General features: G+C 62.4%; 44 protein-coding genes and 1 tRNA gene (1 of these 45 running past the window's edge). 22 read left to right on the top strand and 23 right to left on the bottom strand.

The window, feature by feature from the left end; all coding sequences use genetic code 11:
* Together OSA81_01115 and OSA81_01110 are read right to left on the bottom strand one after the other, a co-directional pair.
* Positions 1–1,103, bottom strand: the beginning of a protein-coding gene (locus OSA81_01115) for a DUF5916 domain-containing protein (protein ID MDE0897592.1). 1,126 nt of this gene lie to the left of the window's left edge; only the first 1,103 of its 2,229 coding nucleotides appear in the window; its start codon is at positions 1,101–1,103; the stop codon falls past the left edge of the window.
* A 171-nt stretch (positions 1,104–1,274) separates the two neighbouring features.
* Positions 1,275–3,449, bottom strand: a complete 2,175-nt coding sequence (locus OSA81_01110; GenBank protein ID MDE0897591.1) for a M28 family peptidase — start codon at positions 3,447–3,449, stop codon at positions 1,275–1,277.
* A 548-nt stretch (positions 3,450–3,997) separates the two neighbouring features.
* Between OSA81_01110 and OSA81_01105 the strand changes: the two genes are divergently transcribed.
* Together OSA81_01105 and OSA81_01100 are read left to right on the top strand one after the other, a co-directional pair.
* Positions 3,998–5,680, top strand: coding sequence for a M28 family peptidase (locus OSA81_01105; protein MDE0897590.1), 1,683 nt, complete (start codon positions 3,998–4,000; stop codon positions 5,678–5,680).
* A gap of 437 nt (positions 5,681–6,117) precedes the next feature.
* Positions 6,118–7,026, top strand: coding sequence for a creatininase family protein (locus tag OSA81_01100; protein ID MDE0897589.1), 909 nt, complete (start codon positions 6,118–6,120; stop codon positions 7,024–7,026).
* Between the two features lie 174 nt (positions 7,027–7,200).
* Here OSA81_01100 and OSA81_01095 read toward each other — a convergent pair whose 3' ends face one another.
* Complete coding sequence (locus OSA81_01095; protein ID MDE0897588.1) at positions 7,201–9,450, bottom strand: DUF5916 domain-containing protein; 2,250 nt, start codon at positions 9,448–9,450, stop codon at positions 7,201–7,203.
* Between the two features lie 427 nt (positions 9,451–9,877).
* Between OSA81_01095 and OSA81_01090 the strand changes: the two genes are divergently transcribed.
* Positions 9,878–11,911: an Ig-like domain-containing protein gene (locus tag OSA81_01090; protein ID MDE0897587.1), complete on the top strand. Its 2,034-nt coding sequence runs from the start codon at positions 9,878–9,880 to the stop codon at positions 11,909–11,911.
* Positions 11,911–13,005 (top strand): hypothetical protein, encoded by a 1,095-nt coding sequence (locus OSA81_01085; GenBank protein MDE0897586.1) that lies wholly within the window; start codon positions 11,911–11,913, stop codon positions 13,003–13,005. Before OSA81_01090 ends, OSA81_01085 begins: the two co-directional genes overlap by 1 nt.
* A 182-nt stretch (positions 13,006–13,187) precedes the next feature.
* Here the strand turns inward: OSA81_01085 and OSA81_01080 are convergent, their stop codons facing one another.
* Genes OSA81_01080 through OSA81_01070 form a run of 3 tightly spaced genes read right to left on the bottom strand, consistent with a single transcriptional unit; the run spans position 13,188 to position 18,295 of the window.
* The gene (locus OSA81_01080; GenBank protein MDE0897585.1) at positions 13,188–13,676 is read right to left on the bottom strand and encodes a GNAT family N-acetyltransferase; all 489 of its coding nucleotides are present in this window, start codon (positions 13,674–13,676) and stop codon (positions 13,188–13,190) included.
* A gap of 9 nt (positions 13,677–13,685) precedes the next feature.
* Entirely contained in the window at positions 13,686–16,997 is a 3,312-nt protein-coding gene (locus OSA81_01075) for a PDZ domain-containing protein (protein ID MDE0897584.1), read from the bottom strand.
* The gene (locus OSA81_01070) at positions 16,994–18,295 is read right to left on the bottom strand and encodes an amidohydrolase (protein ID MDE0897583.1); all 1,302 of its coding nucleotides are present in this window, start codon (positions 18,293–18,295) and stop codon (positions 16,994–16,996) included. The genes OSA81_01075 and OSA81_01070 overlap by 4 nt, the downstream gene beginning before the upstream one ends.
* A 200-nt stretch (positions 18,296–18,495) precedes the next feature.
* Here OSA81_01070 and OSA81_01065 point away from each other — a divergent pair, with 200 nt between their 5' ends.
* The 4 genes from OSA81_01065 to OSA81_01050 all read left to right on the top strand — a co-directional run bounded on the left by OSA81_01065 (position 18,496) and on the right by OSA81_01050 (position 22,366).
* Positions 18,496–18,963, top strand: a complete 468-nt coding sequence (locus OSA81_01065; GenBank protein MDE0897582.1) for an OsmC family protein — start codon at positions 18,496–18,498, stop codon at positions 18,961–18,963.
* Between the two features lie 42 nt (positions 18,964–19,005).
* Complete coding sequence (locus OSA81_01060; protein MDE0897581.1) at positions 19,006–20,166, top strand: fumarylacetoacetate hydrolase family protein; 1,161 nt, start codon at positions 19,006–19,008, stop codon at positions 20,164–20,166.
* Positions 20,167–20,209: 43 nt separating this feature from the next.
* Positions 20,210–21,286, top strand: a complete 1,077-nt coding sequence (locus OSA81_01055) for an Ldh family oxidoreductase (GenBank protein ID MDE0897580.1) — start codon at positions 20,210–20,212, stop codon at positions 21,284–21,286.
* A 78-nt stretch (positions 21,287–21,364) separates the two neighbouring features.
* Positions 21,365–22,366 carry a M14 family metallopeptidase gene (locus OSA81_01050; protein MDE0897579.1) on the top strand — a complete coding sequence of 334 codons (1,002 nt, stop codon included), beginning with the start codon at positions 21,365–21,367 and terminating at the stop codon, positions 22,364–22,366.
* Here OSA81_01050 and hydA read toward each other — a convergent pair.
* Together hydA and OSA81_01040 are read right to left on the bottom strand one after the other, a co-directional pair.
* Complete coding sequence (hydA, locus tag OSA81_01045; protein ID MDE0897578.1) at positions 22,341–23,849, bottom strand: dihydropyrimidinase; 1,509 nt, start codon at positions 23,847–23,849, stop codon at positions 22,341–22,343. The genes OSA81_01050 and hydA overlap by 26 nt on opposite strands.
* Positions 23,850–24,997: 1,148 nt before the next feature.
* Positions 24,998–26,503 (bottom strand): amidohydrolase, encoded by a 1,506-nt coding sequence (locus OSA81_01040; GenBank protein MDE0897577.1) that lies wholly within the window; start codon positions 26,501–26,503, stop codon positions 24,998–25,000.
* 200 nt (positions 26,504–26,703) lie between these two features.
* On the opposite strand from OSA81_01040, the gene OSA81_01035 reads away from it, so the two are divergent.
* Both OSA81_01035 and OSA81_01030 read left to right on the top strand, forming a co-directional pair.
* Entirely contained in the window at positions 26,704–28,014 is a 1,311-nt protein-coding gene (locus OSA81_01035) for a M20/M25/M40 family metallo-hydrolase (protein ID MDE0897576.1), read from the top strand.
* 159 nt (positions 28,015–28,173) lie between these two features.
* Positions 28,174–28,767 carry an Atu1372/SO_1960 family protein gene (locus OSA81_01030; GenBank protein ID MDE0897575.1) on the top strand — a complete coding sequence of 198 codons (594 nt, stop codon included), beginning with the start codon at positions 28,174–28,176 and terminating at the stop codon, positions 28,765–28,767.
* Between the two features lie 409 nt (positions 28,768–29,176).
* Here the strand turns inward: OSA81_01030 and OSA81_01025 are convergent, their stop codons facing one another.
* Together OSA81_01025 and OSA81_01020 are read right to left on the bottom strand one after the other, a co-directional pair.
* Positions 29,177–30,133, bottom strand: coding sequence for a creatininase family protein (locus OSA81_01025; protein ID MDE0897574.1), 957 nt, complete (start codon positions 30,131–30,133; stop codon positions 29,177–29,179).
* Complete coding sequence (locus OSA81_01020; GenBank protein MDE0897573.1) at positions 30,130–30,303, bottom strand: hypothetical protein; 174 nt, start codon at positions 30,301–30,303, stop codon at positions 30,130–30,132. The genes OSA81_01025 and OSA81_01020 overlap by 4 nt, the downstream gene beginning before the upstream one ends.
* A 73-nt stretch (positions 30,304–30,376) precedes the next feature.
* On the opposite strand from OSA81_01020, the gene OSA81_01015 reads away from it, so the two are divergent.
* The 3 genes from OSA81_01015 to OSA81_01005 are packed head-to-tail and all read left to right on the top strand — an operon-like array spanning position 30,377 to position 34,131.
* Positions 30,377–31,216 carry a DUF1080 domain-containing protein gene (locus OSA81_01015; protein MDE0897572.1) on the top strand — a complete coding sequence of 280 codons (840 nt, stop codon included), beginning with the start codon at positions 30,377–30,379 and terminating at the stop codon, positions 31,214–31,216.
* A 51-nt stretch (positions 31,217–31,267) separates the two neighbouring features.
* Positions 31,268–32,965 carry a M28 family metallopeptidase gene (locus OSA81_01010; GenBank protein ID MDE0897571.1) on the top strand — a complete coding sequence of 566 codons (1,698 nt, stop codon included), beginning with the start codon at positions 31,268–31,270 and terminating at the stop codon, positions 32,963–32,965.
* The gene (locus tag OSA81_01005; GenBank protein MDE0897570.1) at positions 32,962–34,131 is read left to right on the top strand and encodes a pyridoxal phosphate-dependent aminotransferase; all 1,170 of its coding nucleotides are present in this window, start codon (positions 32,962–32,964) and stop codon (positions 34,129–34,131) included. The genes OSA81_01010 and OSA81_01005 overlap by 4 nt, the downstream gene beginning before the upstream one ends.
* Before the next feature lie 4 nt (positions 34,132–34,135).
* On the opposite strand, the gene OSA81_01000 is transcribed toward OSA81_01005, so the two are convergent.
* The 5 genes from OSA81_01000 to OSA81_00980 all read right to left on the bottom strand — a co-directional run bounded on the left by OSA81_01000 (position 34,136) and on the right by OSA81_00980 (position 39,330).
* Positions 34,136–34,768 (bottom strand): DUF1080 domain-containing protein, encoded by a 633-nt coding sequence (locus OSA81_01000; GenBank protein MDE0897569.1) that lies wholly within the window; start codon positions 34,766–34,768, stop codon positions 34,136–34,138.
* Between the two features lie 4 nt (positions 34,769–34,772).
* Positions 34,773–35,606: a DUF1080 domain-containing protein gene (locus OSA81_00995; GenBank protein MDE0897568.1), complete on the bottom strand. Its 834-nt coding sequence runs from the start codon at positions 35,604–35,606 to the stop codon at positions 34,773–34,775.
* Positions 35,576–36,940, bottom strand: a complete 1,365-nt coding sequence (locus OSA81_00990; protein ID MDE0897567.1) for a Gfo/Idh/MocA family oxidoreductase — start codon at positions 36,938–36,940, stop codon at positions 35,576–35,578. Before OSA81_00990 ends, OSA81_00995 begins: the two co-directional genes overlap by 31 nt.
* 88 nt (positions 36,941–37,028) lie before the next feature.
* Positions 37,029–38,753 (bottom strand): GMC family oxidoreductase, encoded by a 1,725-nt coding sequence (locus OSA81_00985; GenBank protein ID MDE0897566.1) that lies wholly within the window; start codon positions 38,751–38,753, stop codon positions 37,029–37,031.
* Positions 38,710–39,330 (bottom strand): gluconate 2-dehydrogenase subunit 3 family protein, encoded by a 621-nt coding sequence (locus OSA81_00980; protein ID MDE0897565.1) that lies wholly within the window; start codon positions 39,328–39,330, stop codon positions 38,710–38,712. The genes OSA81_00985 and OSA81_00980 overlap by 44 nt, the downstream gene beginning before the upstream one ends.
* A gap of 27 nt (positions 39,331–39,357) precedes the next feature.
* On the opposite strand from OSA81_00980, the gene OSA81_00975 reads away from it, so the two are divergent.
* From OSA81_00975 to OSA81_00965, 3 genes are read left to right on the top strand one after another with little or no spacing between them, the layout of a single operon-like run.
* Positions 39,358–39,753 (top strand): hypothetical protein, encoded by a 396-nt coding sequence (locus OSA81_00975; protein ID MDE0897564.1) that lies wholly within the window; start codon positions 39,358–39,360, stop codon positions 39,751–39,753.
* Positions 39,753–41,285, top strand: coding sequence for an ATP-dependent DNA helicase (locus OSA81_00970; protein MDE0897563.1), 1,533 nt, complete (start codon positions 39,753–39,755; stop codon positions 41,283–41,285). Before OSA81_00975 ends, OSA81_00970 begins: the two co-directional genes overlap by 1 nt.
* Positions 41,282–42,781 carry an arylsulfatase gene (locus tag OSA81_00965; GenBank protein MDE0897562.1) on the top strand — a complete coding sequence of 500 codons (1,500 nt, stop codon included), beginning with the start codon at positions 41,282–41,284 and terminating at the stop codon, positions 42,779–42,781. The genes OSA81_00970 and OSA81_00965 overlap by 4 nt, the downstream gene beginning before the upstream one ends.
* A gap of 178 nt (positions 42,782–42,959) precedes the next feature.
* Here the strand turns inward: OSA81_00965 and OSA81_00960 are convergent, their stop codons facing one another.
* Positions 42,960–44,237: an amidohydrolase family protein gene (locus OSA81_00960; GenBank protein MDE0897561.1), complete on the bottom strand. Its 1,278-nt coding sequence runs from the start codon at positions 44,235–44,237 to the stop codon at positions 42,960–42,962.
* A 152-nt stretch (positions 44,238–44,389) separates the two neighbouring features.
* On the opposite strand from OSA81_00960, the gene OSA81_00955 reads away from it, so the two are divergent.
* The gene (locus OSA81_00955; protein ID MDE0897560.1) at positions 44,390–45,631 is read left to right on the top strand and encodes a PQQ-dependent sugar dehydrogenase; all 1,242 of its coding nucleotides are present in this window, start codon (positions 44,390–44,392) and stop codon (positions 45,629–45,631) included.
* A 306-nt stretch (positions 45,632–45,937) separates the two neighbouring features.
* On the opposite strand, the gene OSA81_00950 is transcribed toward OSA81_00955, so the two are convergent.
* Positions 45,938–47,452, bottom strand: coding sequence for an amidohydrolase family protein (locus OSA81_00950; protein ID MDE0897559.1), 1,515 nt, complete (start codon positions 47,450–47,452; stop codon positions 45,938–45,940).
* On the bottom strand, positions 47,453–48,079 hold the full coding sequence (locus tag OSA81_00945) for a hypothetical protein (protein MDE0897558.1): 627 nt from the start codon (positions 48,077–48,079) through the stop codon (positions 47,453–47,455). It abuts the gene before it with no gap.
* A 385-nt stretch (positions 48,080–48,464) separates the two neighbouring features.
* Here OSA81_00945 and OSA81_00940 point away from each other — a divergent pair, with 385 nt between their 5' ends.
* A complete protein-coding gene (locus OSA81_00940; protein ID MDE0897557.1) occupies positions 48,465–48,926 on the top strand; it encodes a hypothetical protein in 462 nt (153 codons plus the stop codon).
* Between the two features lie 173 nt (positions 48,927–49,099).
* On the opposite strand, the gene OSA81_00935 is transcribed toward OSA81_00940, so the two are convergent.
* Entirely contained in the window at positions 49,100–49,429 is a 330-nt protein-coding gene (locus OSA81_00935; GenBank protein ID MDE0897556.1) for a cupin domain-containing protein, read from the bottom strand.
* Between the two features lie 219 nt (positions 49,430–49,648).
* On the opposite strand from OSA81_00935, the gene OSA81_00930 reads away from it, so the two are divergent.
* Together OSA81_00930 and OSA81_00925 are read left to right on the top strand one after the other, a co-directional pair.
* Complete coding sequence (locus tag OSA81_00930) at positions 49,649–50,149, top strand: (2Fe-2S)-binding protein (GenBank protein MDE0897555.1); 501 nt, start codon at positions 49,649–49,651, stop codon at positions 50,147–50,149.
* Positions 50,146–52,293, top strand: coding sequence for a xanthine dehydrogenase family protein molybdopterin-binding subunit (locus tag OSA81_00925; GenBank protein ID MDE0897554.1), 2,148 nt, complete (start codon positions 50,146–50,148; stop codon positions 52,291–52,293). Before OSA81_00930 ends, OSA81_00925 begins: the two co-directional genes overlap by 4 nt.
* Positions 52,294–52,308: 15 nt before the next feature.
* Here OSA81_00925 and OSA81_00920 read toward each other — a convergent pair whose 3' ends face one another.
* The gene (locus OSA81_00920) at positions 52,309–53,748 is read right to left on the bottom strand and encodes a serine hydrolase (protein ID MDE0897553.1); all 1,440 of its coding nucleotides are present in this window, start codon (positions 53,746–53,748) and stop codon (positions 52,309–52,311) included.
* Positions 53,749–53,915: 167 nt separating this feature from the next.
* Between OSA81_00920 and OSA81_00915 the strand changes: the two genes are divergently transcribed.
* Positions 53,916–54,956 carry a D-2-hydroxyacid dehydrogenase gene (locus OSA81_00915; GenBank protein ID MDE0897552.1) on the top strand — a complete coding sequence of 347 codons (1,041 nt, stop codon included), beginning with the start codon at positions 53,916–53,918 and terminating at the stop codon, positions 54,954–54,956.
* Between the two features lie 196 nt (positions 54,957–55,152).
* On the opposite strand, the gene OSA81_00910 is transcribed toward OSA81_00915, so the two are convergent.
* The 3 genes from OSA81_00910 to OSA81_00900 all read right to left on the bottom strand — a co-directional run bounded on the left by OSA81_00910 (position 55,153) and on the right by OSA81_00900 (position 55,943).
* Positions 55,153–55,226, bottom strand: a tRNA-Pro gene (locus OSA81_00910).
* 159 nt (positions 55,227–55,385) lie between these two features.
* Positions 55,386–55,688 (bottom strand): hypothetical protein, encoded by a 303-nt coding sequence (locus tag OSA81_00905; GenBank protein ID MDE0897551.1) that lies wholly within the window; start codon positions 55,686–55,688, stop codon positions 55,386–55,388.
* Between the two features lie 42 nt (positions 55,689–55,730).
* Positions 55,731–55,943, bottom strand: coding sequence for a hypothetical protein (locus OSA81_00900; protein MDE0897550.1), 213 nt, complete (start codon positions 55,941–55,943; stop codon positions 55,731–55,733).
* A gap of 430 nt (positions 55,944–56,373) precedes the next feature.
* Here OSA81_00900 and OSA81_00895 point away from each other — a divergent pair.
* On the top strand, positions 56,374–57,671 hold a 1,298-nt coding region (locus OSA81_00895; protein MDE0897549.1), incomplete at its 3' end, for a hypothetical protein.

Raw genomic sequence — 57,671 nt, 5'->3', positions numbered from 1 at the left:
CGGGAGTCGGAAAGCCCGATTCTGCGGGAGTGAAAGAGCTTGAAATTCCGAGGACTAGCTCCGGACCTGAAAGCCCGAGCCGCATCGTCCGCGAAGGTGAAAATGCCGTCGTTTTCTAAGAAAAAGTCCCGCTTCTCTGGAAAGAAGAGTGAAAATCGGGTCAGGTTGACCTGCTCCTCATCCGCCTCGACCTGAGAGAAGTCCGTAAGCGCCGTGAGATCCATGACGAGTCGCGGTGTTACGGCCCACTTCGCGTCGAATCCCACGTCGTACTCGCGGACGGCGCCATCGGGGTATTGTTGACCCTCACGGCTCGATCCAGTGAAGAACGGTTTGACCTGTAGATTCCGACCGGGCTCGAACGCTGGCAAGCCCTCAAGTGTACCCGCCTCAGACATCCGAAAAATTCTAAACTGCCGGGGAATCGCCGCCCAGGTGGCGTACTCGTTCCGGCGCCGAACCTGACGGCTGAAGTTGAGCCCCCAGGTTTGCTCGCCCTCTCCTCCTGGAAAGCGGAGAGTGGTCAGAGGGATCCGCATCTCCATGATCCAACCTTCGGCGAAGGTACTCGTCTCGACCTCGTAGATACCTTCCCACGCCGAGTTGATCGCGGCCCCGTCGTTGAACGACTGGGCGTCCCACTTCGCACCCGCGGGGTTCGCACCGAAGACGTACGCGCTCTGCTTGTCGCGGCTCGCATCGATCGCCACGCCAAACATGTCGGAAGCCTGAGGGCTGAAATCCTGCTCAAGTCCGGCAGAGACCAATCGGTGGGGTTCCGGATCGTAAAGAACGGCGCCCATGTACAGCGCTTCGTCGTCGTACATCATGCGGATCACCGTACGGTCTGGGGCCGGGAACCCCGCCTCCGGCTGAGTCAGCCAGAAGGTGCCCGTCGTGCTATCTGCGACGCTCCAGGATCCCTCGTCTAATAGCCCATCGAGCGTAATGGGGCCTTGGGCTCGAAACGCGCGGAGGCTCGGTCGGGCCAGGCTCTCCGGCGCAACGGGCCCCGGTGAGATCCCCGCTTCTTGGGCGTACACCATCGTCGAACCCGTCAGCGCAGCGACCAATAAAACCAGTCCGATCGTACGCCAGATCACCGCCACTGACGCTCGGCCGAAGGAAAATTGGTGGTCGATGATGTGGATGCAGTTAAGTAAGCAGGGTCGTTAGTGAAGACCCATGGGGCACAACCGTTGCTGACGGTGTGCCTCTGACGCTAGTTCGCTCACGTGACTCGTGACCGGGAACTCCCGCGACGGACCACATCATCAGCTAACCAGTCTGGGCGCAATGGCCCGAGCTTTTTCGCCGGCCTCCGTCACAATCGCCGTCGCGCGGTCGAGGGCATCGATCAACATCCCCGCCTGTTCACGGGCTATGGCCCACTCGCCTTCCTCGATCGCTTCACGTACACCGGGCAGCGTCTTGGCCGCGTAGCCCTCGTAGTAGCCCGGGGCGTACACAAGGTTTCGGTACCACGGGCGTCGCCAGAGTCCGCGCTCGTCGAGCAAAGCACGCTCGGTGTCCATGATGAGCTGATTGACCTCCGCCAAAGCGTCAGCGTGCTCTTCTACCCAGTCGGACCCGCCCTCAAGGACCCGTCCAAAAGACGCATTAGCTTCTCTCCCGGCGAACCGTAGCCGTGCGTTGGCCAAGCCGATCGCACGCAGTTCATCTCGGATCTGGACATCGGAATCTAGCTCCAGCAGCTCATCGACATAGCCGGCGATAGTCGTCGCGGCATCCGCGAAATCGAATGGGAGCACTTCAGCGTTGGCGATCCGCATGACCATGCGCCCCACAACATCCGCCTGGGCCACACCGTAACGATACCCCGGATCTCCAAAACGCTGGTAATACTCGAAGGTGTCGTAAAGCGAGTGGTAGATCCCATTCGGGGAACCGTACCCCAAGCTCAGAGACGGAACTCCGAGGTGGTCGAGGAAGACGGTGTAATCCGAGCCCGAACCAAGGGCACCCAAACCGGGAGCCTGGCCAGGACTTTGTCCCGCCCACGCCGTGTACAAGCTCGTCGCCTCGGGGTGCGACGCATCTCTGGTCGCTTCGACGACGAATCGCTCAAGAGAATGATTGCCCGAAGCACTCCAGTCACCAGCGGTATAGGACTCCCGATTGATGTAAAGGACCATGTTTTCCTGCAGGTCCTCGCGGAATTGCTCACCCCACTCGGTCGAGCCAAGCAGGAAAAAATCTTCACCACCCCAGCTCGCAAACACGATGCTGCGACGAGGCTGGAAGCCTTGGCGCACCGCCTCGGACACACCACGCGCTGTCTCGAGCAGGGAGACCGCTCCGCTCGTCGGATCGCGCGCACCAAGCACCCACCCATCCCGGTGGCCGCCCGCAAGGACGAACTTCTCGGGCTCCACTGCACCTTGAACGCGACCAAAAACATTCCACACCGGGCGCTGCTGATAGTCGTACTGCACGTCCATCTCGATCTCGGCCGGCCCCGGTCCGATGTGATAGGTCAGCGGCAGCCCTCCCTGCCAATCCGGCGGCACGAAGTCCCCTCCCACGTGGCGCAGGATCTTCAACGCCTCACCATAAGAGATCGGCTGCACCGGAATGCGCTGAATGTTGCCAGCCTCCTCGAACGAGATCCGCTCCACTCCCGGAATCGATGGCTCGAAAGGGGTGAGCGGGTCACCCGGATAGATCGGTACGTCGAGGAAGCTTCCTCGTTGGATGCCCTCCCACGGACGCCAACGACCATCCGGATAGATATCTCCCTTCACGTACCCGTCATCTTCCGGGTCGGAGTAGATGACCACGCCGACAGCGCCTCGCTCGGCGGCCTCCCTCACCTTCATCCCGCGCATCTGGGCGGGGCTTCCGCCGTAGCGCACGAGTACGATCTTGCCCTTCAGCGATACCCCCATGGCGTCGAGGTGTCGGTAGTCGCCGATACGGCCGTAATTGGCGTAAACGACCTCTCCGATTGCATGCCCTGAGGTGACATAAGCGGCCATCCCCGGCAGCCCACCCTCAATGTAGGTGTCCGGATCCTCTTCCATGGGAGGCTCGGTGACCGCCAGCTCGATACGCTCCGGAGTTGTGAGGCGAAGCTCGAGGCTCTCGGGCCAAGGAATCAGGATGTCGTACTTCACCATCTCGGTCTCGAAGCCGAAGTCGTCCCACAAGTCACGCAGATAAAGCGCGAGTTGGTAGTTTTCTTCCGTTCCCGCGTGGTGGGGGCGTCGCGTGAGATCGTAGTGGTAGCCTCGCATGATTTCAGCGTCGGGCACGGTCGCCATGATCCGCTCCCAATCGAGCTGACGCGCGGCTTCCTCCGGCGAAAACCCTAGCAATTTAGGCAACTGTTGCCCCGCAGCAGTCGCTGGCACTACAAAAGAAAAGGCCAACAAGACAAAGTAGCCCGTTACGCCCAGGCGCAGCCAATCGGACATTCTGTGAGGCACGGTTTTATCCTTTTCGAAGACACGCATTCTGGACCGTGAGCCGAAGACTATGCGTGGTCGGCTAGCAGCGCCACGTAACGTCCGGAGCCAGAAGCACCCGAGTCCGCAGGGCCAGTCTGCCCGAGTCCTAACGGGCGGACCGAAGTCACCCAAAGAGCTCCCTTCCCGCCATCGCCTGAGTAGACGAGGGACCGGAGCACTCAATGTTTCGGCCAAGGATCGCCAGTTCATGGTCGGCGGCATTCGGCACGTGGCCACATGCCTTGCCGCGAGCGGTGCCGGTTGGCTCGACACAGCTCCCGAGACAGCGAGTGTCGGTGCGGATATCCTCATCGTGAACGAGGACGGGGTTCGTTCAGAGAAGGTAACTTGGTCTGCCGGTCACCGGGTCGAGTACCTCGTGCTCACACGAGCGCCACGGGAAGGTCTGCAGCCCCGCTCCAGCACTTCGCTCCGAGCGTAAGGACCGAGGATGCTGAGGCGTTGCGGCCACACGATGCACTCCGCATGCTGTCGGCCTGTCCACGCACGAATCTCAGGATGTCCTCATGGTAGTTCGCAACAGCGGCCCCCTGCTCTCCGTCCTCGCTCTCTCGTCCTTCGCGCTTGCCGGATGTGGTGGCTCGGGCGACGGCGGCGCTCCGGTGTCCCTCGACACTCCAGAGGTCGCGGTTGCTCTGGCAGCAATCGAGGCCGACGCCATCGAACACCATATCGGAGTCCTCGCCCATGACTCGCTCGCGGGCCGAGCACCCGGCACGCCGGGCTACGAGGGCGGAGCCCGCTACGCGGAGGAAGCTCTGAAGAGCCTCGAGCTCAAGCCGGCGGGAGAAGACGGGACCTATCGTCAGGCAGTGCCCCTCCGACACAGTACCGTGGTCGAGAGTGCGAGCGGCATGACGATCACGAACGGAGGCGGCGTGACGACCATGCAGTATGACCGCGACTTCTACCTCGGTGCCGATCCGCTGCGCGAGACGGTCGAGATCGAAGACGCGGGCGTGGTATTCGTCGGCTTTGGCGTGAGCGCGCCTGACCTGGGCTACGACGACTACGCAGACGTCGATGTCGAAGGAAAGGTCGTCCTCTATCTGAGCGGAGCACCGGCCTCGTTCCCGAGCAACGAGCGGGCGTACTACTCGTCCGGCGGCACGAAGGGTGCCGAGGCGATCGCCCGCGGAGCCCTAGGCACACTCGCATTCTGGGCGCCGAACGATCCACGGCTCCGCTGGGACGTGAATGCGGCGCGGGCGAAGCGCGGGAGCTTCGCGTGGCTGGACGCATCAGGGGCGCCGAATCGTGGGAATGTGGCCATGCGGGGCTCGGCCTCCCTCAACCACTCCGCGGCCGGCGCACTCTTCCAGGGTGCGCCGACCTCAATCGACGCGGCGATCGAGGCCGCTGCGACGAATCAGCCCCAGGCGTTCGATCTCGCCGCTACGATCTCCATGCGGACCACGACAACGCACCGGGATGTGAACAGCCACAACGTCATCGCGAAGCTGGAGGGAAGCGACCCGGACCTGCGGGACGAGTACGTCACCTACGTCGGGCACGTCGACCACTTCGGCGTGGGCGTCGAGGTCGACGGCGATGACATCTACAATGGGGCGCACGACAACGCCTCGGGGGTCTCGATCGTTCTGGAGATCGCGCGAGCGTACGCGAGCCTTCCGACCGCACCGCGGAGATCCGTCCTCTTCATGATCGTCACCGCGGAGGAGTGGGGCCTGCTCGGCTCGGACTACTTCGTCCAGAACCCGACGGTCCCACAGTCGAGCCTCGTCGCGAACTTCTCGCTCGACATGCCGTTCCTCTTCCATCCGCTACTCGACATCGTACCGTACGGTGCCGAACACTCGAGCATGGGTGGAAGCGTGGCCCAGGCAGCCGAGCATCTTGGTATGGGAATCGGGCCGGATCCGATTCCGGAACAGGTGCTCTTCATTCGAAGCGATCACTTCAGCTTCATTCGCCAGGGCATCCCGGCACTGTTCATCAAGGGTGGCTTCGAGACAGGCGACGAGCGCGACGGCGGAGCGATCAACACCGCGTTCCGTCAGGAGCGTTATCACACTCCTTTCGACGAAGCCGACCAGGGGTTCGACTTCGAAGCAGGTGCGGATCACGCGAAAGTGAACTTCCTGACCGGGTACATCGTGGCGCAGGAAGACGCACGACCGTCATGGAATGTCGGAGATTTCTTCGGAGGGCTGTTCGGGGGGATGTAGTCAGGTAGTCGTTGCCCGGCAGTCTCGAGGCCAGTTCAGGCGCTGTTGGTCTGGCCGGATGCGGTCGAGTCCTAGCAACTCGGGACTAGAGCCGCTCGCAGCAACGGCCATATGAACTTCAACTTCTTCGACGTGGAAGGCCTGGCTGGCTTTGAAGACGCAGCCCTGATCCAGCGCACGGTCCGACGCCAGTCGGCAGTCTCTCCGATCCATGATCGAATGCCTCACCGCCGCGATCGCGTTGAGCGAAGATCGACCAGTCCTCGCCGCGGATCGGGACCTCGACGCGACCGCTCGTCACGTCGTACTAAGAACCTCCGACCTACCCAGCGACGCCCCTACCGCTGGCTGACTTCCGGCCTGACGGTTATTTACCGAACAGATCAAAGATCAACAGGCCCGAGCCCGGGCCGCCCCGTGCCTGAAGAGAGAGTCCGATGAAGAGATTGTCGTCCACCGTAATCGCCCTCACGCTCGCAATATCAATCGCGCCAACCTCCATCATGGCCCAAGCCGGGAGGGGCCGTGGGCAAAGGCCTCCGCCACCCGAGGTCATCCGTCCGGCGGACCAGCGCGTGCCCGCACCCTACAGCTACGACATGGCGTTACCGATCGCGATAGCGGACAACGTCTGGATGTCCGAACTGACCATCCTCGAGATGCGCGATCTGGTCGGCACGTATGGTTACAAGACGGCGCTCATCCTGAACGGAACGATGGAGGCGAACGGCCCCTATCTCACGACCGGAAAGCACAACCACGTGCTCAAGGTCATGGGCGACGCGATCGCGCGGACACTCGGCCACACCCTCGTCGCGCCCATCGTGATGATTGACCAGGGCGACCCCAACGGGACAGAAACTCCCGGTCGCCTTGTTCTCTCACCGGCGACGCTCTCGGCGGTCCTGAAGGACATGGCAACCAGCCTGCGGGCGCAGGGCTTCACCGAGATCTTCTTCCTCGGCGATAGCGGCAGTAACCAAAGTATGCTGGCCGGCGTGGCAGAAAATCTCACCGCTGCCTGGGGTGATGATGACGTACTCGTCGCGCATATCCGCGAATACTACAACTACGGTGATGTACTTCAATACCAGAACGAGGTGCTCGGGAAGGTCGAGCTCAACAAAGACCTCGATGGCTACCACGACGACTACTACATCTCGTCACTGATCATGAACGACAGCCCGGATCACATCCGGCTGCCACAACGCCAGCGCGTGAATCTCGATCACATCAACAGCCTCCAGATGGATGAGGCTGAGGGGCTGGAGATCGGGCGTAAGATCGCTCAGTTCCGCGCGGATGTAACGGTTGTCGCAATCGAGGCGCGTCGGGCGAACCGCTAGGGGATTCAGGAGGGTGGGAGCTCGCACCGAGACCCCGAGCGAAGAGCATCTGCAACCCTTTATCGCGGTGGAACCCGCACGCTGGAAGAGTCGTGCGGGCTCGGACATGACCCCCAGCGGAAGCAGCACTACAGGCTGCGACTCTTTCCTTCCTCGTGGCCTGGTGGGCCTCCCCTAGAACGCCAGCAACTTCGTGAACTTGAGCGTAATGAAGCGTTCGAGAACTCGGTCACCGACGGTGTCACGACGCTCCGTGAGGACGAGGTAAAGGTCCGACAGAGGGGCGTGAATCCAACGGAAGCGAAGATTGGTCACGAACTCCTCTGAGGCTGCATTGTACTGGACGAAAGCGCTGGTCATCAGGCGCACCGAAAAGAACACGTCCAGATTCGCGCGGTAGACGTCCGCGGTGGTCACCGCCCGTTCGGGCAGCTCGATCACATTGTGATTCGCCGAAAGTCGGAGGAGAACTTGATGTCCGAGACGGCCGAGGACATTTCCTCCTACCGAAAAACGATCGCCGCCGAAGTAGCCACCACCGCCGACGTTCACCCGTCCTGAAATTCGGCGCGCGCCACTCGTTTGGTAAGAGGCCGACCCCTCACGGAAGTCGTACCGCCCCGGCATGACCTCCGCGCCGCGAACCGCGAATGGTTCGAAGACGTGCTCGAAACGATCGGTCACGCCTAGAGACGCCGAGCTTCCGTCACGGAAATCCAGATCCAGGCCCCCAGTGTGCAGGCGCGTCTCCATGAGACCCCCGGGGTTCGCGAAGACCTGCGACTCAACGTAGGGGTTCAGCTCAAGAATCCAGGGCCAGTTGGGTCGAGGTCGAATGCCGATCGTCGCGTAGGAGTGGTCGATCCCTGTGCGGCGCACGAAACCCATGCCGGGATCGAAGCCATCGTCGAAGTGGCGGTATAGCGCGAAGATCTCCCAGAACGGATCGCGCCACCCCGCGGAGAAACGCCCGGCCCACTGTCGCGCGATCGGCGTTCCCATCGCATCCTGGCCCTCAGTGGCTGCGAGGTACGACTGCACGAGCAGGTAGCCGTTGATCGCCTGGAGGTCAGCGTCCACGCCATAGCTTTGGTTCGTCGCGGAACTCCCGTCCGTCGTCGCCCGGTTACCAAAGAGCCCACCCACGGTGAGGCCAGTCACGGGCTCGCTCCGCACACGAGCCACGGTAAGATTCTCCGGGTCGAAGTCTCCGTCCCGCAGTGTCTGCATGTTCAGGACGCCCAGCGAAACCGGCCCTGCCGTACCGGTCACTCGCCCTCCTCCGAGAATCGGAAGTGGCGAGCCATTGGGCGCGAGTCCGATGCGTCGCGAGTGGAAGAGGGTGAAATCCCGACTCGTCGCTCCGGTGCGCGTCGAGTAGGTGCCTTGGTCGCCGAACTGGAAGACGCCCGCGTTCTCCAGGAAGAACTCACGCTTCTCCGGCAGGAACAGGGAGAAGCGCGTGAGATTGACCTGCTCTTGGTCGACCTCGACCTGACTGAAGTCCGTGTTCAAGGTGAGGTCGAGCGTCATTCCCGGCGTGATGCCGTACTTCAGATCTCCGCCGACCTCGAAGCTCGTCTCGGTGTCGACCTGGAGATCACCAGAGGGCTCCGAAACGAGGGCGAAAGGCTTGATCGAGAGGTTCCGAACCGTCTCCAACCCGTCGAGGCCGTGCAACGTGCCCCCTCGCGAGCTGACATAGATCTGCCACTGCAGATCCATCGGCGCCCATGTAGAATCCTCGTTCTTTCTCCGGATGCGCCGGAGCAGGTTCATGCCCCACACCTGCTCCTCACGAGTCGGGTCGAATCGGAGCTGCGACCAGGGGATCGCCAACTCGAGCGTCCAGCCGCTGTCATGCACTCGGGTGCGCAGATCGAAGGCCGCATCCCACGCGGCGTTGTTGATACGCCCGTCGTCGGCGGACTGCATGTCGCGAACAGCACCCCCCGGATTGAAGAAGAAAGAAAAGACCGTCTTCCCGTCGAGGAACGGGTCGAACATGACGCCGAACGCATCACCGTCCCGGGTGTTCGGATCCCGTTTCAGCGTCGGGATGATCGGGCGATATCCTGGCTGGTCGTGCAACTCGGCCCCGATGTACAGGTTCTGGTCGTCGTACAGAATGCGGACCTCGGTACGCTCCGTAGCCGGTGCGCCAGTGAACGGCTTCTGCTGCCAGAAATCGCTGATGACAGCCGCCGCGCTCCAGGTCGCGTCGTCCAGCACTCCGTCAACGCTGACGGGGCCCGTGGCCCGTGTGGCAGAGGCTGATGGCCGAGGAGCCAGGTCTGGGTCGATCAGCGCCGTGCTCGCAGAGTCGCTCGGCGTGACCTGTGAGATCGCGGGAGTTGCGAAGGTCCCCAGACCGGCAAGCATGACAAGGACCAGGCGGGCGCCTCCACGGGTGTTAGCGCTCAATGTGCGGTCTCGGGCCAGCAAGGGGTCGAATGTCGCGGGACAGGATATCGTCACCGCCCGTCAGGAGAAATAGCGACACAAGTCGGGACGGAGAAATCATTCGGAACGCGAAATGGGTTGAGGGGGCTGCCCGCCATGAACGCCCTTCGAGACCGATGGAATTGTGGGTGGACCGAAGGCGGCTATGCCCACGGCCGTGCACGCTTCCTATCTATGCCACACACAAAGGCCGAGCCGCTCAGCGCCAACCAACGCAAGTGCTGTCGGTCTAGCGGGGCACATGATGCATCGACCTGTGCACGCTCCCCTCCCCTCCTCCCACCCCCCCGCCTACCTTCCCCGCCCGCCCATACTAGGCGCACAAACCCACTTCGGCGGACCCACCGAAACGCTCGGACCGGCCCGCCCCGCATCCCAGGAACACCGCATGACCCGATCGATCCCCTCGGCTCTGACCAGCCTCGCCCTCGCGGCCGTACTCGCTGCGGCAGCCGCGGCCCCAGTCGCAGCGCAGTTCCCTCAGGCCACCGATGACCAGCGCGCAGCAGGTGCCATGGTCACCGAGGTCCGCTTCGGCTCCGATGAACTGACCGTCGCGCGCGGGGAGACCGTCACCCTGGCGACCGGCATGTATGACGTGAACGGCAATGCAGTCCAGGGCGCCGTGGCCATCATCATGGCGCAGGCCGGCGTGAGTCCACGCTTCGCTCCCATTGAAGGCGCGAGTGTCGACCTCACAGGTCAGCAGCCGGGTGCGGGAATGCTCACGGCCATCGTGATGGTCCCGCTTGATCAGGGCAGCGTGCGAGGCACCGCGGGTGCTCGCCAGGTCGGACAGATCCCGGTCACGGTGCTCGACTATCCGGCGGCATCGATCGACATCGCCGAGCCGGACTACATGCTCTACACGGGCACATCACTCCAGATGGCCGGCACGATCATGACCACGCAGGGTGATGCGCACGCCACGGCGCAGATCATCTGGACGTCATCGGATCCGTCCGTCGCCATGGTCACGGGATCAGGCATCCTCACGAGCATGTCCGCAGGAAACGCCACGCTCACGGCAGCCACCGAGGGCGGCGTATCGGTCGACTACCCGGTCATGGTCGCCACGAACCCGGTGACATCGATTTCCATGTCCCCGTCCTCCACGTCGACACGCCGGGGAGATGTGGTCGAATTCGACATCGTCGCCACGGATGCGAACGGCAACGCGGTCACCGACATCGCGCTCGATCTGGCAGTTTCGGGACTCGAGGGCACGGGCGGCTTCGTCTATAGCGACGGCACGTTCGTTGCTGAAGAAACCGGAGCCTACCGAGTGATCGCAAGCACAGGCAGCGCATCAGCTGCGGCAGTAGTCGAGGTCACGCCGCGTCCTGAGCCGCAGACCGTCGAGTTACTCGATCACGGTGCCCGCTCCGAAGTCTCGACCTCCGACCTGTGGGTCTTCGAGGGCGCGGACGGGGAAGACTACGCCTACACGGGCACGCACGCCCAGGGAGGCGGCCAGCGGATGTTCGTCTGGAACGTCACGGACCCGACCAACATCGCGCTGCTCGATTCCGTCGTCGTCGATGCCCGCGTGGTGAACGATGTGAAGGTCAGTGACGATGCCAGCTGGGCGATCATCACACGTGAGGGTGCGAGCACGCGCCGCAACGGCATCGTCGTGCTCGACCTGGCCGACCCGGCGCATCCGACCATCATGGCCGAGCTCACCGACAGCCTCACCGGTGGTATCCACAACGTCTGGATCATGGGTGAGACCGTGTACGCCGTGAACAACGGCACGAGCGCCATGCACATCATCGACATGAGCGATCCGGCCAACCCCAAGCACGCCGGCCGCTTCGAAATCAAAGAGGGTGACACGAACAAGTCGCTCCACGATGTCTGGGCCGAGGACGGCTACGCGTACCTCAGTTACTGGAATGATGGGTTGGTCATCGTCGACGTCGGTGCCGGAACGCACGGCGGCTCAGCGCACAACCCGGTCTTCGTTTCGGCGATCAAGTATCCCGAGGGCAACACGCACGTCGCGTGGCGCACGCGCGACTACGTCTTCCTGGGTGATGAGATCGGGACGTCGGACGGCATGCGTGGATTCATTCACGTTGTCGACGTCAGCGACATCGACAACCCACGACAGGTCGCCAAGTACGACCTGCCCGAGGCCGGTGCGCACAACGTCTGGATCGAAGATGACGTGCTGTACATCGCCTACTACCAGGGTGGTCTGCGCATTGTGGATGTGAGCGGCACGCTACGGGGTGATCTGTATCGCCAAGGTCGCGAGCTTGGCTTCTACCGCACCGAGGCGGCCGAGGGTGAAGGTCTGGCCGCGAACAGCGCGAACGCATGGGGCCCGCAGCCGTTCAAAGGCAACCTGTTCGTGAGTGACATGACGAGCGGGCTGTGGGTGGTGAAGCACGCGCGTCCACGTCCGATTACCTGATGACGAAGCGGCTTCTACTCGCGGCTGGGCTAGCACTGACGAGTCCGGTCGCGGCACAGTCCCATCCCAGTTACTGGGCGTATGTCGCCAACGAGTCCTCGGACATCGTGAGCCTCGTCCGTTTCGACGGGACCGAGGTCGTCGAAGAGAAGGCGATCACCGTAGGGCCGCATCCTGCTGATATCGATGGGGCCCACGGCATCGCCGTGTCACCGACCGGTACGCATTGGTACGTCTCGATCGCCCACGGTCAGCCATATGGGCAGGTCTGGCAGATGGAGACCGGGACCGACCGCTTCGTCGACTCGGCGTACGTCGGACTCTTTCCCGCGACCATGTCGATGACGCCAGACGGGTCGTCATTGTTCGTGGTGAACTTCAATCTTCACGGCGATCACCTACCGAGTTCGGTCTCGGCTGTGTTCACGCCGATGATGAGCGAGATCACGCAGATCGAAACGTGCGTGATGCCCCACGGCAGCCGCGTCAGCCGCGACGGCACGCGTCACTACTCGACATGCATGATGTCCGACCAGCTCGTCGAATCGAGCGTCCAGGGCATGGACGTCCAGCGGAGGATGATGCTCACCGGCGGGAAGGAGCACGTGATGGCCGCGGACCACGACATGGGCGGAATGGCCATGGGCGGTGAGATCTGCAAGCCGACATGGGTCCTGCTCAGTCCAGATGACACCCGTATCTATGTGCCATGCAACGGCCGCGGCGACGTGCTCGAGATCGATGCCGAATCGATGGAGGTGCTCCGGCGCTTCCCCACGGGGGCGGGTCCGTACAACCTGGACATCACGCCCGACGGCCAGAAGTTGGTCGTAACGCTCAAAGGCGCCCAGTCCGTAGCCATTTTCGATCTGGAGACGGGTGAAGAAACCCGCATAGCGACGTCTCAGCCGGTGACACATGGTGTGGCGATTACCCCAGACGGACGCTTCGCGTTCGTGTCGAATGAGTCGGTCGGTGCGACGCGCGGAACGGTGGATATCATCGACATCGCGGCCGGCGCGGTCGTGGCCAGCACACCGCTGCACTTTCAGCCGGGTGGGCTGGCGATGTGGAAGATGGAGGGTGGGGAGTAGGCCGGGAGTGAGCATGTAGTTGGTCCCATGTAGCATGGGGACGGCAGACAACCTGGTTCCACTTGATCACCGCGAGCGGATGTACCAAGCCCTGCTGGGTGCTGAGATCATGTCAGACCTCGTCGAATTCCCAGAGGCGGGGCACGGATTCAGAGGCGGCGACGCCCGGCATGGCGTCCAGCTCACAGGCGGCTGGCTCGAGCGATATCTGCTAGAAGGGCAGGAGGACTGACCTGAGTCAGCTCATCCCTCAGCCGTGAAATAGACGAACGACTACAACTCCATGTCCACCCTGTGCCCCAATCATCGGGAGTCTCCTCCACGACCCGCGCACCAAACCGAGCGAAGAACGGAGCGGACTTGTGACTCGCCGCGATTGAGATCGCCCGGCCATCGCCGATCTCCAGGACCCGGGTCATCGTCGCCAAACCCACCCCGCGACCCTGCGCAGCCGGGTCGATCAGGATCCAGAGAAGATAATAGCCCTCGGCGTCGTGCATGCCGAACGCACCCACGAGCTCATCGTCAACGATGCCGACCAGGTACCCCTCAAGGCCGGGGTCGAGGAACGCCTCGTACGCCACCCGCTCATTGGGCGCGAAGAAACTCAGGGCAGTTCGCGTCGAAGAGGCAGAGGCACCGCTCCCGATGCGCTTGGGTGCATGGCCCAAAGATCATACCTACCGTCCGCCCGGCCTCCGGTATCGGACCGGGGCAGCCGGCTCCGCCATGAGCTCGACACCCTCGGTTTCCAGGAGGCGAAGCGCCTCAGCGACCGCCGCCTCCAGCTGAGGATCGCGTCCCGTGGCGACTTCCTTCGGCGTATTCATCACTTCGATGTCCGGCGCGATGCCGTCGGCCTCAATGGCCCACTCTCCGTTCACGTCGAAGAATCCACCACGCGGCGCAACAAAACTCCCCCCATCGAGAAGCGGTGGCGTATCCCACGTGCCGACCAGTCCGCCCCACGTACGCGTGCCCACCAGCGGCCCGACGCCTCGGAAGCGGAAGAGGTAGGGCATGAGATCACCACCCGATCCTGCGCGTTCGTTGATAATCATGACCTTCGGTCCGAACAAGCCTGCCATCGGCTGCGTCCACGGCTTCTTGTCTCCGGCCTTCGAGTTGAAGTAGCCGGTGAGCTCGCGTGCCATGAGATCCACAATATAATCCGCAGCTGACCCGCCACCGTTGTTCCGCTCATCTATGACCGCACCCTTCCGGTCCTGCTGTGCGAAATACATCCGGTTGAAGTAGGTGTAGCCGCCCTGTCCCGTGTTCGGGAGCCAGACGTACGCGAGTTGGCCGTCACTCATCTCATCGACCTTCCGACGATTGTCTTCGACCCACGCCCAGCTCCGTAGCTGCCCCTCGTCACCAGTCGGCTCCACGATGATTTCGCGGGCACCCTTCACCGATGGCGAAGAGTTCACCGAAATGCGAACCGTGCGCCCAGCTGTGCCTTCAAGGAGCTCGAACGGGTTTGTCGGTGCGGACAGAACTTGGCCTTCGACCGCGACGATATAGTCGCCCTCCGACACGCCGAGTCCAGCGTGCGCCAGCGGTCCGGTGAGCCCGGGGTTCCAGTTCTCTCCGGTGTAGATTCGGGAAATCTGATAACCGCCGTTGGACGCTACGATATCCGCGCCGAGAAGTCCGGTACGGGGACTCGTGAGGTCAGGGAAATCGCCTCCGCGCACATAAGAGTGTCCGACGGCGATTTCTGCGGACACCATGTCGAGCAACTGGCCGAAGTCAGAGCGGTGCTCGACATCGGGCAGCCAGTCCGAGTACCACTGCCAGACGTCGTCCCACGGGGCGCCGTGCTGATTGTCGACGTAGAGGAAGTCGCGCATGAAGCGCCAGCCGTCACGCAGCATCTGACCCCATTCGTCCTGGGGCTCTATGCGAATGCGCATACCACCCAGGGCGAGGTGGCCGTCGGAAGAGCTGGGCGCACCGCCGGCGGTGTTGGTCACGGTCCACGAAGAACCGGAACGCATGAGGAGCTTCTTGCGATCGTTCGAAACGGTGGCACTCACGATGGCGGTGGCGTACTCCATCGGCTCCCGATCTTTCAGGCTGTAGCGATGCAGCGTCGCCCCGGGCTCGTTCAGCACACTCTCGGAAACGAAGACCTGACCAGCCGGACCGGCAACGAGTCCCGTGTAGTTCCTCAGGGGCAGGACGGGCGCGGCGACGATGCGTGACTCGATACCGGCAACGTCGAGCGTGACCGACGGGGCATCCTGCGTATCACCGTCTTTCCCAGCGGTGTGGGCATCCGTGGCCTCGCCCGTCCCCTCTTCGTCACTGCGCGGGAGGAACGGCGAGGCACCATCGGCGTCGAGGATCGCGACATACAGCGCACGCGTGACGGGGTGGTCGAACGACGTCATGTCGAGCCAGCCAGTGTTCAGGCCGTAGTTCGTCGACGCCAGAAAGTAGAGGTAGTCCCCCGAAGCATCCCACACCGGCGAGATGGCATCGGCCATTCCGTCCGTCAGTTGATGGGTCTCGCCCGTTTCCGTGTCGTGCACGACGACGACACGTAGTTGCGTGTCGAGACGACGGGCATAGGTGATGAATCGGGAGTCCGGTGACCACTCCGGGTTCATTGTTCGCTCGGGGTGAGCGTAGCGATCGGTGTCGACGTGATCGATGTCGCCGGAAGCGACGTCCATTACGAGCACACGGTAGTGTGTATCAGTAAACGCGAGCTTCGAGCCGTCCGGAGACCAAGTCGGCAAGAAATAGAATGACGGTTCGGATATCTCGATTCGTCGAGCGTTTCCGCCATCCTGGTCGGCAATCACGAGCCCATACTCGCCCGACTCGTCATTGAACCAGGCGACCTGCTCGCCGTCCGGCGACCACACCGGGTGCCTGTCGGCGACGCCCGGCGACTGCGTGAGATTGCGCCAGCTGCCCTGCTCGACCGGAACGGTGAAAATGTCTCCGCGGTGCTGGAAGAGCGCGCGTTTCCCGGTTGGCGAAAGCCGTGCATTGGTCAGCTGGTTGCCGCCAACGTCCTCCCAGCGGGAGCGCGCCCAGTTCTGATCTCCGGCCGCCTGAATGTCGAGTTGCCGGGTCGCGCCGGTCCCAGCGTCCCACTCATGCAGATACCCGGCCTGCTCGTAGACCACGACGCCGTGTCCGGAATCCAGGCTCATCACATCGAAGTCCGCGTGCTGGGTGAGCTGGCGATCCTGTCCGGTCGCCGGGTCGTACGTCCACACATTGCTCGCGTAGTCGCGCTCGGACATGTAGTAGACCGATCCGTCCATCCACGACGGATCGAGATGACGCTCCCCCTCCCAGGATGGCGTCTGCAGGTCGAGCGAAGGCAGCGACACGACCCGCACCGGCTGTGCCTGGCCACCGCGGTAGTTCCGCCAACCCGGGTCCCACAGCTGAATTTCCTGATAGGCGAGCATCGAGCCGTCCTCACTCATCTCGCCTTGGTAGGCCTGGTGAACGGGCAGCGCCTCGGGATATCCGCCCTGAGGGGACACGCTGAAGAACTTCCAGAGCCGGGTCGGGACGGCCTCGCGGCCAGAGCGGAAGAGGATGTCCCCTTCTGACGTCCAGCCCTGAACGGCATCTGCACTCGGATGCCACGTCAGCCGCTGTGGCTGCCCACCGGTCGCGGAGACCAGGTAGACATCCTGGTTCCCGTCGTACTGCCCTGTGAACGCGATCCACTGGCCGTCCGGACTGAACGCAGGTTCGGTCTCCGCGCCCTCATTCGTCGTGAGTCGACGAGCGGCCCCTCCATCACGCCCGACGACCCAGATGTCGTTCGCATGCACGAAGGCGATCTCGGTCGCGCTTACGGACGGTTGGCGAAGGAAGCGAGTCTGAGCGGCGGCGTCGGTGGCGAACACACTCGTGACCGACACTAGCAGGCCGGCTAGGAACGCGTTCCCGGTACGCACGCGGAGGGCGGCGGCACCCGCCGACCGGATACCAGCGACGTTCACGTTCTTCATGGCTGCATCCTCGGACGGCTCTTCAGATAGTCGATGAGCAGATTCGACATCGCACGCATCCCCACAGGAATCGACGCGTCGTCTGCCTTGAACGTCGGCGTGTGGTGTCCACCAGATGTTTCGCCCGGCGCGACCATGCCGAGACGGAAGAAGAACCCGGGCACCTCATTCGCGAAGTACGCGAAGTCCTCTCCACCCATGACTGGGTCCAGGACCTCGACCTTGTCCCCGACGATCTTCGAGAGCGTGGGCGCCATCTGCTGTGTCAGCGTCGCGTCGTTGATAGTCGCAGGTGTACCGCGGTCGTACTGGAGCTCGTACTGACCGCCCCCCGCCGCCACGATCCCGGCAACGATCTCCTCCATCCGGCGCTCGATGTCGTCGCGTACCTGCGGCGAGTACGTCCGTACCGTTCCCTCCATGATCACGTCTTCGGGGATGATGTTGCGACGTGTCCCGCCGCTGATCCGACCGACGGTCACGACACTCGGCTCGAGCGAAGGAAGATTCCGCGAACGGATCGTCTGAAGGCCCATCACGACCTGTGCCGCTATGACGATCGGATCGATTCCCAGCTCCGGATACGCCCCGTGCGCCTGCTGTCCGATGATCCGGATATTGAAACCATCGACCGCCGCGAGCGCCGGTCCGGTCGCGTAGCCCAGCGTGCCAACCTCCATTGCAGCGAGCGTATGGAGTCCGAAGATGGCTGACGGGCGCGGTCCGTCGAGCACGCCCTCGCGCACCATCAGATCGGCCCCACCCTCCTCTCCCGGCGGCGGGCCTTCCTCGGCCGGCTGGAAAATGAACTTCACCACGCCAGGGATCTCGTCACGGATAGAGGCGAGAACCGAGGCGACGCCAAGCTGAACCGCCACGTGGATGTCGTGTCCGCACGCGTGCATGACCCCGACCTCCTGCCCGAGGTACTCGGTCCGAACCGTCGAGGCGAAATCATAGCCCGTCCCTTCCGTGACCGGCAGCGCGTCCATGTCCGCACGGACCGCAACGGTATCCCCAGGAAGCCCACCGATGAGGATTCCGACGACGCCCGTGTGCGCTACATCGGTCGTCACCTCGTCGAACCCCAGAGAACGGAGATGAGCCGCGACGAGCGCGGCGGTCTCGAACTCCCGATTCCCGAGCTCCGGGTTCTCGTGGATCTGGTGACGCATCTCGATGATCTGATCGACGTACCGCTCGACCGCGGCATCGATGCCGGGATCCTGTGCGGCGGCCCCGATGGGCGACGCAACACCAAGTGCGATGGCGGCGAGTGTGCAGAAAGGACGGCGCATGCTTCGGCTCACTGTTTAAGGGACCGCCATTCTAGAGCGGGAGCGCACCGGGGGAAAATTCTCACTGACCTCCGTGCCGTGATATTCCCATATACATATCATCGGGGGCCACTCACCGAGCAGGCCAGCGTCCACTCCAACACCCTCCTTTCATGATCGACCTCAGTCCTATAGCGACAGCGCACCAGTGGATCTCGGAGATGTTCAAGAAAGATCCGGAGCGGGGGCTGAACACAGCTACGTCCCGCGCCCGCGTCGACAACAAGCTCACGTGCCATATCGAAGAAGGTCCGTGGAAACTGGTCGCGGACATGTCGCCGAAGGCCGGTGGTGGTGGTGAGGGGCCGACGCCCGGAGTGCTGGGTCGCGCCGCGCTCGGGTCTTGTGTCGCAATCGTGTACGTGATGGAAGCCGCACGGCTCGGCGTTCCCGTACAGAGTGTCGAGGTGGAAGTGCAAGCTGACTTCGATGACGCAGCGCTCTTCGGTGTATCGGACAGCGTCGCCGGATACATCAACGTCCGGTACACAATCTCGGTGGTGAGTGACGCGCCCGAGGAAGACCTCCAGCGCGTCAAAGACTTTACGCACGCGCGGAGCCCCTACGTCGATGTGTTCGCTCGCGGACAGACGCCGGAGAGTTCACTGGAGGTTGTGCGACCCGATTAGCAGTCGCAATCTCCTGTCCTTCCACAAACCAAGGACATGAACATGCGTCGTCGATCGCCCATCTCACTGCTGTTCGCGCTCGCGCCACTCGCCATCGCGCCGGCCGCCCCTGTAGCGGCTCAGATGGACATCGCGGAGCCATTCAAAGTCGGCACCTTCGAAATCGAGGGCGCACCCCAGGTCGCGATCGTATTGCGCGACCAGTACATCGTCGAGCTGAACCGAGCGAACACCGCGCTGGAGCGAAACGCCGCGTATCCGGCGATTCCGCTTCCCGCCGACATGCTCGAGCTGATCTCGCGCTACGAGTACGGCATGAAGGCTCGCCTTTACGAGATCGTGAACTACGTCGTGGCGAACGACATGATCACCGGCACTCGTGCCGAGTACGTCTACGATCTCGACGAAGTCCAGACGCTGCCGCCGATCATGTATCCGGGGAAAATTCTGAATGCAGCCGTGAACTTCTACAGTCACGTCAACGAGACCGGAGATGATGCGAACCGCGAGGAGGCTCGTCGTCAGCGACGCGAAAATCGCGGTGTGCCATACCTCTTCATGAAGCCGAGTCGAGGCGCGGTAGTGGGAGATGGTCAACCGATCATCCTTCCTTGGGGCCGGACCCGGATCGACTGGGAAGTCGAGCTCGGCGCGGTCATCGGGCGGGCCGGGAAGTACATCTCTGCGAACGATGCCGAGGCGCACATCTTCGGATATTTGGTCACCATGGATATTTCGGATCGCGGTGGGCGGCCTCCGGGCGGCAACCCGCTCACCTCTGACTGGTTCGTCGGAAAAGGCCACGACACGTTCGCACCCATGGGTCCCTGGATTGTGCCAAAGGAGTTTTACGGCAACCCGATGGAGATCCTGCGACAGACGCTCAACGTCGGCGACGAGGTCATGCAGGAAGCGACCGCGGGCGACATGATCCACACACTCTGGGAGCTCGTAGAGTACGGCTCCTCGATCATCACGCTGTACCCCGGAGATGTGATCAACAACGGCACGTCAGGCGGCACAGGAATGGGCACTGCGGTCCGAGGCGAGCAGCGCTTCCTGCAGGCAGGCGAGGTCATCAGCGCCACGATCGACGGTATCGGTACGCTGAACATGCCGGTTGTGAGCGAGGACGAGCCGACGGGCCTTACCGGAGCGAACCTGACCCCAGTGCGGGTTTATCGTCCGGGAGGCAACCGGTAGGCGAGGGATCCTGCTCACGCAGGTTACGACTGGGGACGGGTCCATGTATGACCTGACTGACGCACTCGACACCGTGCGCGTCAGTCAGGCGTCTGGGCGTGCATTCCTCGAAACGTTCTTCGCAGGCCTGGGCGCCAACAAAGAGGAGTCCCGGATCAACGCCGACGGCATCCTCACTGCGGCCCTGTGGTGGCACCCAGGCCAGGGCCAGGGTTTCGAGAAGCTCCCTCGTTTCGCGCGGCGATTCAGAAACGGTGGACTGGTCGGTGACGCCCACATGACCTGGGTGGCTGATCGCACTTCGACCGCCCTCCTCGATGCGGGCAACGGTCTAGGATACGTCGCTGGCCACCGCGCCATGAGCCGAGCCATCGAAAAGGCCCGTACGACGGGCATCGCAATGGTCGCAGTCCAACATTCGAATCACTTCGGCACCTCCGGCTACCACGCGAAGCATGCGGCCGATGAAGGGCTGATAGGAATCGCGATGACGAACGCCGGCGCCGAAATGGCCCCCTGGGGAGCCACGCAACCGGTCCTGGGAACGAACCCGTGGGGCATGGCTGTCCCGCGCCGCGACCATTTTCCGATCGTCCTCGACATGGCACTGACGCAGTCGGGGAAAGGGATGATGCGCTGGCTCGCCCGCGAAGGGCTGCCAATGCCCGACAACTGGGCGTTGACTCCCGACGGGGAGCGCACGACGGATCCTGTGGCGGCGGACGAGGGTCCCCTTCTGCCCGTGGGGGACTACAAAGGCTACGGCCTGAGCCTGATCACGGATGTCCTTACGGGGGTCCTCACCGGCTCAATGTTCGGCACAGATGTCTTTCAGGATGACCAGGATTTCGACGTCGCCCACACAATGATCGCGATCGATATCGAAGCCTTCATGGAACGAGAGACATTCGATCTCCGCCTAGAGCGGCTCATCGAGCAGATCATGTCCGCGGATCCGATCGACGCTGAGCACCCGATCCAGCTCCCCGGCGAGTCCGAGCAACGGCGCGCCGCGGAACGTATGAGCCGTGGTATTCCCCTGCAACGCGATCTGTTCGAGAGTATTCGTGCTCTCGCGAGCGAAAACGACATCCCATTCCTGCTGGAGACCATCGGCTGAGATCCGAACGGATTTCAGCACGGACCATCTTCATTCACACCCAGTTTTCACACACGTGACGATAGGACCCGAAAAGCCATGAGAGATGCATTCGAGATCGGAAACGGCAGCATTGACGCCGGAACGTCAGGGCGTGCTGCCCTCGTCTATGGATCGAGTGTGGACGGACGGAAACGGGAAATCCCAGTGCTCGTCTGTCACGGATCCAGCGATGGCCCGGTGTTATGGATCAACGGTGCGACACACGGAGATGAACCGGAGGGTGCGTTCTCGATCTTCAAACTCTTCGAGCGACTCGACCCGTCCGCGATCTCCGGAACGGTCGTCGGCGTGGGTGCCATGAATGTCCCGGCCTTCGAGGCTGGGAAGCGTGGAGACCCGCTCGACTCCTTCACGTACGACATGAATCGCATGTATCCCGGGCGCGCGGACGGCTACCCGACGGAGCGTGCGGCATGGGCGCACTGGATCGCAATGAAGGACGCATGTGATCTCCAGATCGCGATCCACTCAGGAGGCGAGCACTCCTACCTCGCGCACATGATCTTCGCCTCGGACAATCCTCAGAGCCTCGAGCTCGCCGCCGCTATGGGCGAGCCGTGGGACTTGGTCTTCCGCAGTGGCGTGGGCGGAGGAAACCCGGCGTCGAAGATGGCTGAGTTGGGTAAGGCCGGCGTCACGGTCGAGCTCGGTGGAAACTGCCGCACACTCACGAGCGACTTCCACGAGATCGCAGAGGATCTGGCTGTCGGCTACTACAACGTCATGCAGCACTATGGCATGGTCTCGGGAGACGCCACCTACGCCGCCGAGTGGCGGATGGGCCACCAGGAGGCGCTCCTCGCACCCGCATCGGGCATGTGGGTAGGTGACGCTGCGATGACGTTCGAGACAGCCATGGACGCAGGCACACCCCTCGGAAAGATCTACGATCTCTACGGAGAGGTGGCCGCCGAGGTCGCAGCACCCGAGGACGGCCTGGTGTTTGGACTTCGGTCACGTCCTTCGGTACTCGAAGGCGAATGGTGCTGCTTTTACGGCATCATCGACGAGGTCAGGGACGATCTGATTCCGAAGTAGCCCCAACGGGAGTGGCCTCAACCCGGCTGGCCTCGGCGGCAGTTGGACCGACGGACCAGTCCGGACCAGCATCAATCGGCTGGCGCTCGACGCGCTCGCCACGCCCCCGCTCGCCCAGAAGCTCCCCGTCGGCCACAACGACCTCGCCTCGCGAGAGCGTCCAGGTCGGGAAGCCACGCAGCTTCATCCCCTGATAAGGGCTGTAGTCGACTGCGGAGTGGAGTACAGACGGGTCGATCTCGACTTCACGGTCGGGGTCGACCACGATGATGTCGGCATCCATGCCCGGCGCGATCGAGCCCTTGTTATCCAGGCTGAAGATCCGAGCCGGGCCGGTGGCCACGAGTTCCACAAAACGCTCCGGCGAAAGGCGTCCCTTGGTCACGCCCTCCGTGAACAGGATCGGGAGCCGGGTCTCGATGCCGGGAAGCCCGTTCGGGATCTGGGTGAAATTGTCACAACCACCGGTCTTCTGTCCCTCGAAGCGGAACGGCGCGTGGTCCGATGACACCTGCTGGATCGAACCAGCAGCCAGCGCTTTCCAGAGGGCCTCGACATGTGCGACATCACGCATCGGAGGGCTACAAACGAACTTGGCCACCTCGCAGCCCGCGGCCGGATCGTAGACCGAGTCGTCCAGAACCAGATACTGTGGGCAGGTCTCCGCCGTGACGTATGCTCCCCGCGCACGAGCCGCCGCCACATGCTCCGCCGCTCCGGTTGACGTGACGTGGGCAATACAGATGGGTGCACCCGCGAGCTCGGCGAGCATGATCGCCCGGTTCGTCGCCTCGGCTTCGACAGCAGGCGGGCGGCTCGTCGCGTGGTACGCTGGCCCCGTCTTTCCTTCGTGAAGGTGCCGCTCGATCAGATGCGTCACGGCACAGTCGTTCTCGCAGTGCGCGTAAATCAGTCCACCGTGCTGAGCCGCACGTTCGAGGAGGAGAATCAGATCGTCATCAGCGATCTTCTTGTCCCCGTATGTCATGTAAATCTTGAACGACGGAAATCCCGAAGCGACCAGTGCTTCGATCTCCCCAAGAACCGCTTCGTTCACATCTGTCACGATGATGTGGAAGCCGTAGTCGATGACCGCATCGGGAGCGATCACGCCGAGGCGTCCATCACGCGCCGCTGCCAGTGTGCCACCCTGATCCTGCAGCGCGAAGTCCACAATGGTGGTCACGCCTCCAAACGCAGCCGCAACGGTCCCCGTGTAGAAGTCGTCCGCCGTCGTAACACCGAGACGGCCGATCGGATGCGCCAGGTGCGTGTGCGTGTCGATGCCGCCGGGCATGACCAAGTGCCCGGTGGCGTCGATGACCTCGACGGAGCCACCAAGTACGTGCGCGGGGCTATCCCCCCGTGTGGCGGCGAGGTCGGCGCCGACCTCGATGATCTTGCCATCACGGATCAGGACGTCCGCTTTCTGCGTGCCTGTGGAAGACACGACCGTACCACCTCGAATCAGTACGTCACCCAAGTTCCACCTCCGAGCCCGCGTCGTTCTCAGGACTATCCTTACGCATATGGTCTTTTCTCATGCAGATCAGACTGACCGGCCAAGGCGACCGACGGCGGCCAAGGTAGAGAGGCCGGAGGCACCTGCAAGGTTGGGACAACACTGTGGAACGGCCTCGACGTCCCCGATGCTGCGGACGGCCACCCGGTGAACGAGCAAACGAGGAAGGCGGCGCGCTCGGCGGCGTCAGCTCGATGAGCTGGTTGTGGGGCCACCGACTCGTGGTCGCTGGGACGGGGGACGTCGTCTGTTTCGGCTGCGCGTACACAGTGGCGACCGAGAGGCTCGCTTCTAAACTCGGAGGGCCGGGCGGTAGTCGAGAGACTTCGTGGACCAGCGAGGATTCGCGGGCGTAGCTAGAGACCGTCTGTATGCACGAAGGCAAAGTTGTTCGCATAGGGGGCCGCTTCAGTTCGTCCTGATGCAGCCTCACGTCGAACTGATCGAGCGGTAGCAGATCCCGGCCCATGAAGACCTGGCCGACATAGCCCAGCGACTCTAGATACTCGAACACAGCGCCAACCCCTCGCTCGCGATCGTGTCGTTCTTCGCACTCGAACAACAGCCGAGGTTGGTCGCGCTCGAGCGTGGCTCGCCTCCCCCAGAAACACATCGAGTTCGTGTCCTTCCACACCGCACTTGATGAGGGACACAGGCCGGCCATCATGCTCAGCGAACGCCTCGTCCAGGGTCTTAAGCGGAAGGTCGTAGCTACGTCCGTCAGTCCGTTCGACGACGAGGGACGCCTGTTGGCTCGGTCTTCCCAGGGGGGCATGGAGTGCCCTCTCTCCCGCCTCGGACGACAATCCACAACAGTCGACGAGGACGTTCTGCCAGCTGACGACCTGGATCATGCGCCCGACGAAGTCCGCGAGCTCCGGCTGGGGCTCAAATGCGAACACCTGCCCCTGCGGGCCCACCTCCTCACGCATCCAGAAGGTGTACCCGCCTTTGTACGCGCCGGCATCAACGACCGTGGCCCCTTGGGATCACTTCACGCATCCACCGAACTTCCGGCGGGTCTTTTCGGACTCGATACCGCCAGGCACGGTGACGGCACTCGAGCTGGCGCCACGCTCGCGAGAACATCGTCCCTCTTGGGGTCGCCCCTAGTTTCCCGAACCCCCAATCACGCTCGCCCGATAGTCCAACGGCGGATCGCGATCGCCGAGCAGTGGCTCGTAGATGTAGTCGGGGCCGCGACGGGTCAGAAACTCGGTACGGGCTTCTTCAAGCAGGGCCGGGTTCGTGAAGAGATCGTGCATGGTGAACGCCAGCGCCTTCGCAGCGTTGATCATGCCCTTGTTCCCGATCTCTGTCCCACCGGCGGCAACCGCCTGCCAGGAGTGCGCAGACGTCCCCGGCACCCACGTCGCAGTGCTCAGACCCGCCGTCGGAATCGTCCAACTCACGTCTCCAACGTCCGTCGAGCCCCCCTGCCCGACCTCGATCACTTCAAATGGCTGAACATCTTGAGCACTTGAAATGGGCGGCACGCCATCCGGGAACGTGGTCTGAATCATCTCAGCGAAGCGCACTTCATCTGCCGTGTATGGCACACCTCCAACGCGCGATAGGTTCGCATGCATCGCACGCCCGAGAGCCGCGTTCGGCAGCACGTTGTAGATGCCGTGGATGACCTCGTACTCCATTCGGGTCTCCGTTCCGAGCGCAGCGCCCTCCGCCGTCAAAATGACTCGGTCGAACATCCGACGAACTTCTTCCGGGTCTGGGTGCCGAACATAGATGTAAGACTCGGCGAAGTCCGGAATGACGTTCGGTGCAAAGCCACCCGCAGTGATCACGTAATGAATCCGGCTGGCCGGGGTCACATGCTCACGCATCATGTTGATCATGTCGTGCATCGCCTCGACACCGTCGAGCGACGAGCGGCCGCGCCAGGGGGCCGCCGCCGCATGGGCCGACTGGCCGTAGAAACGAATCTTCGCCGACTTGTTGGCCAGCGAGGACGAGGCGCTCGCGTCGTTCCGGGAGCCCGCATGCCAGTGCAGCATGGCGTCCACGTCATTCATCAGGCCGGCTCGAACCATGTAGACCTTCCCCGCGCCGCCTTCCTCAGCTGGCGTACCGTAGACACGGACTGTGCCGGTTGTCCCCGTCTCCTCGAGCCAGTCCTTCACCGCCATGGCGGCAGCCACGGAGCCGGTGCCGAAAAGGTGATGCCCACACGCATGCCCTGCGATCTTCCCGGGAATCGGATCGCGCTCCGCAGACCGACTCTGGTTGATGCCAGGTAGCGCGTCGTATTCACCCATGATCCCGATGACCGGGCCGCCTCCGCCCCACGATGCGACGAACGCCGTCGGGATTCCCGCCACACCGGCTGCGATCTCAAAGCCTTCGGCGCGCAGGAGTCCCTGAAGGGTCTCCGACGACTCGGTCTCCATATAGCCGACCTCAGCCAGCTCCCAGATCTCCTGAGCGGTTTCGCCGAACTGATCTGCGTTCGCATCGATGAATGCAGCCATCTGATCCTTGGCATCCTGCGCGAACACCGGCGTTGCCAAAACCAGAAAGGCGGCGGCGGCGAGGCTAGGACGGTGCAGAGAACGGCGCGAGCGATGTAGAACGTCTGAGGTGCCAGGCAACATCATGTTCGAGGTGCTCCTTGTGCAGTGCCGGTATCGGTGGACCCATTCGGGTCGCTGAGACGGTAGGAGAGGGGTGCGGCTGGAACAAGTCACGTGCGCTATGTCGTCCTCGGGGCCTTCCGCGAGATCGCAGCCCTTCGCATAGTCCGGGCCACATCATCCATCGACCGATCGCAAATCGTACCACTGGAGTTCAAGAAGCCATGATAGCTCGTTCCCTTCGCCCCTTTGTTACCGCCGCGGCCCTTACCTGCCTGCTGGTGTCCGTCGCCTCGGAGCTCCAGGCTCAGACGGCGTCGGACTACGACGCCCAAATCCGCCAACTCATGAGCAGCCCCGTCGTCCAGTCCGCGATGGATCATATCGAAGCGACAGACGAACAGACGATGGACGACCTGCGCACGCTCACCCAGATCCCGGCACCGCCGTTCATGGAGGACGAGCGCGGTGCAGCGTATCTGGAAATGATTCGCGAAATCGGCGTGGATAGTGCCTGGACGGACGAAATCGGCAACGTGATCGGGCTCCGTCGCGGCACGGGTGGTGGGGAAGTGTTGGCCATCGCTGGTCATCTGGACACGGTCTTCCCTGAAGGTACGGATGTGAGCATCACCCAGCGGGGTGACACGATCTTCGCACCCGGCATCGCCGACGACACACGAGGGCTCGCGACGCTGCTCGCTGTGCTTCGTGCGATGAACGACGCAAACATCAGGACCGAGGGCGACATCCTCTTCATCGGGAACGTCGGTGAAGAAGGAATCGGTGATCTGCGCGGCATGAAGCACCTCTTCCGGGACGGCGGACCTCGCATCGACCAGTTCATCTCGGTCGATGGCACCGGTGCGACGGGTATCACCCACATGGGTCTCGGGTCTCATCGCTACCGCGTGACGTTCAAGGGACCGGGTGGACATTCGTGGGGTGCCTTCGGCCTCGCAAACCCGGCACACGCGATGGGTAGGGCAATCCGCTACTTCCAGGATGGCGCGGATCCGTACACCCGTAACGCTCCGTTCCGGACGAGCTACAACGTGGGCCGAGTCGGTGGCGGCACGTCCGTGAACTCGGTCCCGTTCGAGTCCTGGATGGAGATCGACATGCGTTCGCAGGGCGTGGAGACTCTCATCGCTGTTGATGCGATTCTCCAGGGTGCGATCCAGCACGCAATGTCGGAAGAGAATGATCTCCGGACACGTGGCCCGGCGCTCACGGTCGACGTTGATCTCATTGGTGACCGTCCGTCAGGTGAAGTAGCCGAGGACGACCCGTATGTGCAGCAGGCTGCCGCAGTCACGCGCGCCATGGGCCTCGAGCCGACGTTCGGTCGCTCGTCCACGGATTCGAACATCCCGATCTCCATGGGCATCCCGGCGATCACCATTGGTGGTGGTGGTCAGGGCGTAGGCGCACACTCTCTCGACGAGTGGTTCCGCAATGTCGACGGCCACATCGGGGTACAGCGCGTCATGCTGGTGGTGCTCGCACAGGTAGGGCTCGCGACGATCAGCTAGCCTGCCTCTCAGCAGTCGATAGAACGCGGGGCCTGGACCACATCATGGTCGGGGCCCCGTTTGGTATCCCTGGGTCGTCTGCTCCAGACTGCTGTCCTATGATTAGATCAGAGATTCGATCGCCTCACCAATTCATTGCACTCCAACTCAGTAGAGCTCATGCCGAATCAACCGACCCGTCGCAGCTTTTTCGGAGGCGCCGCGACAGCGGGCCTCGGACTCTTCTTGCCTGGCCGGCTGTCGGCAGCGGAGAGCGCCGGGGCCGAACTGGAGCGACTCACTCAGGTCAGTCCGGAAGCACGGATCCGAGAACTCGGCATTGAGCTCCCTACCGCACCGCGTCCGATCGCGACCTACGTCCCGGCTGTGGTCGTGGGCAACGTTCTGTATGCAGCAGGCCACACGCCCCGCACGCCGGACGGCGGACCCGGATTCCAGGGGAAAGTCGGGGATGACTACTCGATCGAGCAGGGCCAGGCCGCGGCGTATCAGTGCGGGCTGAACATTCTCGCGACTGTCCGAAACGCGCTGGGAAGCCTCGACCGAGTGGAACGGCTGGTTCGGACTTTTGGAATGGTGAATGCCACACCGGACTTCATCGATCAGCCCCTTGTGATCAACGGCTTCAGCGACTTCATGGTCCAGATCTTCGGCGAGGACGCAGGGAAAGGAACTAGGGCTGCAGTTGGGATGAGTTCGCTACCGGGCGGGATGGCGACCGAGATCGAGACGTACTGGCAGATTCGGTCGTAGCCAGGACTTGATGTGAGCCATCCCAGGCGTCAGCCACTCGGGCTCAATCACGATGCCGTCGTCTTGAACCGCCTGAGCGAGGTTCGGCGGATAGGTACTTCTTGCAAGACAGTAGGAGCTGCCTCTCCGGCTGATGCAGTCCGGTAGCCTATCCCCTAAGGCCGGCTTCAAGCGTGAAGCCGCACCAATCGTTCGTCGGGGCCGTCCCGTTCCCAGGGTGAGCGACCTCGCGGTAGCTCCGGATGCCATCGTTGGACCCAATGGCTGAACCCATCGATCGTGGGATTTCCGTTCGCATCATGGACCCCGACGACTCCATAAATCGTTACAAAAACCGTGGGCGATCCCATGTCCGGGCTCGCCCACCGTCAGCCCACAATGCCAGTCCGACGCCCGCGTAGTCGCATGCCTATCGTCCGGTCCCCGGAGGTCTGAGCTCATTCCATCGTTCGATGAAAGCGACCGCGGCAGTGACCATCGACTCAGTGTCCGCCCACCCGCGCTCGGCTGTGCCTTCGGCAGGATCCCTCACGCCCCACACACCGGTCGTCGACATCTGAGCGGCCGAGGTGCCCTTCCCGGTCGCTTCGTCCTTCAGCCCCTCTGCGAGGAAAACCGTGAGCGCTGTCGGGTCACCTCCGATCACCGCCGGAAGCATCGCCTCCATGTGAGGGGGAAGTGTCAACTCAGCCGGAACAGCCACATCAAGATTCACGAGTTCCGGTATGAGATACATGGAGCTCGACGTTTCACCGGTCCCGCCGTGGCGGTCGAACACCGGGGGCGCATTGTCAGACTGAGGTGTGCCGGCCAGCGGCTGCCTGAAGGGACCCAGAACGGCTCCGAGGTCCACTGCGATCCCCTCAGTCTCCTGGTTAATCCTATCAACGATGAACCGTGTGATTGCAGCGTTTCCTCCGTGTGCGTTCAGAACCAAAAACCGCTTGAAGCCATGCGTCATCAGGCTCTTGGCCGCCTCGACGTACACCTCCTGGATGAGCGGCGAGGGGAGCGTGACCGTCCCCTCAAAGCCCATGTGATACGGCGACTGCCCCGGAAGGAGAATCGGGGCCACAAGAACGTCTGCGCGCTGCGCGATGAGCTTGGCCCTCTCCACCCCATTCAGGTAGTCGGTTCCAATGGGCAGATGCAGCCCGTGCTGTTCGAGTGAGGCGACGGGTAGAATCACCATGTCCGAGCGGCTCAGCAGGTCCTGCACCTCGGGCACAGTCATGTGGGGGAGGTAGTTGCGGACCTTCTCCACGGCAGGGAGCGGATTTTCCTGGGCGTCCAGGCGACCACTAGTCGCGGCGGAAGCCAACGTCGCACCCCCAAGGAGTAGGCCTAACCAGATTCTGATTCTCATGACTGCTCCGGCATCTGGAAGAGATGATTCAGTGTGTGCGGCTCGACGAATTGCGACGGTGTCCACTTTCCGGGAGCCCTCAGGGTCAGGCAGCCATACCCATCCATCGCAGCAAGAAACGCGTCCGCTGCTTTGCGATTGGCCCCAAATCGATCGATCAGTACAGACATCTCGCCTCCAGTGGAAAACGTCCGGCGCATCGGGTAGGATCCCCGGATCATAAGATTCCCAACCACAACCGTCATGTCTATTCGCCAAGTCACCTCGCTCGTGCTCACCGCCCTGCTCTGCACCGGCTGCGCAGCCGATTCATCGAACAAAGAACCGGCGGACGCCTCTGGCGATGGAACCAGCGGCTGGACCGCCCTCTTCAACGGTGAAGACCTGACCGGGTGGACTCCGAAGATCCGCGGCAGCGAGGCGGGCGAAGACCCATACCATACGTTTCGAGTCGAGGACGGGCTTTTGACCGTGAGCTATGCGGGGGACGCCGACGTCGACGCCTATGGTCCGTTCGACGAGCGTTTTGGGCACCTCTTCTATGACACGCCCTTCTCGCACTATCAACTACGTGTCGAGTACCGATTCGTCGGAGAGCAAGCGGAGGACGGACCGGACTGGGCCCTTCGGAACAGTGGCGCGATGCTGCACGCCCAGAGTGCCGAATCGATGCTCGCAGACCAGGACTTTCCCGTCTCGATCGAGGCGCAGTTCCTCGGGGGTGACGGCACTGACGAGCGCGCGACCGCAAACCTGTGTACGCCCGGTACCCATGTGGACATCGGCGGCGTGTTCACCGAAGCGCACTGCATCAACTCGACGTCACCCACATTTCACGGCGAGGCGTGGGTCACGGTCGACCTCTGGGTGCGCGGTCACAAGTCGATCGTCCACGCTGTGAACGGCGACACCGTGCTGGTCTACGAACACCCCGTTGTCGGTGGTGGAGTGGTCACAGGCTTCGACCCCACCGCCAAGCCCGACGGCACGGAACTTTCCCGGGGCTACATTGCCCTCCAGAGCGAAAGTCATCCCGTTCAGTTTCGTAAGGTTCTCCTGCGAGACTTGGACCCGGGGGCCTGAGTAAACAAGGCCGCCCGCCCCCACTGGAATAGCAACCCCTTCGATCCGACCATGAGCAACATGAAACAGATCCATCGTGCCATGCCCGCCGCGATAGCCTTGGCATTCCTCGCCAACTGTGGTGGCGCCGCTTCCGACTCAGTCTTTGATGAAGGCGACGACGGGGCCGGTGGTCCCGGCTCGATCACAGAGGCCCAGATCGCGGAGCATATGGCTGTCCTCGCATCTGACGAGTTCGGCGGACGCGCGCCTTCTTCCCCCGGTGAAGAGCTTACTGTCGCGTACATCTCGGAGTACTTCGCCTCTCTCGGCCTCGAGCCTGGGAACGGGGATAGCTACTTCCAGGACGTACCATTGGTCGATATCACGGTTGACCCGGAGCGCGCGCCGTTCCGCGTGACCGGTATGGGCGACCCGATGTCGTTCGCCTATGCCGACGACTTCGTGACGTGGACGACACGGGTCGTCGACGAGTCCAGCGTCCAGGACTCTGAAATGGTCTTCGTGGGCTACGGCATCGTCGCCCCAGAATTCGGTTGGGACGATTATGCAGGCGTCGATGTCGCGGGGAAGACCGTGGTTATTCTGGTAAACGACCCCGGCTTCGCCACACAGGATCCGGACGTGTTTTCCGGCAACACGATGACGTACTACGGCCGGTGGACGTACAAGTTCGAGGAAGCCGCGCGGCAAGGCGCCGCCGCCGCACTGATCGTGCATCAGACGGCTCCGGCCGCCTACGGATGGGAGACAGTCCGCAACAGCTGGACCGGACCGCAATTCAATCTTCAGAGTGACGATGGGAACGCAGGCCACGTGGCGATCGAGGGATGGATCACCGAGGAAACGACCCACCGCCTCTTTGGACGTGCCGGACTCGACTTCGACAAACTGGCCGCCCAAGCCGATGCAGGCGAGCTGGCCGCGACTTCCATGGACATGAGCCTTTCGGCGTCGATCTCGAACACGCTGCGCTTCTCCGACTCGAAGAACGTCATCGCGGTTCTTCCTGGATCTGAAGCGCCGGACGATTACTTCATCTACATGGCGCATTGGGATCATTTCGGAACCGACGCTGCGCTCGTCGCTGCCGGGCAGGACGGTATCTACAACGGCGCGCACGACAACGCGTCCGGCACCGCCGCGCTGCTCGAGCTGGCTGAAGCGTATTCTCGACGCCCCGCCGCGCCCCGCCGATCTATCGTCTTTCTCGCGGTGACCGCTGAGGAACAGGGGTTACTCGGCTCCGCGCACTACGCTGCGGATCCGGTCTTCCCGCTAGCTCAAACCGTTGCCGGACTAAACATGGACGGACTGAGCAGCTTCGGACCCACCCGTGAACTGGTGGTGCAAGGGTACGGCATGTCTGAGCTCGATGGCATCGCCGATGCGGCAGCCACGGTACAGGGACGCCGAGTCGATCCTGATCCTGAACCTGAGAAGGGCTACTACTTCAGGTCCGATCACTTCGAGCTGGCGAAATTTGGCGTGCCGATGATCTATCCCGGCCCGGGCATCGATCACGTCGAGCACGGATCCGGGTACGGCCAGATGCAGAACGACGCGTACAACTCTGACCGCTACCACATGGTGTCAGACGAGTTCGACGAGTCTTGGGACTTGTCCGGCGCGGTCAGCGACGTGCAGCTGTATTACGAGATCGGACGGGTGGTCATCCAGTCCGATGTGTGGCCCAACTGGAACGAGGGCACTGAATTTCACGCCATTCGCGAGGAGAGCCGCCGATGAGTTTCCTGCGCTATGTCCGCCCGATGGGCATCTACGAGACACTCTACGCTTTCATGGATTCGTTTGGCTCCTACATGGGGGACGCCGGTACCCACCCGTGGAGTCAGGGCTTCCCTCGGACGGACCAGTTGCCTGGCGGTCCAGCCATGCCAACCAGCGTCGATATCGGGTGGGAAGATTTGCGCTATCCCAAAGCATGGGGCATGCCGGCGCTCCGGGAGTCGATCGCGGGATACTACAACCGCTGCTACGATGCCGGCATCGAGGCCGAAAATGTCATGGTCTTCGCGGGCGGGCGACCTGCCATTGTCTCGACCCTGCTCTTCCTCGATCCTGATGCGACCGTCCGAATCGCGGAGACCGAATACACTCCGTACTACGACCTCCTCGAGCGACTGGGAAAGCGCTACGAGCTGGTACCGAGCGGCATCGAGAACGGATTCAAACCGACCGCGGCCGACTACCTGGGGGGCGAGGGGCGACGACTCGCGCTACTGAGCAACCCCTGCAATCCGACGGGTGTGACGAGGTCTGGTGCAGAGCTTCAGGAGCTCGTCGAGGCAGCAAAGGGAGATACCGGAGTGCTCATTGATGAGGCATACGAGTTCTTCCATGACCCGCCGGTAAGTGCCCTACAGTTCGTAGAGGACATCGACGAGTCGAACCTCTTCGTGATCGGAGCCGCGACCAAAGGGCTGCAGGCCCCAGGTATTCGCGTCGGCTGGATTGTGTCGTCGAAAGAGAACGTTGAGATCCTGAGCAACTTCTCGTCGTTCGGAATGGGTGGCGTATCGCACCCATCGCAGCTCTACGCCGTGGAATTGTTCGAGAAAGATCGAGTCGCGAAGGCCAGAGAGGCCGTGCCCGCCTACTACGGCGAGCAGCGGGCGCGGTACGAGGCAGCCTTCCGCGACCTCGGACTCGAACTCTACTCTGGAGATGGCGGGTTCTATCACTGGTGCCGACTTCCCGGACACCTGACAGCCGAGACGTTTAATCAGCGGCTGTTCAAAAAAGGTGCTGCGATTCTCAAGGGGACCGACTGCGACATGGCCCGTCGAGGAGACGACTCGCCCCTCGCCAATTTTTTCCGCTTCTCCTTCGGACCCCTCTCTCCCGATTCGTTTGAATCGGACATCGCGATAATGAAGGGCGCGCTGGACTGAGGGATCAGCCCCCGAAATCGACCACTCGAATATTCCGCCACCGAACTCGGATCCCACCGCCGTCGTGGATCTGCAGGGCGATGTGTCCTGTCGCCTCTCCAATCTTCTCGTCGACGAGGTCGATCATCTCTGTGCCGTTGATCCAAGTGGTCACATGATCGCCCACAACACGGACCCGCATCTCGTTCCACTCCCCCATACGGAGCGCCGAGTCCCGGTCAGGCTCCGGCTGGATCAACCAGCCGCGGCCGTACGACTCGTAGATCCCCCCTGAGAACAGGCCGGGCGGCGCGACCTCAGCCTGCCAGCCCGTGATGATCACGCCGTCGAGCGTCGATCTGAAGAAGACACCGCTGTTTCCGTCGGCCTCCTGCCGAAACTCCAGCGTAAGCTCAAAATCCCGAAACGTGGCATCTGTGCGGAGATAGCCGTACGCGGCATCCGGGCCGCTCTCGCAGATCAGCTCGCCGCCCTCGACGTACCAGCGCTCTGTGCCGTGGATTGTCCAGCCGGAGAGGTCTCGGCCGTTGAAGATCGATTCAGGCTCCTGGGCGGCCACACTGTAAGGGAGCGACACCACCACGCTCAGGGCAACCACGCCCGCGACCGTGCGAAGCGGCGCCAGTGGAAGACGCACCGCCTCAGCCTCCCGCGATCCGCCGGATCTTGATGTTCCGATACCAGACCGGCGTCCCGTGATCCTGCAGGCCAATCGCCCCCATTGGAGCCCGTGAATAGTGCTCTTCGACTCCAAACTTGCTGGCATCGACCCGCGCCTGCCAATCGTCCGTATACATGTCGAATTCGACGGTGACCTGCCCGTTCAGCCAGTGCTGAACCTGGTCACCTTCGACCACGATGCGGCCTGAATTCCACTCACCCGTCGGGTTCATGTCCTTCTCGGCCGCGGCATGCAGAGCGTAGTTCTCGCCCGTCAGATGCATGTTCATGTCCATTGTGCCCATGGCGATGTACGCCGGGTCATCGAGCACCTGGTACTCCGCCGCGACCTGCCACAGCCCTACGCCCTCCTGTTCCTGTGCTCGATAAAAGACGCCGCTGTTCCCTTCGGGCCCGACCTTGAAGTCGAAGACGAGCTCGAAGTCGGTGAAGACCGAGGTCGTGATGATGTCACCGCCGTCCATGTCGCCGCTCGTCGACTGCCCGACCAGCTGTCCGTGTTCAACGACCCACCCACCGGACGGGAAATCGTCGCGGCCATAGCCGCGCCACCCTCTCGTCGATGTCCCGTCAAACAGGAGGGCCCATCCATCGGCCTCTTCCTCGGATGTCAACACGTTGTGCGACGCAGCCGTGTACGTGACCGCTCCCGCCGGCATCGTCTCGGGCCGGTCCCCCGTGCATCCGGCAGCGAAGCCAGCGAGGAAAAACAGGGAGGGCCATTTCGCCCCCGGCGAGTCGAATCGCAGCTGATTCGCGCCGCTCACAGGACTTCCATCTTTTCGGGATCCCATGTAACCACCTTCTGATCGAAATAACTGTCGTTGCAAGCCAGCGCTGGAGCCGCTGCCCGAAGACCAAAGACTGCATCCTCGGCAACGGGCGTACCCTCGCGAACACCAGAAAAGAAATTCATGAAGTGATCGAAATGAGCGCCCATATAACCGTCCTCTACCGTGTAGAAGCTCTCGGCCGGCGGCAGCATCTGAGCACGCGCCGCCACGGCCTGCTCCATCTCGTCATTCTTCATCTGCATGAAGACATCGGTCGGACTCACGGCCTTGTTCCTGCGAAGCACGACGTCCGTCCAGGTCACGTCCATGGCGCCTTCACTTCCGACCAGGCGCAGGAACGTGCTGCCTGAAGTCCCGTCCACGAAGTTGACCCTCAGCGACAGGTTGAATGGGGGGTGCGTGTCGGACGCTGGATAGTCGAACATGCCCAAGAGAACGTCGGGCACCTCACGACCGTCCTTCCAGTACCTGAGACCCCCCTGGGCCATGATCTTCTGCGGACCCTTGGATTGAGCCACAAAGTGAAGGCTCGAAAAGAGGTGCACGAAGAGGTCGCCAGAGACTCCGGTGCCATAGTCCCGATAGTTGCGCCATCGGAAGATCCGCAGTGGGTCATAGGGGATCCGGGGGGCGGACCCGAGAAACATGTCCCAGTCCACGGTTTCCTCGGACTCGTCCTCAGGGATCGCGTACTGCCAAGCCCCGATCGGATCGTTCCGTGCCCAAAACCCCTCGGCGTAGTTCAGCTCACCGATCGCACCCGCTGCAAGAAGTTCACGAGCCTTCTCGTTGCCGAGAGAACTCATGCCCTGGCTGCCGACCTGGAACGTCTTGCCCGACTCCTCCTGGGCTCGAATCAGCTCTGCACCCTGTTCAATTCGATGCACCATCGGCTTCTCGCAATACACCGACTTTCCAGCGCGCAGGGCGTCGACGGACATTTGCATATGCCAGTGGTCCGGAGCCCCGATGATGACCGCGTCGATGTCGTCGCGGGCGAGGACTTCACGATAGTCTCGGGTCGTAAAAACGTCCGATCCATATAGCTCCTGAGTCGCCTCGAGTCGGCCCTGGTAGACGTCCGCAGCGGCCACGAGCCTTACACCCGGGACCTGCAGCGCCGTACTGACATCAGCCATGCCCATGCCGCCTGCCCCGATCACAGCCAGCTGGATCTGGTCATTAGCGGACTGATACTTCCGGGCAGCGATCGTGCGGACGTTTCTGCGTTCCGCCCCGGAGAGCACGTGAGGGGTCGCGCCCGCTGCGAGGGCGCCTGCTGCGAGGCTCCCCATGAAGTTGCGGCGGGACTGTGGGGCTCCGGGCTTCGTCATGGTGCGGCTCTCAAGCTGAGTCGATCAAGTGCGACAGAATGCAGATCGACCTCATCAATCGCCAGCCAAGGTCAGGTGACCGCCCTCCTCACAAGACGCCGTCGCTGACCAGCTTTACCGCGCGATCCACGGCCCGCGCTGTCAGTGCCATGTAAGTCAGGCTCGGATTCTGAGTCCCACTCGACGCCATGCACGCGCCGTCGGTGACGAAAAGGTTAGGCACGTCCCAAGACTGATTCCATTCATTCAGGACAGAGGTCTCCGGATCGTGGCCCATGCGTGCCGTCCCCATCTCATGGATGGTCAGTCCGGGAGGATTGTCTTCGGTGAACGATGACACGTCCCTGACACCGACCGCCTCAAGCATCTCCGCGGCCTGAACGGTCATGTCTCCTAGCGCCGCACGCTCGTTGTCGCTCCACTCGCAGTGGATCTGTAGCGCGGGAATGCCCCAAGTATCGACCGTATCGGGGTCGAGGGTCACGTAGTTCGACTCGCGCGGGAGACACTCGCCGAACCCGTACAGGCGCATCTTCCATGGTCCTGGTTCCCGAAGCGCGTGCTTGTAATCGGCTCCGAACCCGGGAAGGTCGTTCCCCCTGCCCCACCCTGCCCGCGACCCGCCACCCTGATACGCGTAGCCACGGAGGAAGTCAGGATGCTGATCAGTCACGTTCCGGAAGCGCGGCAGGTAGATCCCGTTCGGTCTACGGCCGTATATCCACTTGTCATCCATTCCATCGACAAAACCGGCCGCGCCGCCCCCCATGGTGTGATCCATGAGGTTCCGGCCCAGCTGTCCCGATGAGTTGCCAAGTCCGTCCGGCGTCCCTTGGTCCGTCGAATTGAGGAGGAGGCGTGCCGACTCGAGCGCGGATGCACACATGAACACGAGACGTGCCTCGAACTGGATCTCTTCGCGAGTCTCTGCGTCGATCACCCGGACACCAGTGGCCAGCCCCGTCGCCGGATCTCGGAGAACGCTTTCCACCACACTGTATGGACGAAGCGTCATCCGTCCGGTCGCAGCGGCCGCGGGCAACGTGGCGGCGAGCGAACTGAAGTACGAATGCGTCGTGCAGCCCCGCTCGCACGTGCCGCAGTAGTGACAGGCCTTACGGTCGCGATGGTCCTCCGACAGGATCGCCGCTCGGCCAATGGTGAGAAGACGCTCGCCCCCGTACGCGCGGGTCAGGCCCTCTCTTACATGCTGTTCGGCACAGTTGAGGTCCATGGGCGCCAGGAATTGGCTATCGGGCAGCTGGGGGAGCCCTTCCGCTCGACCGCTCACGCCGATGAATCGCTCCACGTGGTCGTACCAGGGTGCGAGGTCAGCATATCGGATCGGCCAGTCGACACCGTGTCCGTCCCTCGCATTCGCCTCGAAGTCCAAGTCGCTGAGCCGGTAGACCTGCCGGCCCCAGACGATGGAACGGCCACCCACCTGTCTGGACCGAATCCATGAGAACGGCTTGTCCTCTCCGGTTGTGTACGGGTTCAGGTCGTCGCGTACGAAGAAATCCTCACTCCATTCGTCACAGGCGTAGCACGTGCTCTGAATGGGCCGCTCTCTCTCCTGCCGTTCCCGATCACGCCGACCTCGATACTTCAGCTCATGGGGCTGCTTCAGCATGACATAGTCGAGGTTGGGATCGATGGGGCGGCCTGCCTCCAGCACCAGCACGCGCATCCCACGCTCGGTCAGCTCCTTTGCGGCCCATCCGCCGGTGATTCCAGATCCCACGACGATCGCATCGTACCGCTCCTGCTTAGCCACGGGCGGCTCCTTGTCCTCGCGCAGGTGGCCACTCATCGGGGATCGGCCTCGTTACGGTCTCGAGGTCCACACAGCCATTGAAGCGCCCCGGCACCTTCCGGAACATCAACTCCTCCGCCATCCCGACCTCAGACGTGTAGTAACCATGAAGAACGAGGCTTCGGAATTGATGGAAGAATGGCGGCGGCATTTCCCCACCAGCTAGGGTGGCGGCCGCGTTCAGTGCTGTGCCTTCGGCCTCCAACTCCGAAAGGATCGCCGTCTGTCGTTCAGGTCCGGTGTATGGGAACCGCACTGCAAAAAGGGCGGTGCTGTTTTCGTCGACGTGAGCGAGTCCGCGCATAAACCGTTCCTGCTGATCCGGAGCGTACCACTCCGAAACGATCACTTCGATGAATTCCGCCACCCCCGCCTCACCGGCCCCAGGAGTGTCTGTCTCCGGAATGATCGTCTCGGCCATCGCAGCGACCGTCTCACGCTGCTCCGACGTGAAGGCGGCCCGGGTCCGCATCGCGGGATGTCCCGAATCCAGCAGCGCAGCCAGCTGCGAGGGCGTAAGTCCAGCCACTGCGGCCGAAGCGCCCAGCAGTTTTAGGGCCTGTCGTCGATCCATGGAATTGCTCCATCCCGGGGAGCGCGAATGTGCGCCTCGCACATCGTTGCTGCAATGCGCGGAGCCGCCGGAGACCTTGTATGTTCGTGGCTCGCTGGAACAATTTTTACGGTCTCGGCCGTATCGCTGTCTGCCATCCCAGAACAACATGAGATCATCGCTCGTCTCTCTCTGGCCGCCTCCATCGCGGCTCCCAGCAGAGTTCACTCCCAAGAAATTCCGCGGGACGAGTCCATCAATCATCTGCCGATCGGTCTACCGAGGCTCGTTCAACAGAATGCCGCCAGGGTTAACCTGTCATTTTACGGCGACGTGAATTCGTTTGAAAACCTCGATGACACTTTCCAAACCGTGAGAAATCTCTCCGCCGGCTCACACATCCGGCGCCATGACTTCACGTTCGGAATCGTGGTGGCGTTCTGATGCAGATATCCCAAGTCAGCGCACTCGATGTCCTGCGTGATGTCTTCGGGTTCGACGAATTTCGCCCCGGGCAGCACGAAGTCATTGAAGCAGTGCTGGCGGGAAGGGACTGCATCGCCGTAATGCCCACAGGCGCGGGCAAGTCGCTCACATACCAACTCCCGGCCCGCATTCTAGAAGGCACGGTCCTGGTTCTTTCCCCGCTGATCAGCTTGATGAAAGACCAAGTCGATGCTCTGCAGGAGCTCGGCTTCGCAGCCGTCGAGATCAATTCGACCCTCGACTGGGACGAGCGAAATGCCCGGCTGGACGCGCTTCGGCGCGGTGAATACGAGCTCGTGTATCTCGCCCCGGAGGCTTTCGACGGCCGCCTGGGTGACTTTGTCTCAACGTGCCCTATCTCATTGATGGTCGTCGACGAAGCGCACTGCATCAGCCAGTGGGGGCATGACTTTCGTCCCTCATACCGTCGTCTCCGCGGCCTGAAGGAAGGACTCGACGTCCCAGTGCTCGCACTCACAGCGACCGCGACGCGGCCGGTAGCTCGGGACATCCTGCGACAGCTCGGCATGCGAAAGCCGGCCGGCTACAAGGGTTCTTTTTTCCGTGCCAACCTCGAGATCGGCTGCCGCAAGAAGGGGACCGGGGATACCAAGAAAGAGATCCTCTCACTGATCAAGCGGCGAGAAGGCGAATCAGGAATCGTGTACTGCCTGAGCCGGAAAGGAGTGGAGCAGACGTGTGCGTTCCTGAAGGCGAACGGAGTGAACGCCCTGCCCTACCACGCCGGCCTCCCGGACCAGGACCGAGCTCGAAACCAGGAAGCATTCCAGCGCGACGAGATCGAGGTCATCGTAGCGACCGTCGCCTTCGGAATGGGCATCGACAAGTCGAATGTCCGTTTCGTCATCCATCGGGACATGCCGAAGGACATCGAGTCCTGGTATCAAGAGATGGGACGCGCGGGCCGTGACGGCCTACAGAGTGACTGCTTCCTCTTCTATTCGTGGGCAGACGTAAAGCTTCACGAGCGCTTCTTGAGTGACATCGACGAGCCCGAGGTCTACCAGCAGAAACGGCAGAAGACGGTAGACCTCTTTCAACTTGTCGAGGCACATCGCTGCCGTCATCAGATGATCCTGGCGCACTTCGATGAAGTCATGGGGCCATGCGACGCGTCGTGTGATGTCTGCACGGGCATCGGGCCGGATCAGATCGCTGCCGAGGCGATGGGCGCGATCGGCGCCGTCCAGGGCACGAAACGGCGATCGCGGCACGTCAGCACTACCGGAGACTCGCTCACTCCCGAAGACGACGCCCTCTTCCAGAAGCTGCGAGGTCTGCGGAAGGAACTGGCAGACCGGCTGAAGGTGCCCGCCTACATCGTCTTCAGTGACAAGGTACTCGTGGAGATGGCGGTCCAGAGACCGAGCAACGACGGCGAGATGCTCGACGTTCCCGGTGTAGGCCCGGCGAAACTCAAGAAGTATGGATCGACCTTCCTGGACATCATTCTCGGAGACACTGAATGAGCAGCCTAAGGCGTTGCCTGACCCAAGCCACATCGTTGGTCGTCGCTCTCGCCGGCTGTGGAGCTCTCGCCGGATGCGGTGAGGACCCGGCAGCTCGGCCGCCCAATATCGTTTACATGCTGGCCGATGATCTGGGCTACGGCGAATTGGGCTCCTACGGACAGACTCGAATTCGGACGCCGAACCTCGATGCGCTGGCCGCAGATGGAATGCGACTCACAAACCACTACGCAGGCAGTCCGGTCTGTGCCCCGTCACGTGGGACACTCCTGACAGGCCTCAGCACGCTGCGTTCTCAGGTGCGCGACAACCACGAGGTCGGTGGATATCCGGATCCCGACGAGCTTGGTCAGATGCCCCTCGACTCCGGCACCTACACCATCGGCACGATGCTCCAGGACGCTGGCTACGTGACGGGTGCGATCGGGAAGTGGGGTCTCGGTGGCCGCGAGACGCTCGGGCAGCCGCACTATCAGGGGTTTGACTACTTCTTCGGATACCTCGACCAGCAGCTTGCTCACAATTTCTACCCGACACACCTGTGGAGGAACGGCGAACGGGTGCCGCTGGACAACGACTACTTCAGTCCTCACCAACGGTTCGATGGCGACGATCCCACCGACCCTGAGCAGTACCGGCAATATCAGGGTAACGAGTACTCACTCGACGTCATGGCCGACGATGCGCTGGTGTTCCTCGACGAACACCAGGACGAGCCGTTCTTCCTCTACTTGCCCTTCACCGTCCCTCACCTCGCGCTGCAGGTCCCTGATTCATCGCTCGTCGAGTACGAAGGTGCCTTCGATGAGGAGCCGTACCTGGGAGACCGCAGCTATCTGCCGCACTACCGGCCGTTCTCTACCTACGCCGGTATGATCACCCGAATGGACGCACACATCGGGCGGATCCTAGCACGGCTCGACGAGCTCGGTCTCGCGGAAAACACGGTAGTGATCTTCACCAGCGACAACGGGACGACCTATACGGGCGGAGTCGACGCAGAGTATTTCGATAGCAGCGCGGGGCTTCGCGGACTCAAGGGCTCAGTGTACGAAGGCGGAATACGCGTACCGTTCATTGCACGTTGGCCGGGCCAGATCGAACCGGGGTCCGTGAGCGATCACATATCGGCGTTCTGGGACATGATGCCGACCTTCGCCGACCTCGCCGGAGTCTCGGCACCCATCGACATCGATGGCATCTCCTTCCTGGCCGAGCTCACCGGGGGGGCGAACCAGAATGCGCACGACGCGCTGTACTGGGAGTATCACGGCCTGTGGAATGGCGCACAGGCTGTCCGGATGGGGCGCTGGAAGGGTGTCCGTCTAGGTGGGCACGATGATCCTGACGCACCGATCGAGCTGTACGACCTGGAAGCAGATCCGGCTGAAGCCAGGGACGTCGCGGCATCCAACCTGGACGTCGTCGAGGCCATTCGGCGGGTCATGCTGTCACGGACCGAGTCTGTGCGAGAGAACTGGAATTTCGCACGGTAGGGGGAGAGGGCGACGTCCTCTTTCCCTCGGACAAACACAACTACCTCAGCTGCACCGGCACCTCGACGAGGACCATGGGCGGGGCGATCGCAAGCCCGATCACATCGGCGCCGTGAGATGCGCTCATCCGCCTCGTTGCCGGGGAGGTCGCAGGCCGTGATGGCCTGAGGCTAAGCGTTCATTCGCCGCCCCGGAGCCGCGCTCCCAGTGCGTCCCGGTCGATCGCCTGTCCCCGCAAATACACCGCCGAGATGCGGCGCGTGTTCGTGATATCGTCGATCGGGTTCGCGTCGAGGATCAACAGATCAGCGACCATTCCCGGAGCGATCGTACCCACATCGGGCATCTTCATGACTGCCGCGGAGGCCGAGGTGGCGGCCACGATGACGTCGGCCGGAGACATGCCCGTCCGCACCATGTCTTCGAGTTCCTGGTGCGCAGCCCACGGGGAGCCGCCATCCGTACCGAAAGCGATCGTCACTCCCTCTGCGCTCAGCCGAGCCAGATTCCGGGCCTGGATCCCGAAGGATTCCTGAGCGGCGGGTCGATCGACCTGACCGGCCTGCATCTCCTCCAGAGTCTCAGCGGGAATCGTCCCACTGAGCCAGGAGAGGTCAGTCGCGACACCCGGCCCTGGCAGATTGGGCACAAGAACCACCTCAGGCCGTTCGAGCCAAAGAGCTACAAGCTCATCATCGACATCCATGTCACGGATTCCGTGGGCGAATGCGTCGATGCCCGCCCGCAGGAGCCCCTTACCATCCTCGAGCGTGAATACGTGAGCCGTCACACGCTGACCGTTTGCATGGGCCTCGTCGATGACGGCGCCGTAGAGCTCCGGCGAAAGGCGATCGTACTGACCACCGCGTGAGTCAACCCAGATCTTCACGAAATCGACATTCTGCGCGGCCAGCTCGCGTACCGCGGCTCGTGCCTCGTCCTCCGTCGTCACCCAGTATGGCACTTCAGATCGCCCAGGCTCGGGAGACGTGATTCCACGTCCCGCCGACTGCGAACGAGCACCGTCTGGGATCGCCTCGCTGCGCATCGTCAGGCCGAGGTCACCGACGTCGAGGCCAAGGCTGAGCGCGGAGCCGGAGCCGTAGTACGCCATGTGCTGGAGTTGATCGACTCGCTCCTGACGGTCGGATGAGAGGTGAAAGTGCGCGTTCACGAGTGTAGGCATGATCGTCTTGCCCGACATGTCGACCATTGTCGCGCCAGCAGGGGCCTCGGTGTCACTCCGCGAACCCGCAGCGATGATCCGATCGCCATCGACGACTACGACTGCATCCTCGATTACCGCGCCGTCGCCGGTGATGAGCCGTCCGCCGCTGAAAACCACGGCATCGGGGTTCTCCGGTGCACTCGTACAACCAACCACCGTGAGGGTGAGAAGACAAAGCGCAGTCCGAACGGACTGAGTTGGAACGAATGTCATCATGCTGGAGCGCATATCACCTCTCATGCTGGATACTGGAACGCTGAGGGTTTCACCCACCCGCCCTCGGGGCAAGTGTCAGTAGGGTCGATCCTTTCGGTCGAGGAAATGCATCTGTATTCATTTCGTACGAAAACCCCTGCCCTTCCGTCGCACACAGGTCCTCGATGAGCCGCACCCTCCCCCGTAGCACACCACTCGCCGTAGCCGTTCTCGCGATCGGTGCGGCCATAGCTTCCTCTTTCGCTCTCGGCCAGGACAGCGGCGACGTCGTACAGACCGCGTACCACGACTTTCAGATCGTCGAGGTGGCGAACGGACTCGTGAACCCCTTCTCCATGGTGTTCACCCCTGAGGGTGACCTTCTCGTGACCGAGCGACCCGGCCGGCTTCGCATCGTGCGGGACGGACTCCTCCTGCCCGACTCCGTAGAAGGGCTCCCGGACATCCTAGCTCTCGGGCGGGGGGCCATGTCCATGAACGGACTCGAGCAGGCTGGCCTGCGCGACGTCGCGCTGCATCCGGACTTTGCGGCGAACCGGCTTCTCTACCTGAGTTATGTGAAGCCCGGCGCCGACTCACTCGGCGCGCTGACGGTCGCTCGTGGGCGCTTTGAGAACGATCGTATGTCGGACGTCGAGGAACTCTTTCATGCCAAAGCCGACGGCAACGGGAGTGAGCGAAGCTCCATGTGGGGGGGGAAGATCGCGTTCGACGGTGACGGCTACATGTACGTCACACTGGGCGACCGGCAGTGGCCCGCCACCGGTGACCTAGCGGCACACCCAGCGCAGGATCTCTCGAACCACAACGGCACCACGGTCCGCCTTCATGACGATGGGCGAATTCCGGAGGACAATCCGTTCGTCGGCCGCGCAGAAATGTTGCCCGAAATCTGGACGTACGGGCACAGAAACGCCCAAGGCCTCGCGGTCCACCCGCAGACGGGTGACGTGTGGCTCACCGAGCACGGGCCTCAAGGCGGTGACGAGGTGAACCTCCTCAGTCCCGGTGCGAACTACGGCTGGCCTGTCGTCGGCTACGGCGTGAACTACCGAACGGGCGAGGCCATCCACCACGGCACGCATCAGGACGGGATGGCGCCGCCAGCGCACATCTGGGTTCCATCGATCGGCGTCGCCGGTATGCTCTTCTACACGGGCGATGCATTCCCCGAGTGGCGCGGCGACATGCTCATCGGAGGGTTGAGTGGCCAACGCCTCGTCCGCCTGAGACTCGACGGCCAGGAGATCGCTCGGGAGGAAGTACTGATTCAGGACATGGGGAGAATCAGAGACGTCCAGCAGGGACCGGACGGCTTCATTTATCTCGCCTTCGACGGTGGCGATCGGTTTGTCGACGGTCCCCCGACGGCGATCCTGAGGTTGGAGCCAGCGGGCCAGCGCTGACGCCGGCGAAGCTCTTCCTCGCGACGATCGTCGCACCGGGACTCGTGACCTAGCTCACCACTCTCGACTCAGCCGTGGCTCAGGTGCCCTTCCCTGCAGAGGTGCACCAACTGGTCACGCTCCCCTGACTTCCTGGGAAGTCAGGGGATGCGCTCGACGGGCTAGATGTGAGTGCGTCGCTCAGCGAGATCACGGCTCGCCGGCGAGTGATCATCCTCTCCTCGTTACCGGGTCTGTCGGTTCGACAGCTCGGGCGTCCGTCTGCGGCGGGCGCTCGTTGCCGTGCTTACTCGGTGCTGAGTCTTCCTAGAAGACAACTTTTCTTCCCACCACCGGGCGACCCGGGCGCGCTCCCTCAACATTCTCTCCGTCCCGCACCACGAACTCGCCATTGACGAGCACGTGCTCGACACCGAGTGAATATGACAAGTCATCTTCGAACGTGGCGGTGTCGATGATCCTGGCAGGATCGAAAATCGTGACGTCCGCATCGCTCCCGATCTGGATCCGGCCCTTCCGCCTCATCTGCGGCGAGACGGTTTCGAGGCGCTGAGCAGGCATCAACGTGATCTTACGCAGGCCGTCCATGAGAGAAAGGACGCCGTCATCACGGACATACCGACCGAGGAAGCGAGAGAAGGTGCCCGCGCTACGGGGATGTGCTCCGGGGTCGTAGGGCATCCCGTCCGACGCCACCATGACGTGCGGGGCCCGCATCGCCGCCTCAATCCATTCCGGTTGCATCATATGAATGATCACGGTGCCGCCCTCGGCTCGATACTGGTTGAATGTCTCTTCGGTCAGACGCTCACCGGTCGCCTGCCACTGCAGGTCGGAGTAGGTAATCTGGAAGCGCTCCCGCCACCCCTCGTCGAAAATCGCCGACTCGAGCGACGTCGAAGCGGCGGTGTACGGATACGCCTCCGTCGTCACGTCGACACCCGCTTCCTGAGCTCCCTGAATGAGGTCGAGATTCGTCTGTATGTCCCAAAGGCTAGAGCTATTCAGGTGCACGATATGCAGCGGCGTGCCGGTTGCTACGGCATTCGCAACGACCTCCTGAATCGCGTCAATTCCCATCGATCGGACGTGAGTGTAGATCGGGAACTTTTCAGGACCGGCATGAGCAAAAAGACGAAAAATCTCATCGCGGGTCGCGCCCGGATAATATTGATGCGGCATGCCGATACCGAGGGCTCCTTCGGCCATGCCCTGCGTGATCTGTTCGTGCAGTTCTGGATAGTGCTCCTTATCGAGGGCGTCATAGTTGCCCAATGAGATGGCGCGCCCGAGCACTTCGAGTTCATCTTCGGTCCGATCCAGACTGAGCCCTGCCAAAGCCATGCGAACCTCATCGCGGTATTCAGGCATCACTGCAGTTCGCAACGCTCCATGTGAGATCGTGGCACCGAAATTAAGCACGGCATCGCCGGCTCGACTTCCCAGATAGCCAGCGACACTGGGCACGCCCGACTCCAACTCCAGCGCCGTCGTCACGCCGTCGCGCGCCTGGAACTCGTTTGCGCGATTACTCTGACCGTGCGCGTGCAGGTCAATGAAGCCCGGAGCAACGACGAGTCCGGTCGCATCGATCATCGTTTCGCCCTGGAGCGGCTCTTCGGAGATCGCCACGATCATCTCACCTCGGATGCCCACGTACCGGATCGCATCCAGGCCCGTCTCCGGGTCCATCACTCGGCCGCCGCTCAGGACCACATCATACGTCTCCTGCGCGAGCACCATCGTGGGCACGGCTACAGCCATCAGCGCAGCCCCGAGGAGCGCGCGCGAGCAGGCGCGAGACCGGGTGGTAGAACTCACCTAAGACTCCAACCCGAGAAGCTCACGGACCGGCGCTTCCAATCGCGTCATGCCGGCAGCGAGTCCGATTTCGAACGCCTCGGCCGCGTCCACGCCGTCGATCCAGTGGGCCTTCAACGCCAACATCGCCCCCACGCGATTGCTGCTCGCGCAGTAGAGAACAGTCGGCGCTCCTCCGGTCTTCTCCAGCATTGTAGCGAAGATGTCGACGTTCTCTCGGGTGAGAGACGCAGCCCCTGATATGGGAAGCCGATCGAAGTCGTACGACCCGTCCGCGGCGTGTGCCTCCTCCCAGCCGGCCCCACCCTCTGCCGTCGGACGAAGTGAGATGAAGTGAGTCACGCCTGCCTCATTCAGAGCTTCGAGCTGTTCCTGCGTGGGTTGGCCGGCAGTAATCACGCCCGGAATGGGGCTGCGGGCACTCCTCACTTCCATGTCGGTCGCGACTGAAAGCGCTGCCGCAGCGACCTCGATGGCGGCTCGCTGATCGCCGGCCATGGAAGTTGCCGCTGCGGCCGCCGAGGACGCGACGGCGTCTGAGGCGCTTTCAGCTGAAGGTGCACCACATGCGGTGCCGAAAAGCATCAGCAGGGCGCAGGCCCCGGAGTTGTATCGCAGATTCTTCATGATTCCTCGTGCGTCCGTCTCAGGTATGGTCGAGTTCAGGGTCTCTCCGTAGCTCCCGCATCAAATTATCCCACACCCTAGGCTACAAGGCCAGCCTCAGCCCGTGGCGAGATGTAGTGCTGCAGCCCCAGAAGTTCTTCGTAGGTGGTGTCCGCATATGCCGACATACCTTTAGCCCCGTCTCGAACAAATCCGACCAAGTGATTGCGCCCGGCAACATGCGCGCGCGGCTGTCGGGGTTCCAATCAGCGGACCCGTACGTCCGCTTGACGGTTATTGTAGAGATCTGATAGACCCACGCCGGAGAGAAATCCACATCGCTAGTCAAACGAAGAGGGCGCTCCTTGGTCGGGCTGTGGTTGGCATGGCTGGATTTTGTGTCGCCATGACGATACCTGCCGCCGTGTCAGCCCAGCTCGATCTGTGCCTCGACGCCGAACGCCATCTGCGTGACGTCATCGGCATGACGGTAATCACCGAACCCGACACAATCGACGATTGGCGGACTCAGGCGATGGTATCGGGATGCCGGGTGACTGCAGCAGGTGCGACGACAGAGTCCTCAGCGGTGGTGGCACGCCAGTTCTATGAGATCCTGCCCGAGTCAGGCTGGGAACGGACACCAGATCCCCGCGACGCCCCCAACGAGGCGTCGCTTCGATATCGTCAGCACGGCGCGGATTGTCTTTTCAATTTTTACGACTCGGCCATAGCGCTCAATACGGACGCGGAGATGACGGTCAGCGATGCCGTCTTCCTGCAGCGGGGTGAGCACCTCTACAACTTCTTGGTGATGTGCACGCCAGCGGCACCGGCGGCTCCACGCGGGGGCGAGCCGGGGGGCTGACAATGACCCCCGGCCCCACGCACTACCACCCGATCAGTTGCTCTCTGCATGACCGGATGGAGTCTGCCTCCGTACTCCGTTAACGCGTGACGCTACGGCTGGATTCTGGCGAATGAAATCATGAGACCCGGTATGAGGAGGATGACCAAGCGAACTACAACGGAGAGTCTCGACTATCCGGGCGCAGGAGCCAGCACCACAAGGACGACAAGTCGAGCGTTCGACGTGTTACGGATCCCATGGGGCACACCCTCAGGCGCCACGAGCATGATTCCCGCTTCCATATCGGCCTCACGCCCGTCCAGAAGGAAGAGCCCGGATCCCTCAAGCACGTGATAGACCTTGTCCATGCCCTCATGGGCATGGAGCCGGTGCTCCTGTCCCGGCTCGAAAGCGTTGATCCCGACCAACAAGCGGGCCGAAGAAAAAATCGTACTCTTCCCCATCTTCTCGGGGTTGAATACGGCTGAGGATTCGGGGCGCAAGGGAGTTGGGTGCATCATGGAGTGGGTCCAAGGGGTCGCGGGCAGGAGAGTTTTGGTGGGCGGCCACGAGGCGAAGATAGGGCGACCACCGTCTACTCCGCTCATCTACGGCGAACGCGGAAGAGTTCGCCCCGGGCAGGTGGGCGACGAACGTCGCAGCTGTCGAGGTTCGACCTGCACACACCGTTGACCGTTCGTAGTTTATTACCCCGACCCACGAGCGAGGCAGGCACGTCCATGGCGACCTTCACTGTGAACGGTGAGCGACGAGAGATCAGCGTTCCCGGCAGCCATCCCCTCCTCTGGGCGCTGCGCGAATCACTCGGCCTCAGTGGAACCAAATTTGGATGCGGCGTGGGGCTGTGCGGCGCCTGTACAGTCCTCGTCGACGGCCAACCGACCCGGTCATGTCAATTCACCGTGGATCGTGCGGAAGGGACCGAAATCACTACGATCGAAGGACTTACGGCGGACGGTCCCCATGCTCTCCAGGAAGCCTGGATCGAGGAGCAGGTTCCTCAGTGCGGTTATTGCCAGTCCGGACAAATCATGTCGGCAGCGGCGCTTCTCTCGGAAGGAGCCCCTACCGACACCGACATCGACACAGCAATGTCAGGAAACATCTGTCGTTGTGGCGCATACGGTGCTATCCGGCGGGCGATCCATCGGGCCGCGGAGATCCAGGCTCAGCGTGACGCCACCGATTCGACCCCCGTGGGCGGGAGTGATGACCGATGAAAGGACTCTCCCGTCGCTCTTTCGTGAAGATCGGTGTGGTCGCCGGTGGAGGGCTCACTCTCGGTATCGCCTGGAAGGCCACCTCTGACCCCGGCCTCCCCGAGACCGACGCGACTTGGGCGCCCAACGCCTTTCTCCGCATCGACGCGGACGGAACGATCACGGTCATGATTCCTCGAGCGGAAATGGGTCAGGGTGTGACAACCGCTCTGTCGCAGCTCGTCGCAGAGGAACTCGACGTCGAATGGGGCCAGGTCTCCTTCGCCTTCGCGCCGGCCCATGATGCTTACGGGACGATGGTCACCGGTGGCAGCACCAGTGTCGTCGAGTCGTGGCGCCCACTTCGTGAAGCGGGTGCCACCGCCCGGCAGATGCTTAGTGCCGCCGCCGCCAATCGGTGGGCCGTCTCGCCCGACGAGGTCACGACGCGCCAGGGGTTGGCGGTGTCCGGCGACGGAACGACGATCGCCTACGCCGACCTCGCGGTAGAAGCCTCACTTCTGGATGTCCCGCAAGACGTTCTGCTCAAAGACCCCTCGGAGTTCAGTATCATCGGTCGACCCGTGGCACGGCTCGATGTCGAGGCCAAGAGTACCGGACGAGCGATTTTCGGGATCGACGCCGGACCCCCAGAGACACGGATTGCGATGGTCGCTCGTTGCCCCGTGTTCGGTGGAACGGTCCGTTCATTCGATGCGACGGCAGCGCTCGCCGTTCCCGGCGTCGGTGAGGTGGTTCAGATCGAGTCGGGGGTCGCCGTCGTGGCCAATGGATACATCGCGGCGAAGGCCGGACGGGACGCACTTCTCGTCGACTGGAATGAGGGGCAGGCAGCCACTCTCAATGACGCCGAAATCTTCGCGCACTTAGGGACGGAAGCCCGGGTGAGTGGACGGACGGTACGTGACGAGGGGGATACCGCGGCGACTCTGGCCTCGGCGACTTCCACACACCAGGCAGTTTATCGCCTGCCCTACCTCGCGCATGCCACGATGGAGCCGATGAACTGCACGGCTTGGGTGCACGAAGGGCGCTGCACCATCTGGGCGCCCACGCAGTTTCCGAACGGTCCGGCGATCATCGGAGGAGGCGCTCGGCAGGTGGCCGCGAAGGCGGCTGGTGTAAGCGCCGATAATACAGACGTCCACACGACCTTCCTCGGCGGAGGGTTCGGGCGCCGAGCAGAAAGCGATTTCGTGCAAGAAGCGGCCGAAATCGCGGGCATGGTGGAAGGACCGGTCAAGGTGATCTGGTCTCGCGAAGACGACATGCAACATGATTTCTACCGACCGGCCTCCTACCACGAGTTAGTCGCGTCGCTCGATGCCGACGGGATGCCCGAGGCATGGGATCACCGGATGGCGATGCAGTCCATACTGGAACGCCTGATGCCGGGATGGGTGCCAGGCACGGTCGCGAACTTCGCCGGGAAGAGGGATCCGACATCGACAGAAGGAGCGTCGGACCACCCCTACGCGGTCCCGAACGCCCACATGACGTACGCCAAGGTCGACCTCCCGATACCGGTCGGCTTCTGGCGATCAGTAGGGCATACGCACACTGGCTTCGTCGTGGAGTCATTCATCGACGAGCTCGCTCACTCGGCCGACCAGGACCCCTACGCCTACCGGCGCTCACTTCTCGGCGCCCACCCCCGCCACATAGCCGTTCTTGACGCCGTAGCAGAGGCCGCTGACTGGGGCTCCCCTGCACCCGAGGGCCGCGCCCGCGGAATCGCTGTGGTCGAGTCGTTCGGTTCGTACGTGGCCGAGGTCGCCGAGGTGTCGGTGGAGAACGGACGCCCCCGGGTCCACCGCGTGTGGTGTGCTATCGATTGTGGGACGGTGGTAAACCCACGAATCGTCCAGGCACAAATGGAGAGCGGCATCATCTACGGACTCACGGCTGCTCTGTATGGAGAGATCAACATCGAGGGCGGGCGGGCGGTGCAGAGCAATTTCCACGATTATCAGATGCTCCGCATGAACGAAGCACCCACAATTGAAGTGGTCCTCGCGCCGAGTGGTGATGCTCCGGGTGGAGTCGGCGAGCCAGGCACTCCACCGATTGCCCCCGCGGTCACGAACGCGATTTACGCCCTCACAGGGGAGCGTGTCCGAACGATGCCGATTCGGCTGGGGTGAGGCGTGAAGTGCAGACTACCTACCTTCCGGCGGTTCTCCAATCGCGTCGAGGATGTCCCCAACCACTTCGTTCATGTAGCCGCCTGAGCCGCCTGGACTAGGTCCCAATCGCACTACGACCACGTCTCTCGACGGAACGATCATCGTCATCTGACCCATGAAGCCTGACGGCCAGTAGGCGTCAGCCGGCAAACGATCCATCGCGCCGCCTGCGTTCAGCCAGAACAACCCGCCGTACCCTCGATTGGTACTGGCCGGAGCCGGTGTGCTCACGAAGTCACTCCACCCCGAGGGCAAAATCTGTTCGTCCTCCCACCTGCCGTCCTGCAAGTGAAGCTGACCGAACCGAGCCCAGTCCCGGGCCGACATGTAGTCGAATCCGGGCAGAATGAAATTGCCCCAAGCGTCCGTTTCCAGGACGGCGTTCTTGATCCCGATCTTGTCGAACAGATCCGTCCACGGAAACGCGTGATAATCCTGTCCGCGCGCTTCGACGGTCTCACGCACGATCCTGCCGAGTGTAAGTGGGTCCGAGTTCAGATACTCCCAACGCTCACCAGCTTCAGCCTCCATTGGGAAGCTGACCGCATGCTCGAAGACGTTGATACCGTCGAAGTAGATCCGAAAATGATGGTTCTGCGTCGACAGCGACCGGTCCTCTCCCAGACCCCAGTTATTGAAATCGAGTCCACTGCTCATATTCAGCAGGTTGCGGATCGTGATCGCAGCCCTCGGGTCGTCCGATGACTCATGCCATTCCGCGACAGGCGCAGGCTGGTCGAGTGTCAGGGCGCCCTGCTGAATGAGGACCCCGATAAGGGCGGCAGTGATGCTCTTGCCCTCGGACCACGACAGGTGCGGCATGTCCCGGGCGACCCCGGTCGCATACCGCTCCCCGATGACCCGTCCCTTGTAGAGGGCCACGACCGCCCGGGTATTCTGCCCATGCTCGTGGTTCGCGATGGCGAAGTCGAGCGCCGCATTCACAGCATCGCCATCGACCTCCGCGGGGAGTGCCGTGTCCGGTAGTCGCTCGCCCATAGGCCACAGCTCCCAGCTTCGGCGTGGCCATTCCGCACCGACATCAGAGGGCTCAAAGTAGACGTCGTCTGCACCACGGGGGAGGACGCTGCACCCTTGGTCACCGTTGTATTGCGCGACTCGGTCGGGCACTCCAGTCGCGCTCATCGTGACTCGCTGACGATCTTCATCGACGTCGTAGACGAAGTCGTCTCCCCAGCCGAAGTGAGCGAAGCGCTCGAGGTCCGCGTATGCGTGCACACCCGCGTCCCGGCCCTGCACGAAGACGCCCGAGCAGAGGATCTTCGCGTTGATGGCGAGGCTGAACTCTCTCGGCTCAGCGTCATCCGAGGGCCATTGCGCTGCCGATGGCGCGGGAGCGACGAGGAGTATCGCCACAGCGGATACGGTGATGCGCTGACAGAGATGCGTCATGGAATCCAACCGATGAGGGAGAAATCAGATTATGCGCAGTTTACAACGACAGCAACAAGAGCTGGAAGGTCACGGGACTCGTGCCGCCTCGGCTCGTATCCTAGTCGTCACCCCCAGCTAGATTTCACGCTCGCCCCCACCTCAGTAGTGGCCCCAGGAGTAATTCAGTGCCCGAAGAAGTCATCGTGATCGCGAGCTGGCTCGAAGCATACCTGGTCGAGCGAGTCAGAGAAGCGGCGCCCTGGGCTGAGGTGGTCCATGAGCCTTCGCTGCTGCGCCCGCCCCGGTACGCTGCGGACCACACCGGAGAAGCCGGCGAACGATCCGAGGCCGACGAACAGCGGTGGAGAGCGCTACTCGGTCGAGCCACCATCCTCTTCGACTTCGATCGAACGAATAAGGAGGCCCTGCCCGAACTCGCCCCCCACGTCCGATGGCTTCAGGCCACCAGCTCGGGCATCGGCCAGTTCGTGGATCGCATGCAGTACCCGCGACGGATGCCCGAGACAGTCTTCACGACCGCGAGCGGCGTACACGCACGTCCGCTCGCCGAGTTCGCCCTCATGAGCATGCTCGGCCACATGCGTGGCCTCCTACCTACCGTACATGCCCAGAGTGTGAAAAGGTGGGAACGCTTCGCGGGATCGGACCTCGAGGGCCGCACGGTGGTCATCGTTGGGTATGGCTCAATCGGCCAGGAGACCGGACGCCTCGCTGGTGCGTTCGGAGTCACCGTGCTGGGGGTGCGTCGCCGACCAGAAGGAATTGACCCGGCGTCCGTCCATGCGGATGAGCTGTGCGGCCCCGACGATCTCATGGAGTTCCTTCCGCGGGCGGACTTTCTGGTGCTAGCCGCGCCGCACACAGCCGAGACCGAAAAGATGATCGGCGCGGAGCAGCTCGCGGTAATTCCTCGGGATGCAGCGCTAGTGAATGTCGGACGGGGCTCACTGATCGACGAACCCGCGCTCATCGCAGCACTAGAGAGCGGACATCTCGGCGCGGCCTATCTGGACGTCTTCGCGGAGGAGCCGCTGCCTCTGGAGCATCCACTGTGGTCGATGCCGAACGTTCTCGTCAGTCCTCACTCGGGGAGTACGAGCGACCGGGAGAATCGAAGGATAGTGGACTTATTCTGCGAGAACCTGGGGAGATGGCGTGCGGGGGAGCCGCTGCGAAATCAGCTGGATGTGGTTCGGTTGTACTAGGAGGGCCCAGGAAGCCCGCGCGCTGCCCTGCTATGGAGTGATCAACGCGAAGTAGGCGTCAATGTCGAAGCCAGCCGGGTCGACCTGATAGTACCGCACCAACGCCTGATCGTTCTCCCACAATCCGCTCGGCGTGCACCCATCCGGGCTCAGATACAAAAACCCGGAGCCGCTTATGCGACTCCGGGCTCCTCAGTCGGGACGGCCGGATTCGAACCGGCGACCCCCTGAACCCCATTCAGGTGCGCTACCGAGCTGCGCCACGTCCCGAGGAGCGGAAAAGCTAGTGCCCATGCGGAGTTGCGGGAACCCGTGGTTTGGACCTCACCAATGGCAGAACAGTCGAGGCTGTCCCCGGTATTATTCTCCATGGCTTCAGCGAACCAACCACTCGGCATCGCGGCCATCCGCGAGCGCCAATAGGGAGGCTCAGTTCCCCGGAACGTCGATCGACCTGATCTCAACGAGACGCCCGACCTGACAGATACTCGCGAGGTCCGGGCGATCGTCCGCCTCAAACGTGACGACCAATCCGTCAACTCGAAACGCTGCGGCCAAGTTGATCGGCTCGTACCGCTCTGCCCCGGCGTCGATCGTCCAGCAGCCGCCCTCTACGGCCACGAAAGTCACCACGCCGCTGCCCGAGAAGTCGGCCTCACCCACGTCCGTGACATCACAGCCGCCTAGAGCGAAGACGAGCACCGAAGCCGTCATAGACACCATCCGTTTCATCGTCGACACCTCCTCACAACACCTTCGTCTGGGCAGACCACCTTACTCATTGGACGGCGCAGTGGCCGATGCGACCACATATCCCACAGCATCCTTCTCGTATAAACGATAGTACCCTGCGGTGAGCCCTCCCCAGGGGGGTTGGTCGTGCGAGGCACCAACTGAGGTAAAGACAGCGTGGCTGAAGTTCCTACTGTCGATGACGAAGAAGGCCATCGATTGATCGCTCAAGAGATCCTCGAGCGAGCGGGCCACGGAGACCTCCTTCGCGCACTTCCACGAGCGATTCTTCGAGGCCGCGCTGTTGACGACTGAAGTCGAACAAGGCATCGAGGCGTGTGCCGCGTCAGCGCTTTTACACAACGTGGCGCATCTGGCGAGCATTCGCGCCGGACGAACGTATTTTTCTGATCTACCGCAGGTCATGGTTTTTGATACCACCTTCCAGCAGACTATACCCGATCGGGCCTATTTATAGGCGTTGCCGCATAAGCTGAAAGAAAAGAGACCATTTGCCGCTACGGATTCCACGGCACCTCGCACAAATGCGTATCGCAGCGGGCTGCGGAGCGTTTGCAGCTTGAGCATTTTACCGCCATCAATTGCGATCCGGCGCTAGTATCGCAGGGGAATTGGTGATTGCGCGCGAGACCCGAGGGGTCATCCAGGCCTCCAGCGAGAGGAGTTGAAGCATATGGCAGGTCTAGGGGAATTGACCGTAGTCGAGCGCAAGGCCGTCGAGGCTTCGCCTTTTGCCGAGATCTATCCTCCGACCGAGAAGATCAACACCATCGTGGTCGAGAATTTTCCGGCGTTGGGCAAATTGGCGGCGATGCGCTTTATCGAATGGGCCCAGGACCACCCCGGCGGAGTGATCTCGTTGCCGACGGGCAAGACCCCCGAGCACTTTATCCGCTGGGTCGAGCATTTGATGGCGCATTGGGGCGAGGCGAAGATCATCCGCGAACTCGAAGAAGCGGGGATTGACCCGAACCGCAAACCGGATCTGCACAGCCTGCACTTTGTGCAAATCGACGAATTCTACCCCATTGAACCCGGCCAGGACAATAGCTTCTACTCCTATGTGAACCGCTTCTATATTGACGGTTTTGGCCTCGACCCAGCCAAGGCGCTACTGATCAATTGCGCCGAGATAGGCCTTAAGCCAGGTGAGACTTTAAGCGAGGTCTGGCCGGGCGGCGAAGTGGATCTTTCGCTGCGTCACCGGGCAGTCCGCCCGGGTCTTGAGCAGGTCCAGCAAGATGTACTGCACCGCGTCGATCAGTGGTGCCAAGAGTTTGAAATGCAGGTTCGCGCCTTAGGCGGCATCGGTTTTTTCCTGGGCGGCATTGGTCCCGACGGGCATGTCGGATTTAATGTGCGCGGCTCGGACCATTTTTCAACGACTCGGCTAACGGGCCTTAACTACGAGACACAGGCGGCGGCTGCAAGTGATCTCGGTGGTATCGAGGTGGCGCGTAAAAGGCTAGTGATCACCATCGGGCTGGGCACGATAGTCCATAACAAAGACTGCTGCGCGCTAATTGTCGCTGCCGGTGAGGCTAAGGCCGGGATTGTCGCGGCGGCGATCGAAGAAGAGGCTGGCGTGAGTTATCCGGCCTCATCGTTGCACCGTTTGCCGATGGCGCGCTTTTATATCACGCAAGGCGCGGCGAAATCGCTTAAGGTGCGCCAATTGGTGCTTTTTGAGCAACGCGACGAGGTTGACGACGAGGCGGTGGAGAAGATCGTCGTGGACCTGGCCAGCGATTTGGGCAAGAAGGTCGTCGACTTGACGGAGGTGGATTTCGCAGCCGACGCTTTTGGTACCGCGCTATTGGCGCGTCGGCCGGAGAAGGCCGAAGCGTTGGGCCAGATGGTGCATGACCGTTTGGCGAGTAAGATCGAGCGGGGGACCAAGACTCTTGCGAAGACGCGTTTCTTGCACACCGAGCCGCACCACGACGATCTGATGCTGGGCTA

This window comes from Longimicrobiales bacterium (assembly GCA_028823235.1).
Classification (GTDB): Bacteria; Gemmatimonadota; Gemmatimonadetes; order Longimicrobiales; family Gaopeijiaceae; genus UBA2589.
Note: the sequence above shows the minus strand (reverse complement) of the source record. Positions and strands in the feature narration are given on the sequence as shown.

What these genes read in the sequence shown, in the direction of transcription:
- OSA81_01105 (MDE0897590.1), top strand. Translation starts at nt 3,998, where the DNA reads ATGGTAGTTCGCAACAGCGGCCCCCTGCTCTCCGTCCTCGCTCTCTCG.
- OSA81_01100 (MDE0897589.1), top strand. Translation starts at nt 6,118, where the DNA reads ATGAAGAGATTGTCGTCCACCGTAATCGCCCTCACGCTCGCAATATCA.
- OSA81_01090 (MDE0897587.1), top strand. Translation starts at nt 9,878, where the DNA reads ATGACCCGATCGATCCCCTCGGCTCTGACCAGCCTCGCCCTCGCGGCC.
- OSA81_01085 (MDE0897586.1), top strand. Translation starts at nt 11,911, where the DNA reads ATGACGAAGCGGCTTCTACTCGCGGCTGGGCTAGCACTGACGAGTCCG.
- OSA81_01075 (MDE0897584.1), bottom strand. Translation starts at nt 16,997, where the DNA reads ATGAAGAACGTGAACGTCGCTGGTATCCGGTCGGCGGGTGCCGCCGCC.
- OSA81_01070 (MDE0897583.1), bottom strand. Translation starts at nt 18,295, where the DNA reads ATGCGCCGTCCTTTCTGCACACTCGCCGCCATCGCACTTGGTGTTGCG.
- OSA81_01065 (MDE0897582.1), top strand. Translation starts at nt 18,496, where the DNA reads ATGTTCAAGAAAGATCCGGAGCGGGGGCTGAACACAGCTACGTCCCGC.
- OSA81_01060 (MDE0897581.1), top strand. Translation starts at nt 19,006, where the DNA reads ATGCGTCGTCGATCGCCCATCTCACTGCTGTTCGCGCTCGCGCCACTC.
- OSA81_01055 (MDE0897580.1), top strand. Translation starts at nt 20,210, where the DNA reads ATGTATGACCTGACTGACGCACTCGACACCGTGCGCGTCAGTCAGGCG.
- OSA81_01050 (MDE0897579.1), top strand. Translation starts at nt 21,365, where the DNA reads ATGAGAGATGCATTCGAGATCGGAAACGGCAGCATTGACGCCGGAACG.
- OSA81_01040 (MDE0897577.1), bottom strand. Translation starts at nt 26,503, where the DNA reads ATGATGTTGCCTGGCACCTCAGACGTTCTACATCGCTCGCGCCGTTCT.
- OSA81_01035 (MDE0897576.1), top strand. Translation starts at nt 26,704, where the DNA reads ATGATAGCTCGTTCCCTTCGCCCCTTTGTTACCGCCGCGGCCCTTACC.
- OSA81_01030 (MDE0897575.1), top strand. Translation starts at nt 28,174, where the DNA reads ATGCCGAATCAACCGACCCGTCGCAGCTTTTTCGGAGGCGCCGCGACA.
- OSA81_01025 (MDE0897574.1), bottom strand. Translation starts at nt 30,133, where the DNA reads ATGAGAATCAGAATCTGGTTAGGCCTACTCCTTGGGGGTGCGACGTTG.
- OSA81_01020 (MDE0897573.1), bottom strand. Translation starts at nt 30,303, where the DNA reads ATGTCTGTACTGATCGATCGATTTGGGGCCAATCGCAAAGCAGCGGAC.
- OSA81_01015 (MDE0897572.1), top strand. Translation starts at nt 30,377, where the DNA reads ATGTCTATTCGCCAAGTCACCTCGCTCGTGCTCACCGCCCTGCTCTGC.
- OSA81_01010 (MDE0897571.1), top strand. Translation starts at nt 31,268, where the DNA reads ATGAGCAACATGAAACAGATCCATCGTGCCATGCCCGCCGCGATAGCC.
- OSA81_01005 (MDE0897570.1), top strand. Translation starts at nt 32,962, where the DNA reads ATGAGTTTCCTGCGCTATGTCCGCCCGATGGGCATCTACGAGACACTC.
- OSA81_00995 (MDE0897568.1), bottom strand. Translation starts at nt 35,606, where the DNA reads ATGGGATCCCGAAAAGATGGAAGTCCTGTGAGCGGCGCGAATCAGCTG.
- OSA81_00990 (MDE0897567.1), bottom strand. Translation starts at nt 36,940, where the DNA reads ATGACGAAGCCCGGAGCCCCACAGTCCCGCCGCAACTTCATGGGGAGC.
- OSA81_00985 (MDE0897566.1), bottom strand. Translation starts at nt 38,753, where the DNA reads ATGAGTGGCCACCTGCGCGAGGACAAGGAGCCGCCCGTGGCTAAGCAG.
- OSA81_00980 (MDE0897565.1), bottom strand. Translation starts at nt 39,330, where the DNA reads ATGGATCGACGACAGGCCCTAAAACTGCTGGGCGCTTCGGCCGCAGTG.
- OSA81_00975 (MDE0897564.1), top strand. Translation starts at nt 39,358, where the DNA reads ATGTGCGCCTCGCACATCGTTGCTGCAATGCGCGGAGCCGCCGGAGAC.
- OSA81_00970 (MDE0897563.1), top strand. Translation starts at nt 39,753, where the DNA reads ATGCAGATATCCCAAGTCAGCGCACTCGATGTCCTGCGTGATGTCTTC.
- OSA81_00965 (MDE0897562.1), top strand. Translation starts at nt 41,282, where the DNA reads ATGAGCAGCCTAAGGCGTTGCCTGACCCAAGCCACATCGTTGGTCGTC.
- OSA81_00960 (MDE0897561.1), bottom strand. Translation starts at nt 44,237, where the DNA reads ATGCGCTCCAGCATGATGACATTCGTTCCAACTCAGTCCGTTCGGACT.
- OSA81_00955 (MDE0897560.1), top strand. Translation starts at nt 44,390, where the DNA reads ATGAGCCGCACCCTCCCCCGTAGCACACCACTCGCCGTAGCCGTTCTC.
- OSA81_00945 (MDE0897558.1), bottom strand. Translation starts at nt 48,079, where the DNA reads ATGAAGAATCTGCGATACAACTCCGGGGCCTGCGCCCTGCTGATGCTT.
- OSA81_00940 (MDE0897557.1), top strand. Translation starts at nt 48,465, where the DNA reads ATGACGATACCTGCCGCCGTGTCAGCCCAGCTCGATCTGTGCCTCGAC.
- OSA81_00935 (MDE0897556.1), bottom strand. Translation starts at nt 49,429, where the DNA reads ATGATGCACCCAACTCCCTTGCGCCCCGAATCCTCAGCCGTATTCAAC.
- OSA81_00930 (MDE0897555.1), top strand. Translation starts at nt 49,649, where the DNA reads ATGGCGACCTTCACTGTGAACGGTGAGCGACGAGAGATCAGCGTTCCC.
- OSA81_00925 (MDE0897554.1), top strand. Translation starts at nt 50,146, where the DNA reads ATGAAAGGACTCTCCCGTCGCTCTTTCGTGAAGATCGGTGTGGTCGCC.
- OSA81_00920 (MDE0897553.1), bottom strand. Translation starts at nt 53,748, where the DNA reads ATGACGCATCTCTGTCAGCGCATCACCGTATCCGCTGTGGCGATACTC.
- OSA81_00905 (MDE0897551.1), bottom strand. Translation starts at nt 55,688, where the DNA reads ATGAAACGGATGGTGTCTATGACGGCTTCGGTGCTCGTCTTCGCTCTA.